General features: G+C 65.7%; 58 protein-coding genes (2 of these 58 running past the window's edge). 24 read left to right on the top strand and 34 right to left on the bottom strand.

The window, feature by feature from the left end; all coding sequences use genetic code 11:
• The 9 genes from ADAD_RS0111950 to ADAD_RS17135 all read right to left on the bottom strand — a co-directional run.
• On the bottom strand, positions 1 to 139 hold the 5' end (the start) of the coding sequence (locus ADAD_RS0111950) for a parallel beta-helix domain-containing protein (RefSeq protein WP_010414059.1). 1067 nt of this gene lie to the left of the window's left edge; only the first 139 of its 1206 coding nucleotides appear in the window; its start codon is at positions 137 to 139; its stop codon lies beyond the left edge, outside the window.
• A 54-nt stretch (positions 140 to 193) separates the two neighbouring features.
• On the bottom strand, positions 194 to 550 hold the full coding sequence (locus ADAD_RS0111945; RefSeq protein WP_010414057.1) for a hypothetical protein: 357 nt from the start codon (positions 548 to 550) through the stop codon (positions 194 to 196).
• Positions 550 to 2001 (bottom strand): NAD(P)(+) transhydrogenase (Re/Si-specific) subunit beta, encoded by a 1452-nt coding sequence (locus ADAD_RS0111940; RefSeq protein ID WP_192807591.1) that lies wholly within the window; start codon positions 1999 to 2001, stop codon positions 550 to 552. The genes ADAD_RS0111945 and ADAD_RS0111940 overlap by 1 nt, the downstream gene beginning before the upstream one ends.
• Before the next feature lie 53 nt (positions 2002 to 2054).
• On the bottom strand, positions 2055 to 2228 hold the full coding sequence (locus tag ADAD_RS17010) for a hypothetical protein (RefSeq protein ID WP_010414053.1): 174 nt from the start codon (positions 2226 to 2228) through the stop codon (positions 2055 to 2057).
• Positions 2225 to 2509, bottom strand: a complete 285-nt coding sequence (locus ADAD_RS0111930; protein WP_010414051.1) for an NAD(P) transhydrogenase subunit alpha — start codon at positions 2507 to 2509, stop codon at positions 2225 to 2227. Before ADAD_RS0111930 ends, ADAD_RS17010 begins: the two co-directional genes overlap by 4 nt.
• An 11-nt stretch (positions 2510 to 2520) precedes the next feature.
• Positions 2521 to 2934: a PDZ domain-containing protein gene (locus ADAD_RS0111925; RefSeq protein ID WP_010414049.1), complete on the bottom strand. Its 414-nt coding sequence runs from the start codon at positions 2932 to 2934 to the stop codon at positions 2521 to 2523.
• 165 nt (positions 2935 to 3099) lie between these two features.
• Complete coding sequence (locus tag ADAD_RS0111920) at positions 3100 to 3462, bottom strand: PH domain-containing protein (protein WP_010414047.1); 363 nt, start codon at positions 3460 to 3462, stop codon at positions 3100 to 3102.
• Positions 3463 to 3493: 31 nt separating this feature from the next.
• The gene (locus tag ADAD_RS0111915) at positions 3494 to 4618 is read right to left on the bottom strand and encodes an NAD(P) transhydrogenase subunit alpha (protein WP_010414045.1); all 1125 of its coding nucleotides are present in this window, start codon (positions 4616 to 4618) and stop codon (positions 3494 to 3496) included.
• A gap of 4 nt (positions 4619 to 4622) precedes the next feature.
• Entirely contained in the window at positions 4623 to 4763 is a 141-nt protein-coding gene (locus ADAD_RS17135) for a hypothetical protein (protein WP_010414043.1), read from the bottom strand.
• Between the two features lie 198 nt (positions 4764 to 4961).
• Between ADAD_RS17135 and ADAD_RS0111905 the strand changes: the two genes are divergently transcribed.
• Positions 4962 to 6380, top strand: coding sequence for a sigma-54-dependent transcriptional regulator (locus tag ADAD_RS0111905; protein WP_010414040.1), 1419 nt, complete (start codon positions 4962 to 4964; stop codon positions 6378 to 6380).
• Between the two features lie 19 nt (positions 6381 to 6399).
• A complete protein-coding gene (locus ADAD_RS0111900; RefSeq protein WP_010414038.1) occupies positions 6400 to 7158 on the top strand; it encodes an SDR family NAD(P)-dependent oxidoreductase in 759 nt (252 codons plus the stop codon).
• Between the two features lie 35 nt (positions 7159 to 7193).
• On the opposite strand, the gene ADAD_RS16415 is transcribed toward ADAD_RS0111900, so the two are convergent.
• The 5 genes from ADAD_RS16415 to ADAD_RS0111875 form a co-directional block, all read right to left on the bottom strand.
• Positions 7194 to 9140 carry an acyltransferase family protein gene (locus ADAD_RS16415; RefSeq protein ID WP_010414037.1) on the bottom strand — a complete coding sequence of 649 codons (1947 nt, stop codon included), beginning with the start codon at positions 9138 to 9140 and terminating at the stop codon, positions 7194 to 7196.
• Entirely contained in the window at positions 9137 to 10249 is a 1113-nt protein-coding gene (gene folP, locus ADAD_RS0111890; protein WP_010414035.1) for a dihydropteroate synthase, read from the bottom strand. Before folP ends, ADAD_RS16415 begins: the two co-directional genes overlap by 4 nt.
• Before the next feature lie 346 nt (positions 10250 to 10595).
• Positions 10596 to 12125, bottom strand: coding sequence for an ArnT family glycosyltransferase (locus ADAD_RS15935; protein WP_010414032.1), 1530 nt, complete (start codon positions 12123 to 12125; stop codon positions 10596 to 10598).
• Positions 12125 to 12490, bottom strand: a complete 366-nt coding sequence (locus ADAD_RS16410; protein ID WP_158005192.1) for a GtrA family protein — start codon at positions 12488 to 12490, stop codon at positions 12125 to 12127. The genes ADAD_RS15935 and ADAD_RS16410 overlap by 1 nt, the downstream gene beginning before the upstream one ends.
• A gap of 29 nt (positions 12491 to 12519) precedes the next feature.
• Positions 12520 to 13551, bottom strand: coding sequence for a glycosyltransferase family 2 protein (locus ADAD_RS0111875; RefSeq protein WP_010414029.1), 1032 nt, complete (start codon positions 13549 to 13551; stop codon positions 12520 to 12522).
• A gap of 329 nt (positions 13552 to 13880) precedes the next feature.
• Between ADAD_RS0111875 and ADAD_RS0111870 the strand changes: the two genes are divergently transcribed.
• Complete coding sequence (locus ADAD_RS0111870; RefSeq protein ID WP_010414027.1) at positions 13881 to 14273, top strand: VOC family protein; 393 nt, start codon at positions 13881 to 13883, stop codon at positions 14271 to 14273.
• Between the two features lie 23 nt (positions 14274 to 14296).
• On the opposite strand, the gene ADAD_RS16405 is transcribed toward ADAD_RS0111870, so the two are convergent.
• The 5 genes from ADAD_RS16405 to ADAD_RS0111845 all read right to left on the bottom strand — a co-directional run bounded on the left by ADAD_RS16405 (position 14297) and on the right by ADAD_RS0111845 (position 18874).
• Entirely contained in the window at positions 14297 to 14941 is a 645-nt protein-coding gene (locus ADAD_RS16405) for an AraC family transcriptional regulator (protein WP_010414024.1), read from the bottom strand.
• Between the two features lie 70 nt (positions 14942 to 15011).
• Complete coding sequence (locus ADAD_RS0111860; RefSeq protein ID WP_010414022.1) at positions 15012 to 16148, bottom strand: site-specific DNA-methyltransferase; 1137 nt, start codon at positions 16146 to 16148, stop codon at positions 15012 to 15014.
• A 150-nt stretch (positions 16149 to 16298) separates the two neighbouring features.
• A complete protein-coding gene (locus tag ADAD_RS0111855) occupies positions 16299 to 17225 on the bottom strand; it encodes a calcium/sodium antiporter (RefSeq protein WP_010414020.1) in 927 nt (308 codons plus the stop codon).
• An 87-nt stretch (positions 17226 to 17312) separates the two neighbouring features.
• The gene (locus ADAD_RS0111850; RefSeq protein ID WP_010414019.1) at positions 17313 to 18221 is read right to left on the bottom strand and encodes an oxidoreductase; all 909 of its coding nucleotides are present in this window, start codon (positions 18219 to 18221) and stop codon (positions 17313 to 17315) included.
• Positions 18218 to 18874, bottom strand: a complete 657-nt coding sequence (locus ADAD_RS0111845; RefSeq protein ID WP_010414017.1) for a ribonuclease HII — start codon at positions 18872 to 18874, stop codon at positions 18218 to 18220. Before ADAD_RS0111845 ends, ADAD_RS0111850 begins: the two co-directional genes overlap by 4 nt.
• Here ADAD_RS0111845 and ADAD_RS0111840 point away from each other — a divergent pair.
• The 6 genes from ADAD_RS0111840 to ADAD_RS16400 all read left to right on the top strand — a co-directional run bounded on the left by ADAD_RS0111840 (position 18873) and on the right by ADAD_RS16400 (position 23888).
• On the top strand, positions 18873 to 20078 hold the full coding sequence (locus ADAD_RS0111840; RefSeq protein WP_010414015.1) for a PQQ-dependent sugar dehydrogenase: 1206 nt from the start codon (positions 18873 to 18875) through the stop codon (positions 20076 to 20078). The genes ADAD_RS0111845 and ADAD_RS0111840 overlap by 2 nt on opposite strands.
• An 82-nt stretch (positions 20079 to 20160) precedes the next feature.
• Positions 20161 to 20721 (top strand): GNAT family N-acetyltransferase, encoded by a 561-nt coding sequence (locus ADAD_RS0111835; RefSeq protein ID WP_010414013.1) that lies wholly within the window; start codon positions 20161 to 20163, stop codon positions 20719 to 20721.
• A gap of 44 nt (positions 20722 to 20765) precedes the next feature.
• Positions 20766 to 21323: a DUF1285 domain-containing protein gene (locus ADAD_RS0111830; RefSeq protein WP_010414011.1), complete on the top strand. Its 558-nt coding sequence runs from the start codon at positions 20766 to 20768 to the stop codon at positions 21321 to 21323.
• Positions 21320 to 21922 carry a CoA pyrophosphatase gene (locus ADAD_RS0111825; RefSeq protein ID WP_010414010.1) on the top strand — a complete coding sequence of 201 codons (603 nt, stop codon included), beginning with the start codon at positions 21320 to 21322 and terminating at the stop codon, positions 21920 to 21922. The genes ADAD_RS0111830 and ADAD_RS0111825 overlap by 4 nt, the downstream gene beginning before the upstream one ends.
• Positions 21915 to 23099, top strand: a complete 1185-nt coding sequence (locus ADAD_RS0111820) for a CCA tRNA nucleotidyltransferase (RefSeq protein ID WP_010414008.1) — start codon at positions 21915 to 21917, stop codon at positions 23097 to 23099. Before ADAD_RS0111825 ends, ADAD_RS0111820 begins: the two co-directional genes overlap by 8 nt.
• Before the next feature lie 228 nt (positions 23100 to 23327).
• Positions 23328 to 23888: a hypothetical protein gene (locus tag ADAD_RS16400; protein WP_010414006.1), complete on the top strand. Its 561-nt coding sequence runs from the start codon at positions 23328 to 23330 to the stop codon at positions 23886 to 23888.
• A 122-nt stretch (positions 23889 to 24010) separates the two neighbouring features.
• On the opposite strand, the gene parC is transcribed toward ADAD_RS16400, so the two are convergent.
• Positions 24011 to 26317 (bottom strand): DNA topoisomerase IV subunit A, encoded by a 2307-nt coding sequence (gene parC, locus ADAD_RS0111810; protein WP_010414005.1) that lies wholly within the window; start codon positions 26315 to 26317, stop codon positions 24011 to 24013.
• Positions 26318 to 26421: 104 nt separating this feature from the next.
• Here parC and ADAD_RS0111805 point away from each other — a divergent pair, with 104 nt between their 5' ends.
• From ADAD_RS0111805 to ADAD_RS0111795, 3 genes are all read left to right on the top strand, one after another.
• Complete coding sequence (locus ADAD_RS0111805) at positions 26422 to 26967, top strand: type 1 glutamine amidotransferase domain-containing protein (protein ID WP_010414003.1); 546 nt, start codon at positions 26422 to 26424, stop codon at positions 26965 to 26967.
• 114 nt (positions 26968 to 27081) lie between these two features.
• Entirely contained in the window at positions 27082 to 28785 is a 1704-nt protein-coding gene (locus tag ADAD_RS0111800; RefSeq protein ID WP_010414001.1) for a mechanosensitive ion channel family protein, read from the top strand.
• 116 nt (positions 28786 to 28901) lie between these two features.
• Entirely contained in the window at positions 28902 to 29834 is a 933-nt protein-coding gene (locus ADAD_RS0111795; RefSeq protein WP_033193345.1) for a DUF4349 domain-containing protein, read from the top strand.
• Here ADAD_RS0111795 and ADAD_RS0111790 read toward each other — a convergent pair.
• From ADAD_RS0111790 to ADAD_RS0111780, 3 genes are all read right to left on the bottom strand, one after another.
• Positions 29831 to 30160, bottom strand: coding sequence for a 2Fe-2S iron-sulfur cluster-binding protein (locus ADAD_RS0111790; protein WP_010413998.1), 330 nt, complete (start codon positions 30158 to 30160; stop codon positions 29831 to 29833). The two genes, ADAD_RS0111795 and ADAD_RS0111790, sit on opposite strands and share 4 nt — an antisense overlap.
• Positions 30157 to 31242 (bottom strand): cysteine desulfurase family protein, encoded by a 1086-nt coding sequence (locus ADAD_RS0111785; RefSeq protein WP_010413995.1) that lies wholly within the window; start codon positions 31240 to 31242, stop codon positions 30157 to 30159. The genes ADAD_RS0111790 and ADAD_RS0111785 overlap by 4 nt, the downstream gene beginning before the upstream one ends.
• Before the next feature lie 103 nt (positions 31243 to 31345).
• Positions 31346 to 32353, bottom strand: coding sequence for an aminotransferase class V-fold PLP-dependent enzyme (locus ADAD_RS0111780; RefSeq protein WP_237700818.1), 1008 nt, complete (start codon positions 32351 to 32353; stop codon positions 31346 to 31348).
• A 190-nt stretch (positions 32354 to 32543) separates the two neighbouring features.
• Here ADAD_RS0111780 and ADAD_RS0111775 point away from each other — a divergent pair, with 190 nt between their 5' ends.
• Positions 32544 to 33200, top strand: coding sequence for an alpha/beta hydrolase (locus tag ADAD_RS0111775; protein ID WP_010413991.1), 657 nt, complete (start codon positions 32544 to 32546; stop codon positions 33198 to 33200).
• A gap of 135 nt (positions 33201 to 33335) precedes the next feature.
• Positions 33336 to 34025, top strand: coding sequence for an energy transducer TonB (locus ADAD_RS0111770; RefSeq protein WP_010413989.1), 690 nt, complete (start codon positions 33336 to 33338; stop codon positions 34023 to 34025).
• Between the two features lie 7 nt (positions 34026 to 34032).
• Here the strand turns inward: ADAD_RS0111770 and ADAD_RS0111765 are convergent, their stop codons facing one another.
• Positions 34033 to 34311, bottom strand: a complete 279-nt coding sequence (locus ADAD_RS0111765) for a hypothetical protein (RefSeq protein WP_010413987.1) — start codon at positions 34309 to 34311, stop codon at positions 34033 to 34035.
• On the opposite strand from ADAD_RS0111765, the gene ADAD_RS0111760 reads away from it, so the two are divergent.
• Positions 34304 to 36151, top strand: a complete 1848-nt coding sequence (locus tag ADAD_RS0111760; protein ID WP_010413985.1) for a DUF885 domain-containing protein — start codon at positions 34304 to 34306, stop codon at positions 36149 to 36151. The genes ADAD_RS0111765 and ADAD_RS0111760 overlap by 8 nt on opposite strands.
• Before the next feature lie 59 nt (positions 36152 to 36210).
• Here the strand turns inward: ADAD_RS0111760 and ADAD_RS0111755 are convergent, their stop codons facing one another.
• A complete protein-coding gene (locus ADAD_RS0111755) occupies positions 36211 to 36435 on the bottom strand; it encodes a hypothetical protein (RefSeq protein ID WP_010413984.1) in 225 nt (74 codons plus the stop codon).
• A 224-nt stretch (positions 36436 to 36659) separates the two neighbouring features.
• On the bottom strand, positions 36660 to 38270 hold the full coding sequence (locus ADAD_RS0111750) for a phosphoenolpyruvate carboxykinase (RefSeq protein WP_010413982.1): 1611 nt from the start codon (positions 38268 to 38270) through the stop codon (positions 36660 to 36662).
• 241 nt (positions 38271 to 38511) lie between these two features.
• Between ADAD_RS0111750 and ADAD_RS0111745 the strand changes: the two genes are divergently transcribed.
• The 6 genes from ADAD_RS0111745 (at position 38512) to ADAD_RS0111720 (ending at position 43459) form a co-directional block, all read left to right on the top strand.
• Positions 38512 to 39285: a response regulator transcription factor gene (locus tag ADAD_RS0111745; protein ID WP_010413981.1), complete on the top strand. Its 774-nt coding sequence runs from the start codon at positions 38512 to 38514 to the stop codon at positions 39283 to 39285.
• A 2-nt stretch (positions 39286 to 39287) separates the two neighbouring features.
• Positions 39288 to 40880: a stimulus-sensing domain-containing protein gene (locus ADAD_RS0111740; RefSeq protein ID WP_010413979.1), complete on the top strand. Its 1593-nt coding sequence runs from the start codon at positions 39288 to 39290 to the stop codon at positions 40878 to 40880.
• Between the two features lie 84 nt (positions 40881 to 40964).
• The gene (gene rapZ, locus ADAD_RS0111735) at positions 40965 to 41864 is read left to right on the top strand and encodes an RNase adapter RapZ (protein ID WP_029140093.1); all 900 of its coding nucleotides are present in this window, start codon (positions 40965 to 40967) and stop codon (positions 41862 to 41864) included.
• 52 nt (positions 41865 to 41916) lie between these two features.
• Complete coding sequence (locus ADAD_RS0111730) at positions 41917 to 42345, top strand: PTS sugar transporter subunit IIA (protein ID WP_010413975.1); 429 nt, start codon at positions 41917 to 41919, stop codon at positions 42343 to 42345.
• Positions 42342 to 42620 carry an HPr family phosphocarrier protein gene (locus ADAD_RS0111725; RefSeq protein WP_010413973.1) on the top strand — a complete coding sequence of 93 codons (279 nt, stop codon included), beginning with the start codon at positions 42342 to 42344 and terminating at the stop codon, positions 42618 to 42620. Before ADAD_RS0111730 ends, ADAD_RS0111725 begins: the two co-directional genes overlap by 4 nt.
• Positions 42621 to 42646: 26 nt before the next feature.
• Complete coding sequence (locus tag ADAD_RS0111720) at positions 42647 to 43459, top strand: TrmH family RNA methyltransferase (protein ID WP_010413971.1); 813 nt, start codon at positions 42647 to 42649, stop codon at positions 43457 to 43459.
• Positions 43460 to 43502: 43 nt separating this feature from the next.
• On the opposite strand, the gene phoU is transcribed toward ADAD_RS0111720, so the two are convergent.
• The 3 genes from phoU to ADAD_RS0111705 all read right to left on the bottom strand — a co-directional run bounded on the left by phoU (position 43503) and on the right by ADAD_RS0111705 (position 46649).
• The gene (gene phoU / locus ADAD_RS0111715) at positions 43503 to 44174 is read right to left on the bottom strand and encodes a phosphate signaling complex protein PhoU (RefSeq protein ID WP_033193356.1); all 672 of its coding nucleotides are present in this window, start codon (positions 44172 to 44174) and stop codon (positions 43503 to 43505) included.
• A gap of 215 nt (positions 44175 to 44389) precedes the next feature.
• Positions 44390 to 45862 carry a M28 family peptidase gene (locus tag ADAD_RS0111710; protein WP_237700817.1) on the bottom strand — a complete coding sequence of 491 codons (1473 nt, stop codon included), beginning with the start codon at positions 45860 to 45862 and terminating at the stop codon, positions 44390 to 44392.
• Positions 45863 to 45890: 28 nt separating this feature from the next.
• Complete coding sequence (locus ADAD_RS0111705) at positions 45891 to 46649, bottom strand: 3-hydroxybutyrate dehydrogenase (protein ID WP_010413966.1); 759 nt, start codon at positions 46647 to 46649, stop codon at positions 45891 to 45893.
• A gap of 133 nt (positions 46650 to 46782) precedes the next feature.
• Between ADAD_RS0111705 and ypfJ the strand changes: the two genes are divergently transcribed.
• Positions 46783 to 47667, top strand: coding sequence for a KPN_02809 family neutral zinc metallopeptidase (gene ypfJ / locus ADAD_RS0111700; protein ID WP_010413965.1), 885 nt, complete (start codon positions 46783 to 46785; stop codon positions 47665 to 47667).
• 33 nt (positions 47668 to 47700) lie between these two features.
• Entirely contained in the window at positions 47701 to 49443 is a 1743-nt protein-coding gene (locus tag ADAD_RS17315) for an ATP-dependent Clp protease proteolytic subunit (RefSeq protein WP_010413962.1), read from the top strand.
• Between the two features lie 147 nt (positions 49444 to 49590).
• On the opposite strand, the gene ADAD_RS0111690 is transcribed toward ADAD_RS17315, so the two are convergent.
• Both ADAD_RS0111690 and ADAD_RS0111685 read right to left on the bottom strand, forming a co-directional pair.
• Positions 49591 to 51282, bottom strand: a complete 1692-nt coding sequence (locus tag ADAD_RS0111690; protein ID WP_010413960.1) for a M56 family metallopeptidase — start codon at positions 51280 to 51282, stop codon at positions 49591 to 49593.
• Entirely contained in the window at positions 51279 to 51680 is a 402-nt protein-coding gene (locus tag ADAD_RS0111685; protein ID WP_010413958.1) for a BlaI/MecI/CopY family transcriptional regulator, read from the bottom strand. The genes ADAD_RS0111690 and ADAD_RS0111685 overlap by 4 nt, the downstream gene beginning before the upstream one ends.
• A 182-nt stretch (positions 51681 to 51862) precedes the next feature.
• On the opposite strand from ADAD_RS0111685, the gene ADAD_RS0111680 reads away from it, so the two are divergent.
• Positions 51863 to 52861 (top strand): LLM class flavin-dependent oxidoreductase, encoded by a 999-nt coding sequence (locus ADAD_RS0111680; protein ID WP_010413956.1) that lies wholly within the window; start codon positions 51863 to 51865, stop codon positions 52859 to 52861.
• Between the two features lie 3 nt (positions 52862 to 52864).
• Here the strand turns inward: ADAD_RS0111680 and ADAD_RS0111675 are convergent, their stop codons facing one another.
• The 3 genes in view from ADAD_RS0111675 to sdhA are tightly spaced (at most 49 nt apart) and all read right to left on the bottom strand, a layout consistent with a single transcriptional unit that may run on beyond the window.
• Positions 52865 to 53719 (bottom strand): hypothetical protein, encoded by an 855-nt coding sequence (locus tag ADAD_RS0111675; RefSeq protein WP_029140092.1) that lies wholly within the window; start codon positions 53717 to 53719, stop codon positions 52865 to 52867.
• A gap of 22 nt (positions 53720 to 53741) precedes the next feature.
• Positions 53742 to 54428 carry a hypothetical protein gene (locus ADAD_RS0111670; RefSeq protein WP_139020431.1) on the bottom strand — a complete coding sequence of 229 codons (687 nt, stop codon included), beginning with the start codon at positions 54426 to 54428 and terminating at the stop codon, positions 53742 to 53744.
• 49 nt (positions 54429 to 54477) lie between these two features.
• On the bottom strand, positions 54478 to 55329 hold the 3' end of the coding sequence (gene sdhA, locus ADAD_RS0111665; RefSeq protein WP_010413952.1) for a succinate dehydrogenase flavoprotein subunit. It continues 1023 nt past the right edge of the window; 852 of the gene's 1875 nt are visible here — the last part of the coding sequence; the start codon falls outside the window, past its right edge — the gene reads right to left on this strand; it ends in the stop codon at positions 54478 to 54480.

Here is a 55329-nt window from a genome sequence, read left to right as displayed (position 1 = left end):
CGTCGCCCGGTTCGGCAAGGATCAGCGCCTCCTGCAGGCGCTCCTGCGCGCCGTCGCCCGGCGCGACACTAATGGTTTCGGCAAAGGCAGGCGAAGCGAGCGTGGCCAGCGCTGTGGCAGCCATAAGCGTGCGGATCATGTCTCTCTCCCTTATGCGTTGCATAGTGCCACGCATACGAGCGAAGACAAGGGCCTACAGGTTCTCGAAAATCCCGCCGAACGCACAGGCTGCGGCAGCGCGAACCGTCACCTCGACCGCTTCGGGATCGTCGACCCGGCGGATGCGCGCCAGCGCCTCACCCGCATCGCGCGGCACGGTCGTCTCGCCTTCCTGCGGCGCGACATTCTGCAGCTTGCGCAGCTGATCGCGGGTCAGCCGTTCCGCCATGCGCGGCGCCATGCAGCCGGCCTGCTCCTCCGGTACGCCCGCCTCGACCAGCGCCACCTCCACGCTGCGTTCGGTGACGACACGCATGCCGTCACCGAAATAGAGCCAGGCGCCCACGCCCAGCGCCGCGAGCAGGATGAGGAGGAGAAGCGCACGGCCCACTAGTCGAGCGCCTTCACGATTTCCTCGACCATCTTCTTCGCGTCAGACAGCAGCATGGTCGTCTGGTTCAGGTAGAACACGTCGTTATCGACGCCCGCATAGCCGACCCCGCCCATGCTGCGCTTGATGAAGAAGACCTGCTTGGCATTGCCCACATCGAACACGGGCATGCCGTAGATCGGCGAGCTCTTGTCGGTCTTCGCCGCCGGGTTCACCACGTCGTTCGCGCCGATGATGAAGGCAATGTCGGCCTGCGCGAACTCGGAGTTGATGTCCTCCAGCTCGAACACCTCGTCATAGGGCACGTTGGCTTCGGCCAGCAGCACGTTCATGTGCCCCGGCATGCGGCCTGCGACGGGGTGGATCGCGTATTTCACCTCCACGCCCTTTTCCTTCAGCACATCGCCCATCTCGCGCAGCGCATGCTGCGCCTGGGCGACCGCCATGCCGTAGCCGGGGATGATGATGACCTTCTCCGCCTGCTCCAGCATGAAAGCCGCATCGTCGGCGCTGCCCTGCTTGTAGGGACGCTGCTCGCGCGCCTCGCCGCCGCCAGCCGCGCTGTCGTCGGCCCCGAAGCCACCCGCGATCACGGAGATGAAGCTGCGGTTCATCGCACGGCACATGATGTAGCTGAGGATCGCGCCCGAGCTACCGACCAGCGCGCCGGTGATGATCATCGCCGTATTGCCCAGCGTGAAGCCCATCGCCGCTGCCGCCCAGCCGGAATAGCTGTTCAGCATCGACACCACGACCGGCATGTCCGCCCCGCCGATCGGAATGATCAGCAGGAAGCCGATAATGAACGCGAGCGCGGCGACCGCGAGAATCATCCAGCCCTCGCCTGGCCCCGCCGTGGCAGACATCGCGTAGGCGGCGATCAGCGCGATGATCGCGGCGAGCGTGCCGAGATTGATGACATGCCGCCCGGGCAGCATGATCGGCTTGCCGCCCATCCGGCCCGACAGCTTGAGGAAGGCGATGACCGATCCAGAGAATGTGATCGCACCAATGGCGATGCCCAGCCCCAGCTCGATCCGGCTGACGGTCAGGATCTGGCCCGAGGCGTCGAGAATATCGAACGCACCGGGGTTCATCCACGCCGCGAAGCCGACCAGCACCGCCGCGAGCCCGACGAGGCTGTGAAAGCCCGCCACAAGTTCCGGCATCGCGGTCATGGCGATACGCCGTGCGATGGTGAAGCCGATCAGGCCGCCGATGGCGATGGCGATCAGGATTTCGAAGATGTTGGCGATATCGTGCGTCACGATCACGGTGATGACCGCGATCAGCATCCCGATCATCCCGTTGCGGTTGCCCGCACGGCTGGTCACGGGGCTCGAAAGCCCGCGCAGCGCAAGGATGAAGAACACCCCCGCCACCAGATAGGCAAGCGCGACCCAGGGGTTGGTCGGACCGTGGGCGGCGGCGGTTTCCGCCACCTGCGCCATTCCGTAATCCTCGCCCGGCGGCACCGCCAGCGGCTGAACGTCGCGCGGCAGGCTCATGCGCTTTCTCCCGCAAGAGTGGCGGCGTCACGTGCATTGTCGCTCAGGGCCATGTCCTTGCCCACGGAATAGCCGAAGATCACGGCCACAGCGATCACCCCGAAGAACAACCCGAGCGCCCCCAGTGTCTTTTTATGGCGACCGGTCGCCATGCTTTCCGCCCCGCTCATTTCCCGTCCTTCTTCTTGTACATCGCGAGCATCCGCTCGGTGACGGCGAAGCCGCCGAAGATGTTGATGCTGGCAAGCACGACCGCTGCCAGGCCGAGCCATTTGGCGACATCGCTACCCGCCTCGGCGCTGGCGATCAGTGCCCCCACGATAATGACCGATGAAATCGCATTGGTCACCGCCATCAGCGGCGTGTGCAATGCGGGCGTGACCGACCACACCACGTAATAGCCGACGAAACACGCCAGCACGAAAATCGACAGGACGGAAATGAAGTCCATGGCTGTTGTTCTCAGCTCCCTTGCTGTTCAATTGGCGCCTTGCGCAGTGTCACATCGCCGGTGTCGCGGATGACAAACGTGATCTCGCCATCGATGGCGGCGATCAGCTTGGCGATTTCTTCGAGGGTGAAGGTCGAAAGGCGGGCACCATTGATCCGCTCGATAATCATGCCCACCCGAAGCCCGGCCGCCTGCGCCGCCGATCCTTCAAGAACCCTGGCGATTTTGACGCCATCGTCGACGATCTGGAACCCGAAGCCCACTACCGGCTGGCTGGTGTCCAGATCCTCCTTGCGATCGGGCGGGATCTTCAGGCTTCCGAACAATTCTTCCATGTTGATGGTGGGCCCTTCGGCAGGGGCCGCACCCTGGGTATCCTGGGCAACGGCAGGGTGCCCGGCAAGCAATGTTGCCGAAGCCAGCATCGACAATATCGTACTATGTCGCATCTGCCTCCCCCGAGGACCGAATGGTTTCGCGGCAGGCTTATTGCAAGGCGAATCGGCGCTGTCGATGGCCAAGGCGCATCAACGCACGGCTTTCGTTCCGTTTTGTGAAGGCGGCACCCGTTTGCGGGCGCGGCCAGCTGACTAGTTCGCGTTCATCCGCGAAGCGAGCAGCTTCTGCAAAGCCTCGGTATTGGTGAACTTGCCGACCTTGAACTCGATCGGCGGGTGGCCGGACAGGAACACCGCGATTTCCGCGTCGATGTCGATCGTGCCCGCGCTGGTGATCGAGAATGCGGTGATCGACCGATAAGGGACTGTCAGGTATTCCTTTTTGTTGCCGAGAATGCCCTGAACGTCGACATAGATGAGGCGCCAGTCCGTGAAAGCGATCCAGTCGCGAATCGTGCGGAAGGCGAAGTAGACCTCCTCACCCTCCACCAGCGCATGGCCGTGATTGTCCACGAAACCCTGCGGCGTGGTCTGCGTCTGGTTCAGCAATCCCATCGGACTTTATCCCTCCTTCAGCCCCGGTCCCTCAACCAGCCTCCAGCAATCTGGCGCTCACCACCTGGCCGCCTTGCGTCAGCCGCACCGCATCGCCGATCTCTTCGTCGAGCACCGGCCTGCCCTCCTCCGCGTCCCAGAAGGCGGAGAGGAAATTGTACAGGTTGCGCGCGAACAGCGCACTTGCATCGGGTGCCAGATGCGCGGGCGTGTTGGCGTAACCCATGATCGTGACACCATGGCGCGTAACCAGCTGGTCCGCCACTGCGCCTTCGACATTGCCCCCCTGCGGCACAGCAATGTCGAAAATGACGCTGCCCGGCTTCATGGTGGCGATCTGATCGTCGCTGATAAGGCGCGGCGCGGGCCGCCCGGGAATCAGCGCGGTGGTGATCACGATATCCTGCTTGGCGATATGTTCGGAAACGAGCTTGGCCTGCGCGGCCTTGTACTCATCGCTCATCTCGCTGGCGTAGCCGCCCGAACCTTCACCCTCGATCCCGCCTTCGGCGACGAAGATCGCCTTGGCGCCCAGCGATTCGATCTGCTCGCGCGTGGCCGAGCGCACGTCGGTCGCCGAAACCTGCGCACCCATGCGCTTGGCGGTGGCGATCGCCTGAAGCCCGGCAACACCCACGCCCATCACGAAGACGCGGGCGGGCTGCACCGTGCCGGCTGCGGTCATCATCATCGGAAAGGCGCGGCCATACTGGTCCGCCGCCGCGATCACGGCCTTGTAGCCGGACAGGTTGGACTGGCTGGAGAGCACATCCATGCTCTGCGCGCGGGTGATGCGCGGCATGAACTCCATGCTCAGCGCTTCGAGACCCGCCTTGGCGTAGGCATCGACCCGCTCTCGCTCCCGGAACGGATCGAACAGCGCGGCCACGAAGGCGCCCTCTTTCGCTCCGCCCAAAGTCGCGGGATCGGGCGCCTGGACGCCCAGCACGATGCCCGCATCCTTGAGCGCTTCCTGCGCAGGGCCTACGGTGGCGCCGACATCGGTGTAGGCCGCGTCCGAGATGGCCGCAGCCTCGCCCGCGCCCGCCTCGATCGCCACATCCGCGCCCAGCGCGATGAACTTCTTGGCGGTTTCGGGCGTCAGCGCGACCCGGGTTTCGCCTTCGGCCCGCTCCTTGAGTACCGCGATCTTCACGGCGTCAGGGCGCAATCAGCAGGATGATGATGAAGACGAGAACGCAGATGATCGGGATCGCCCACTTGAGGCTCGCCATGAAGCGTTCGTAGGTGCTGCGCGCCTTTTCGATATCCTTGGTGACGACTTCTTCGTTTGCGGCCATGGCTGGCGAATACTCCGTTCGGGATGGTCTGTGCGTCAGCGGTCTATCGCCGCGCCCTGTCATTCTCAAGCTATTGCTGGCCGCCCCTCCCCCGCAGACCGCATAAAGTAGCCTTAAGCTGGTCTTTACCGACATGCCGTAGAGCAACCGCCTGCACCGCAATGGGACGGTTCCCATGCGAATGGTTGGCGGGGGATCATGGCCGAACAGGAAGAACGTTTGCTGATGCTGATCGATGACGAGCCGGCGCAAAGCCGCCTCGTCACCGCTCTGGCTGCCCGCGAAGGCTGGCGAACCGTGGTCGTGAAGGACGCGGAGACCGCCATCGCCACGCTCGGCACGCGGCAGGGCATGCAATTGTCCGCCATCATCCTCGACCAGTGGGTGCCGGGCGATGCCGCGTGCGATCTGATCGCCGAATTGAAGCAGCGCCGCCCCGCCCTGCCGATCCTGATGCTGACCACCAGCGCCAGCCCGCTGCTCGCGGTGGAAGCAATGCGCGCCGGAGCGACCGACTACCTGATCAAGCCCGTCGCGCCGGAGCGGCTGATGCGCGCCCTTCGCGCCGCAACCCGCGTGGAGGCGCCGCGAAACGAGCTGCAGCCGCTGACCGAGAAGATGCCCGCCGTGCTCGATTTCGATGCCATGATCGGCACCGATCCGGCTTTCCGCATCGCGCTGGCCCGCGCCGCCAAGGCCGCCCGCGCGCACAGCCACGTGCTGATCGAAGGCGAAAGCGGCACGGGCAAGGAAATGCTGCTGCGCGCAATCCATGCGACCAGCCCCCGGGCTCGCGGCCCCTTCCGCCTCGTCAACGTGGCGGGCGTGCCGGTCAATTCGATCGAATCTGCACTGTTCGGGCACGAGAAAGGCGCCTTCGCCGGTGCCTTCGAAAGCCAGATGGGTGCGCTCCAGCATTGCGACACCGGCACGCTTATCCTCGACGAGATAGACCGCCTTTCCGCGGACCAGCAGGCCCGGCTTGCCGCGACACTGAACGACGGCATCGTCCGCCCGATCGGCGCAGCGCATGGCTTCCGGATCGACACGCGGCTGCTTTCCGCCAGCAACCGCCCGCTTTCCGAACTCGCGGCGAAGGGCCAGTTCGACCAGGATCTGCTCGCCGCGATATCCGCGACGCGCATCACGCTGCCGCCGCTGCGCGAACGCGCCGGCGACATTCCCGCGCTGGCCCGCCACTTCCTCGCCCGCATCGGCGACGAGCCGGGGCTGCGCCACCTCAGCCTAGCCGACAGCGCACTCCACCTGCTGTGCGCCTTCGACTGGCCGGGCAACGTCCGCCAGCTGCAGGCGGTGCTGTTCCGCGCGGCGGTGTTCTGCGAGGCGGAGATGCTCACCGCGAGCGACTTCCCGCAGCTGTCCGAACTGATCGGCGAACAGGCCGAAGGCAGCCATCACGTGCAGGAAGCCGTGGGCGTGATGCTCTATACCGAAGACGGCAACCTGCGCCCGCTCGAGGAGATCGAGGCCGATGTGATCCGCCTTGCCATCGGGCACTATCGCGGCCGCATGACCGAGGTTGCCCGCCGTCTCGGCATCGGGCGCTCGACGCTGTACCGCAAGCTCTCCGACCTCGGGATCGACAACGCCGCCTAACCGCCGTAGCGCCTCGGTGATGACCGAGGGATACGATTTTGCGAGCCGCACCGCTCTGATCACCGGCGCGGCATCCGGCATAGGTGCCGCCTGCGCCCGCTGGTTGGACCGGCAGGGCATCGAACGCCTCATCCTGATCGACCGCGATGGCGAGGGCCTGGGCAAGCTCGCTCTGTCCTGCGACGTCGAAACGCACGAGGCCGACGTTGCCGACGAGGGTTTCTGGCAAGGCCTCGAAACCAGGCTCGACCGGCTGGATCACGCCGTGGTCAACGCAGGCGTCGGGACCGGCGGCACGATCGCCGAGCTTGACTTCGCCGAGTGGCGCCAGGTCATGGCGATCAACCTCGACGGTGCCTTCCTCACCCTGCGCACCGCGCTCAACGCGATGCGCAAGGGCAGCGGCGGCAGTGTCGTCGTCACTGCATCCGTTACCGGGCTCAAGCCCGTCCCCGGGATCGGCGCCTATGGCGTTTCCAAGGCGGCGGTCGCCCACATGGCGCGGATCGCGGCGGCGGAGAACTCCCAGCACTCCATCCGCGTCAACGCCATCGCGCCGGGCGGCGTGGACACCGCGATCTGGAACTCGCCCGACCTTCAGGCCCAGTTCGCCCAACCCGGGCGCGAGGCGGTGATCGCGCAGATGGGCAAGACCACCCCGCGCGGGCGTTTCGCCACGGCGGACGAGCTTGCCCGCGATATCGGCTACCTCCTGTCCGATGCCTCTGCCAACGTCACCGGCACCGTACTTACCAGCGACGGCGGCTACACGCTCTAGAGCCGGTTCGGCGTGCGAAGGCACCTAACTCCTCATCACCGATCATTTCGGGCAAGTTCTTGCGCGATGAGGCCCGCGACACGATCGCTGCCTAATGTCGAGAAATGCACGTTATCGCGCATATAGGGCAAGCCTTCGCGGCTCACATAGTCGCAGCCGTTCGCATCGCAGAACAGCGGTGCGGGATCGACAAGAATGGCACCGGGGACCTGGTCGACCACCTCCTTCAGCATCGCGCGAACCCTCTGCGTGCTCCCGCCTTCGACCTGCCTCGCCGTGAGACGGCAGGTCTCGCTCGGCGCGACGAGCGGCCGGCCGAAACACCGCCTAACGTCGTAACCGAGTTCGGGCTTCGGGCCGACAACCACGATCCGCCGTCCGGGCCTTGCGAAAGACCGGAGGCGCGCGAGCAAATCCTTGCGAAAACGCACGCCATGAGGGTCCGCGACGCGTACCGACCTTGATTTGAAATCGAAGCGCCCCTGTTCATCGATCGCAGGCCAGGCCTCCCCGACGATCACCAGATCCACCTTGTCGCTGGCTGCCAGAACGCGATCCTGAAGCTCGCACTGCGAAGGTTCGGCGCTTGTCCACGCAACCAACCGGCACCTCCCGATGGAAAGGACGTTCGCGCCCTCGAAGCGCGGCTGGTCGATGATGCCGGGGGTCAGATGGTTGGCCAGGCTGTCCCCGATCAGCATGATCTCGGCCGCGCCTGCGCGCGACTGATAGCAGAAGGTATCGGCTTCATCGCCGAACGCTTCCCGGCAGATCTCATTCTCGGAATAATCCCAGTGCCATCCCGCGATCAGATCGTTGACCCGGTCGTCGCGCCGCTCTTCCGCCGATAGGGGGCGGAGCAGGACCAAGGCGATCACGGCCGCCGATGCCACCAGAATAGACGCCAGGAGGAAGCACAATTTGCGGAACGACCAGACCTTGCGCGCCGGCTCTTCGATGAAACGCCAGCTTGCCCATGCGATGAGGAACGAAAGGGCGATTCCCGCAACGCGCAACGCGTGTGGCGGCATGGCGTCATAGACGATGGTCGCGAAGGACAGGATCGGCCAGTGCCACAGGTAGAGCGAGTAACTGATCAGGCCGGTCGACACGACCAGCCGGTTCTGGATCAGGATGCGGCTCATCCAGTTGGTCTCGCCACCAAGGATGACGAGCAGCGTACCGACCACCGGTATCAGCGGTGTCCAGGTCGCAAAATCCAGCACCGCAAGCGGCATCAGCATCGAAATGGCCATCAAGCCGATCCCCAGCGCGGCAAGCCACGGACCCCATTTGTAGAAATAGGTCCATCCGACGCGATTGAGGATGATCGCGGCGAGCCCGCCCGACAGCAATTCCCAGGCGCGCGCAAAGGGGGAATAGTAACTCTCGGATAGCGCATCGAAAGCCAGTTGCGCGTACAGGAACGAACCCGCGACCAGGATTGCGGTCAGCCAGGCGCGACTGATCGCGAAGCGGAAGCCGAGCACCAGAACGGCGGGCCAAACGAAGTAGAACTGCTCTTCGACCGCCAGCGACCAGACGTGGCGAAGCGGCTTGTAGATCGAAGCGTGGTCGAAGTAGCCCGCCTCGCCCATCAGTTGAAAGTTCTGGAAGAACAGCACGCTGGCCAGGAAATGGCGCGCCAATTGTTCGTATTCGAAGCGCATCAGGATCGCGGCGCCGGCCACCAGGGTTGCCAGCAATGCGACGAGCAGGGCCGGAAGGATGCGGCGAATCCGTCTCTCGAAGAAGTTGCGGAAGCTGAACCGTCCGCCATCGATCTGGTCGATCACGATACGCGTGATCAGCAGGCCCGAGACGATGAAGAACATGTCGATCGCGAGATAGCCGTTGGGCATCACGCTCGGGAAATTGTGATAGATCAGAATCCAGAGCATCGAAATGCCGCGCAATCCGTCCAGATCGCGGCGGTACTTCCCATGCCCCAGCTTGTTCGCCGCAGGTGTTTCTGCCGTCATCCAGGCAGGTCCGCGAAATCGGTAAGCGCCGCATCGCGCAGGCCGCGCCATACGTCGCGCGCCTGCACCGTTTCGGGCACGTCGTGGACGCGCAGCAGCTGTGCGCCCGCATCCATCGCCGCGAGCGCGAGCGCGATGCTGCCGCCCAGCCGCGCATCGGCCGCCGCCTCCTTGCTCAGCGCGCCGATCATCCGCTTGCGGCTCGCGCCGAACAGGATCGGCTGGCCGAGCGCATGGAACAGCGGCAGCGCGTTGATCAGCGCGAGATTGTCGGACAGCGACTTGCCGAAACCGAGGCCCGGATCGAGCAGGATTTTCTCCCGCGCGATCCCCGCCGCGACTGCCGCATCGCGCCGTTCGCGAAGCGCGTCGAACACATCGAACACCACGCTTTCGTAGCTCCCGCCCTCATGCAGGTCGTTGCCCGATCCCGGCGCGTGCATCAGCACCACCGGGCAGCCGGTCTTCGCCACCAGTTCGGCGGAGCGCGGGTCGTAGCGCAGCGCGGAGACATCGTTGACGATCCCCGCCCCCGCCTGCAGCGCCGCCTCCATAGTACCCGCGCGGCGCGTGTCGATGCTGACCGCCGCGCCCATGCTGGCAGCGGCTTCGACTGCGGGGACGACGCGGCGGATCTCCTCTTCCTCCCACACGGCCTCGGCATTGGGCCGCGTACTCTCGCCGCCAATGTCGATGATCGCCGCGCCCGCCTCGACCATCGCCGCGATCGCATCGCGCGTGCCCGCTGGATCGCCCACATGCTTGCCGCCGTCGGAGAAGCTGTCGGGCGTCACATTGAGGATGCCCATCACCTGCGGCTGGTCGAGGCGCACGGTTCGCGCACCCAGCTCCAGCGCCGGGTGCGCCATGCGCAGGTTGGTCCACTGCGTTTCAGCATCGGCGGCGACGCTGTCGGGCAATTGCCCGAGCACCTGCGCGATGGTTGCGGGCGAAGCACGCCAGCGTTCGACCACTTCGCCATCGCGGCGGCAGGTCACCGCAAAGCGGCTGGCATAGACGAGCCCCCCGGCGAGCCGGATCGCATCGCCCTCCTCGCTCTGCGGACCCGGCGCGAAGCCGATCGGGCGGATGTAGACTGTCTCGCTCATGCGCCCTTACCTAGCCGCTCTGTCGGGTTCCTGACACACCTGACACACAGTCCTGGGGTCAAAAAGTGGCGGGAGGAGCGAGCGCGAAATTTCAGGTGGAGGAGTGGTGCGCTGCGCATGGCCGACATCCTAGAGCGAACGCACGAAGTAGGACAGGCGCCTGGTGCCCAATTGGCACCCCGGCCTGCGAGCCGGAATCAGGCCATTTCCAGTGCGCCGGGAAGAGAAGCCAACACGCCAGCACCCGCTTGCAACCGGCACTCTCTATCGAGCCGGGCATCTTTCGGCATTGTGCGCCCAGCTTTGTAATTGTTGGCGAGTCGGATGGCGGGCCCGGCGGCAGCCCTCAATCACGAGCAGGCTCGGCGCCGACGCGGTACAGATGGGTCGGCTCGTGGCGGTAGCGCAGCTTTTGCCAGATCGGCTCCGGGATCGCTGCATCTGCCCCCGTCATCATAAGCAGACGTACCATGGCATCCGGTTCGGGCTCGTAGGCGGCGACCAGCTGCCAGCCGGCTTGCGGCTGGTAGTCCGGCTGCTGCGCGGCCGTCATGTGGGCATTCGCCTCGGCCGAGCGCGCGGGATTGTAATAGTAGAAGTCGCCGTCACGCGGCGGCTCTGCCACGGCGCGCGCGGTGGTGCCGGACCAGCGCAGGAGGTATTCCGCCCGGTACAGCGTCATCGGATCGGTATGAACGGTCAGCCCCGGCCTGTCGCTCAGCGCCTGCACCAGTTGCCGCTCTCCGAAAATCGGGTTCTTGTTCTCGACCAGAATGCCCAGCGCATTGGTGGAAAGAAGGATCGCCAGCGCGCCCAGGCCGATCAGGCGCAGACGTTGCGTCTGGCTGCCCAGCAGCCGCGCCACACCGATCCCCGTCAGCAGGCAGGCGATGGTCGACGTTACCATGAAATAGCGCGGGTTGAGCGGCAGCAGGTTCTGCACGGCGCCCACGCAGATCCACCAGCACAGGCCGAACAGCGCCAGGATACGCGCAAGGTGGCGCAGGCGCGGCTCGATCGAGGCCCCGAAGCAGAGCCATGCCGTAAACGGCACGGCAAACAGCATCAGCGCCATGAATTCCTGGTTGATGAACAGGACCAGCACCGGGTCGATCAGCGGGTGCACCAGCACATTGCCTGCAAGGTCGATCGTGCGATCGATCGTCGCATCGTGATGGAGCGCGATGTTGAAGCGATACAGGGGATCGCCGGTCATGATGCCCAGATAGACGAGCTCCAGGCTCCACACCGCGAGGAAGCCTGCCGCGATCCAGAGGTAATGCCAGCGCGAGAAGCGATGCCCGGCGAGGAACAGCAGGGCAAAGAAGGGGACCGAGAAGATCGCGGTTTCCCGCGCCAGAAACGCCACCCCTACCAGCGCACCGACCAGGAACAGCCGCCGCGCATCCGGCCCGGTCTCGAGGCAGCGCCACAGAACGAACAGCCCGCCCATCAACAGCGTCATTTCGGGAATATCGATGCTCGCGATCGAGGCCTCTACGGCGATCAGCGGGCAGGTGACCACCAGCAGCAGGGCGACAAAGGCCGCCAGTCGCCCGGCCACCCCGCACAGCACACGCCAGGTGAAGAACAGGAAAACCAGCAGATAGGCGAGAGACGGCAGGATCGCGGCCACCTCGCCCTCGCCAAAGACAAGGAAGGACAGCGCGATGGGGATGGTCAGCGGATAGCGGATCGTCCCATGTCCGCCAACGAAGGGAAACTGCTCCAGCCAGCCATAGGCACCCACGACATAGGTCGCATCGTCGGAGGCGATGAACCCCACCCAGCCCAGCGCCAGGCACAGCGCGAAAATGGTCAGCGCAAGCCAGAGGCCGCGGTGCCCTTTGGCGATCCAGTCCAGAGCCCGCTGCATCACGCTGCCCGGTAAACCCACAGGCGCGACAGCAAGAAGGCGAGCACGATCACCACCGCATCGGTGGCTATGCGCGCCAAGAAGGCATTGGCCTGCACTTGCTCCACAAGCAGCCACAGCAAGGCGGTGGACAGCGCGATGTTGCCCAGCAGCACGGCGCAATAGGACACGAATTGCCGCCGCGCACCGTGGCGCTGCTCCCACGAAAAGGTGAAATGCCGGTGCAGGAAGAAGCCCAGCAGAGCGCCCGCAACCTTGCCGCCCAGATTGGCGGCCAGATAAACCGCCGGCGCCGCCAGCAGGATCGCCGAGAACACGAGGTAATCGCAGGCGACCACGATCGCGCCGACGATGCCGTAGCGCATGGCCTGCGTGGTAACGGTGCGCGCGCGCGTCATGCTACGTTCGTCGCCTCCCGTCTGCGCGTCCCACTCAGCAGCTCGGTGAGGGACGGGGCCGGTTGCAGGGGATGCTTCGGCTCGTTCGCCATGTCGAAGGCGAGGAAATTCAGCAGCAGCTGGAAGCCCAGGATGATCGGCAGCACGGCGACCATCACGGTGCCGGTGCTGGCGATATGGCCCGATGCGAGCGAATCGTACCAGTGTACCATGCCGAACACCACGCCGAACAACAGCATCGCACTGCCCGCGAGCAGCTGGACCGAGGCAAGGCTGAAATCGCGCAACAGGTAGTTGTAGAAGATCCGCTTCACCATTTCGCGCAGGTGCTTGATCAGGAACTGGCCGGATTCGCGGCGGATATTGAGGTTGCTGATCTCTTCGCCATAGACCGCTTCCATCGGCACGTCGGCGACGACGGCGCGCGCGTTGCCGAGATTGATCAGCATGTCCGTTTCGAAGAAGTAGCGCTCCGAGATATTGGCCGGCTCCAGCATTTCCAGAGCGCTGGCATGGATCGCGGTATAGCCGTTGGTCGGGTCGAAGAGGCTCCAGTATCCACTGGACAGCTTGGTCACGAAAGACAGCGCGGCATTACCCCACAGGCGCAGGGCCGGCATCTTGCGCACATTCCAGATCGAATGGAAGCGGTTGCCCTTGGCGTAATCGGCCCGGCCTTCCAGAACGGGGCGGGCAATCCGCCCGATCAGGGCCGGGTCCATCTGCCCGTCGCCATCCAGCTTGACGATGACATCCGCCCCTGCAGCCAAGGCCGCCTGATAGCCCGTCATCACTGCCCCGCCGACGCCCTTGTTCTGCGCGTGCCGGATGACCCGGACCCGCGGATCGCTGCAATTCTCCTCGACATGGTTGCCCGATCCCTCGGGACAGGCATCATCGACCACGAAGATCATTGCGACCTCCGACCCGATCCGGCCGATCACATCGAGCACGTGCGCAAGCACCTTGTAGCTGGGGATCACCACGGCCAGGGTCTGGTCGAGACGGATCGGTGCTAACCTGCTCATTCTTTGCCTGCCGAATAGGGGACTGCGCCAAGGGTCGAAAACGTAAGTATTGCCGTGGTTTGCAGGTGTCCGAAGCTATCGGGTCAAGATCAACCGCAAAGCACACGGTGTCCCATTTTCGGCCCGGATCAGGGGCAAATGATAACCCCGTCCATCGCCCGCGAGAGCCGGGCCGCGTCGCCCCCTCTTCGCTCTGCGGGCGGGTGCGAAGCCGATGGGGCGGCCGGAGACCGGTGTACGCAAAAGAGCTGGCCGCTGGCGCATTTGTTCAAGACCGAACCGCGCTTTCCCCCCATCTGGTGCGGGATCACTTGCCACAGGAGTTACCGATGATCCTTCGCTACACGATCATGTATGTCGAGAATGTCGAGCAGACGCTGTCGTTTTACGAGCGCGCCTTCGGGCTGGAGCGCGGGATGGTGCACGAAAGCGGCGATTATGGAGAGCTGGTCACCGGAGAGACCAAGCTCGCATTCTCGTCTGTCGCGTTGATGCGCCAGCTTGGGAAAAGTCCGGCGAGGGCCGACCCCGACGCGCCCGTTTTCGAGATTGCATTCGAGACCGATGATGTCGCGGGCATGTTGGAAAAGGCCGAGAGTGCTGGAGCGATCGTGAAGCAACCGGTGCGCGCGGAGCCCTGGGGGCAGACGACCGCCTATGTCGCAGACCCCAACGGCTATCTCGTCGAAATCTGCTCCCCGGTGCAATCCCCCGACAAGTGACGCTCGAGGCTGCGCGCAGAGGCCTATTGATATCCCTTGGCCTGGAGGACGTCGGCAAACGGGACTCCGCGCCGGACCTGACCGGGGGTGACGCCCAGCCATCGGCGAAACTCCCGCGTCATGTGCGCCTGATCGGAAAAGCCTGCATCAATCGCAGCGTCCGCAAGCTCGGCCTGCGTCGCACCCGTGGCTGCGAGCAATGCTGCAGATCGGCGCACACGCGCAAGCCGTCGCCACCACGAGGGAGCCCGGCCCGTGCCGGTGACGACGAGGCGTTGCAAGGTGCGGGTGGAAACACCCGCCCTTCGCGCTGCCTCGGATGTGCTTGCGGCATGTTTCAGCGCGGTGAGTGCATCGCGGACCTGGGGGCACTCGATCAGGACGTCCTGCAGAACCGCCCAGTCAACCTCCTCGGCGCTGTCACGTGGTGCCAAGCGCGACAGGTTCCCCTTCACACCGACGCCGGGCCGGAGACGGAAGCCGATAAACCTGTCACCCGGCTCCACCGCGACACGACGCGGAATATCGTCCAGCTCGGTTGCGAAAATAAAGGGCGCCGCGCCCCTTGGCTGGCAAACAATCAGATCGCGGCATCCGCCGGGAAAAACGGTTGTCCATTCGGCGGTGTCGGCTGTGAAAGACCATCCGTCGAGAAGGAGGGAACTCATCCGCTATCCCTTAGTCTTCCGGGCTGGCAATCATCCCGCGCGGTCGTTTACTTCACCCTTGCGGCGGGTATCAATCCTCCGTCGCGAGCAGGTAGAGCTGCCGCGCGGCGTCGAGCGGCTTCACCAGCCCCTCGTCCTCGAAGTGCCAGAAGGTCCAGCCGTTGCAGCTGGGGGCGCCTTGCAGGTCCTTGCCGACCTGGTGGATCGAGCCGACCAGCTTATCTGAAACCAGCGACCCGTCGGCGCGCACGTTCGCGGTCCAGTGGCGCTTCTTGTCGAACACCTGCGTGCCCGGTTTGACGAAGCCCGCCTCCACCAGCGTGCCGAAGGCCACGCGGGGCGCGGTTCGCTTGCTCTGCATCGTGGTCAGCGCGCTTTCGTCGAGCGGGAGTTCCTTCTCGATCCGCGCCCTCGCCACCTTGCGATAGCTCTCCTCGCGCTCGCAGCCGATCCATTCGCGGCCCAGCCGCTTGGCGATCGCGCCGGTGGTGCCCGTGCCGAAGAACGGGTCGAGCACCACATCGCCGCGCTCGGTCGTGGCGAGCAGCACGCGATAGAGCAGCGCCTCGGGCTTCTGCGTCGGGTGCGCCTTGTGGCCGCTCTCGTCCTTCAGCCGCTCTCCCCCGGCGCAGATCGGGAACGTCCAGTCGCTGCGCATCTGGAGTTCGTCGTTCAACGTCTTCATCGCGCGATAGTTGAACTGGTAACGCGCCTTTTCGCCCTGGCTCGCCCATATCAGCGTCTCGTGCGCATTGGTGAAGCGCGTGCCGCGGAAATTAGGCATCGGGTTGGTCTTGCGCCACACGATGTCGTTGAGGATCCAGAAGCCCAGATCCTGCAAGGTCGCGCCCAGGCGGTAGATATTGTGGTAGCTGCCGATCACCCACAGCGCGCCATCGGGCTTCAGAACGCGCCTGCACTCCGCCAGCCAGGCCTTTGAGAAGTCGTCATAAACCTTGAAGCTGTCGAACTGGTCCCAGTGATCGGTCACCGCATCGACATGGCTGCCGTCGGGCCGGTTGAGATCGCCGCCCAGCTGCAGGTTGTAGGGCGGATCGGCGAACACGAGATCGACGGAATTGTCGGGCAGCTTGCGCATGGCCTCCACGCAATCGCCGTCCAGAATCTGGCCGAGCGGCAGTTCGGGTGCGACCGGTGCCGGTTTCGCGCGAGCAGCCCGCACCCTCGTTTTCGTTTCTACGACCATTCTGACGTGCGTCCCCCAAAAACCTGCTGGTCGGCTGCGGTGATCCGCCCGCCGAGTTATCCACAGGGGGACTCGTGAGTCCTCGGCGAGTCCCCGTCAAGTCAAACTTGGTAAATGATTAGGGTTGACGCCGTGTAAACGCCTGTTCGCTCAGGCGAAAGCGAGCGCCGTATTGCCCGCGAAGGCGCCCAGCATCAGCAGGCCCGTCAACCGCCCGATACCCGGCATGAAGCGGCACATAAGCAGCAGCATGAGCGCCGAGGCGGCGGCGATCGGCCAGCCATATTGCAACAGTTCGGACGGCAGCGGCTGGCCCGATACGGTCATGGTGACGCCGCCGATCAGGAGCAGGTTGAAGATATTCGATCCCAGCACGTTGCCCATCGCCAGCTCGGCATGGCCACGAAAGGCTGCGACCGCCGATGCGGCGAGTTCGGGCAACGACGTGCCGACCGCCACGATGGTGAGGCCGATCACCGTCTCGCTCACGCCAAGGTCGCTGGCGATCTCGATGGCGCCGGTAACCAGCCAGCTACCGCCGAACACCAGCGCGGCGACCCCGGCGGCGAAGAACAGCAGCGAAAGCAGGAAGTTGGGTGGCGCCGCGGTTTCCTCCGCCTCCGCTTCCGCCTGAAGGGGCGGATGGCGGTAGCGCCAGATGATATAGATCATCAGCGCCACCAGCAGGGCGACGCCGATGAACGGCGATCCGACCTCTTGCCACGCGATTGCCCACAGGATCAGCGTCATCGCGAGTGCCACGACCGAATCGCGGCGGCCAACCCCGGCAAGCATGATCGGCGCGATCAGTGCCGCGCCGCCGAGGATCAGCAGCGAGTTGGCAATGTTGGAGCCGACGATGTTGCCCCACGCGATCTCGGGCGATCCGGCCACCACCGCCTGCACGCTGGCGACCATTTCCGGCATCGATGTCGCCGCGCCGACGATCACGAGGCCGGTGAACAGCGTCGAGACGCCCAGCTTGCGGGCAATGCCCACCGCGCCACGCACCAGCAGCTCGCCCCCGAGGGCAAGCGCGACGAGGCCGATAGCGACAAGGATGAGAGCACCGGTCATGGGGAAATGTCTCTAGCACGCCCTCCGCCGAGGCAAAGAGGGGGCGCGCAAAGAGCTATTGATGAATCGGGAGGCCGGGCCCGGCGTTTATGTCGCAGGCGGCAATCCCGGATCGATCCCGGTCATGTCCTTCGAGATTTCCCAGAGCCGCGCGGCGAGCAGCGGATCGCGCGCGGTTGCCGTGGCCACCGCACGGCCCGAGGTTGCGCCGGTCGCCTCCATGAAGCCGTAGGGCCCGTAATAGTCGCCACCCTGCGCGGCCGGGTCGGTCGCCGCCTGAAGCGCGGGCAGTGCGCCCTGCTTCGCGGTGTTGAGCAGCGTTGCGGCGATCGGCATGACCAGCTTCGCCCAGCCGACCTGCCGGGTCAGTTCGGTCTTCGCTACGCCGGGGTGGCACGCAATGCTGGCGATGGGCGATCCCTTGGCGCGCAGCCGCCGGTCCAGCTCCAGCGCGAACATCAGGTTGGCAAGCTTGCTCTGGCCGTAGAATTTCTGGCGCGCGTAATCATGTTCGCCCGCGAGATTGTCGAACTGGATCGAGGCCGGGCGGTGCGCGATGCTCGACTGGGTGACCACGCGCGGGGCCTTGCCCTTCGCAAGGGCAGGCAGCAGCAGGCTGGTCAGCGCGAAATGGCCGAGGTGATTGACCGCGAAGTGCTTTTCCGCCCCGCCCGTGGAAATCTCGTGCGGCACCCACATGATGCCCGCGTTGTTGACCAGCAGGTCCAGCGTGTCGATGCCCTCGGCCGCCTTGCGGACCGAGGCCATGTCGGCAAGGTCGAGCTCAACCAGCTCGATCTGCGCGTCCGGCACGGCCTTCAGCATGTCCTTGCGGGCAGCTTCGGCCTTGGTCAGGTCGCGGCACCCCATGAGCACCCTTGCGCCCCTGTCGGCCAGCATTTCCGCGATGTGGTATCCGATGCCGGTATTGGCGCCGGTGACCAGCGCGGTCCGTCCCGTCTGGCCGGGAATATCGTCGAACGTGAAACCCTTCATGCGATCATCTCCGCGATCATGTCCATCTGGGCCACGGGTGCGAAGCTGCGGCGGTGCAGCGGGCATGGCCCATGTTCCCTCAATGCCTGGAGATGCTCTGCGGTCCCGTAACCCTTGTTCCGGTCCCACCCGTAATGCGGATGATCGGCTGCGGCGGCGACCATCAGACGGTCGCGCCATTGCTTGGCGACGATGCTGGCGGCGGCAATCGCGGGCTCTCGCGCGTCGCCGCCCACGATGGCGCGGGCGGGCCATACCCAGCCCGCATCGCGGCCCTGCGGGGTGAGATTGCCGTCTATCAGAACCATGTCCGGCGCGCGGCCCATTGCTTCGGCCACGCGCGCAACCGCCAGCGTCATCGCATGCATTGTCGCGCCGAAGATGTTGCGCCGGTCGATCTCTTCCGGCTCCACCACCGCCACGCCCCACGCGCAGCGCCTGCGCACCTGCTCGTCCAGCGTGGAACGCTTGGTGGCCCCAAGCTTTTTGGAATCGTCGAGCCCTCCCGGGCGCGGCTTGCACAGCGCCACCGCGGAGGCCACCACCGGCCCCGCAAGCGGCCCCCGCCCGGCCTCGTCGACGCCGACGATCAGCATTCCGGGCGGGCACTGGGCCGCAAATTCGGAAAAGGGACTTGCTGCGAACGTGACCATGAATCGATTTCTTTCGGCCCTGATCGTTACCAGCGCAGGCATGGCCCTCTCAAGTTGCGGCAATGCCAGCACGGGGGAGAACGGGCCGAGCGCCAACACCCCGTCCGCTTCCAGCGCCCCTGTATCGGGCGCGGCAGACGAGACCGTGGGCCCCTTCGCCGTGCAGAACATGGGCACCTTCGAAGAGCCGTGGGCAGCGGACTTCGTGCCCGGCACGCATTACCTCGTCATTACCGAAAAGGCCGGATCGCTGGCTGCCGTCGACACGCGGACCGGGCAGCGGATGGAAATCACCGGCGCGCCGCGCGTCGATTACGGCGGCCAGGGCGGACTTGGCGACGTCGCCTTCCTGCAGAGCGAGGCGGATGACGAGATCGGCACCCGCACGATCTACCTGAGCTGGGCCGAAGCCGGTGACGGCGATACCCGAGGCGCGGTCGTGGGGCGCGGGCAGCTGGTTTGCCAGGCAAATGCCGATTGCGCAGTCGAAGACCTGAACGTGATCTGGCGGCAGACCCCCAAGGTGACGGGGCGCGGCCACTACTCGCACCGCATCGCCTTCAGCCCGGACCAGCAATATCTGTTCGTCGCCAGCGGCGACCGCCAGAAGCAGACGCCCGCACAGGATACCTCGAACACGCTGGGCACGGTGGTTCGCCTGAACCTCGATGGCAGCGCGGCGGCGGGCAATCCGCTGGCGGATCGCGGATCGCCCAGCGACCAGATCTGGAGCTGGGGCCACCGCAATATCCTGGGCCTGCAATTCGACAGCGCCGGGCGCCTCTGGGATCTGGAGCACGGCCCCGCAGGCGGCGACGAGCTGAACCTCGTGCAGCGCGGCAACAACTACGGCTGGCCGGTGCGGTCCGAAGGCGACAACTACAACGGCACGCCCATCCCCGATCACTCGCCCGACGATGGCTTCACCAAGCCCGCCATCGAATGGACTCCGGTTATCGCGCCGGGCGATTTCCTGTTCTATTCGGGCGACATGTTTGCCGACTGGCGCGGCGATGCGCTGATCGCGAACCTCAAGGAACAGAATATCGTGCGTGTCGATATGGACGGCACCACCGCCACCGAGGCCGCCCGCTACGAGTTCGGCGAAAGACTGCGCGAAATCGTACAGGGCCCGGACGGCGCGCTCTACGTGCTGGAGGATGGCAAGAACGGCCGGCTGCGCAAGCTGACGCCAGCGGGATAGACGGACCGGATCGATCCAAAACGGTCGACAGCGGGCGCGCGGGGGATTAACCCGCGCGCCCGTTCGCTTTCAGGCCTTGCCCATGCCCACCATCGTTCCCTTCGACGCCGTACCACCGGCGCTCCACGAGCAACTGCTCGACGCCGCCTTCGGCGCGGACCGGACCTCGCGCACCGCCTATCGTATCCGCGAGGGGCTGGATCGGCTGGCCGGCCTGAGCTTTGCCGCGCTGGATGACGAGGAGTTTCTGGCGGGCACGATCGAATTGTGGCCGGTCTCGCTGACCGACGAGGACGGGCGGCAATATCCGCTGCTGATGGTCGGCCCCGTGGCGGTCGCCCCCAGCCGCCAGAACGAAGGCTATGGCCGCGCGTTGATGGCTGCGGCGCTGGGCGCGGTCGAAGGCATGGCGAGCGACGATGCGCCCGCTTTGCCGCAGGTGCTGATCGGCGATCCCGAATATTACGGCAAATGGGATTTCACCGCCGCACCGACGGCCGAGTGGGATACGCCCGGCCCGGTCGAGCAGCATCGCCTGCTGGTGCGCTGCGCCAATCCTGCAATCCTGCCCCGGCGCGGGATGCTGGGGCCGTGGCGCCAGGGCGATGATCGGGCCGAAGATCAGCCACAACCCCGCACTTAGCCCGAATTGCGCCAGCCCCGTGCTTCTGCCAGAGAATTCCCGCAATGCCCTACGAACCCCCGCCCCATCTTGCATCGCTGACCCTGTCGCAGATCGCCGAGCAGGTGCAGGCGCGCAAGCTGCCCCCCGTCGATAACTGGGCGCCGCAGAAAGAGGGCGATTCGGGCATGCGGATCGCCGCCGACGGCACCTGGTTCCACGATGGATCGCCGATCACGCGCGAGGCGATGGTGCGGGCCTTTTCCGGCCTGCTGATCCGCGACGAAAGCGGCGCGCATTTCCTTGTCTCTCCGTTCGAGAAGCTCTCCATCGAAGTGGAGGACGCAGCCTTCGTCGCCACAGACATGGCGGTGCGGGACGAAGACGACAGAACCGCCCTCGCCTTCCGTCTCAACACGGACGAGCTGGTGATCGCCGGGCCGGACCATCCGATCGCAGCGCGCGGGGACGCGGAAACGCCCGCGCTCTATCTGGGCGTGCGACGCGGGCTGGAAGCGCGGCTCAACCGCAGCACCTACCAGCAGCTTGCCGAGCATGCGCTTGCCACTGGCGATGACTGGACCGTCTCCAGCGCGGGCGAAAGCTTTCGCCTGAAGCCGTGAGCGCGCTTTTCGACCGCCTCCAGCGCGTGTTCGATGACGGGCACGGCGTCGAACTGCCCGATCTGCTGACCGATGCGCGCTTTGCCGGGAACGATCCACGCCCCGCCGCCGTGCTGGTCGCCGTGACCGACCGCCCGCAGCCGGGCCTGATCCTGACCCAGCGGCCGCACGACATGCGCGACCATCCCGGCCAGGTTGCGCTGCCCGGCGGCAAGCTGGACCCGGGCGAGAACTCGATCGAGGCCGCGCTGCGCGAGGCGGAGGAGGAACTTGCCCTGCGCGCGCGCGATGTCCGCGTGGTCGGCGCGACCGATCGCTATCTGACCGGGACCGGCTTCGAGATCACCCCCGTGCTCGGCATGATCCCGCCCGACCTTCCGCTGCGGGCCAACCCGGCAGAGGTGGAAAGCTGGTTCGAGGTGCCGCTGGCCACCGTGCTCGATCCGGCGAAATACGACGAACAGTATGCCCTGTGGCGCGGGGCGGAGCGCCGCTTTTACGAACTGCATCACGAAGGCTATCGCATCTGGGGCGTGACCGCGGCGATCCTGCTCAACCTCTCGCGCCGTCTCCAACTGACGGAGCTGTTCGATGACTGAGGTCCTGCCAAAGGCCGAATGGACGCAGCGCGCCGATCTTGCCGCGCTGGCAACTGCGCTGGGTGCGCAGAACATCCGCTGGGTCGGCGGCGCGGTGCGCGACACGCTGCTGGGCCACCCCGTCAAGGATATCGACGCGGCCACGCCCCTGCGGCCCGAAGAGGTCGTGGAAGCGTGCAAGGCCGCGGGGATCAGGACCGTGCCCACCGGAATCGATCACGGAACGATCACCGCCCTGCTGGATGGCGGCCCGGTGGAGGTGACGACGCTGCGTCATGACGTCAGCACCGATGGTCGCCGCGCGACGGTGGCCTTCGCGCAGGACTGGCGCGAGGATGCCGCAAGGCGCGATTTCACCATCAACGCGCTCTACGTCGATCCGCAGACACTGGAAATATTCGATTATTTCGGCGGGCTGCACGATCTGGACGCGCGCCGCGTGCGCTTCATCGGCGATCCGCACCAGCGCATCCGCGAGGATCATCTGCGGATCCTGCGCTACTACCGCTTCCAGGCGCGCTTCGGCGCCGACCTGGATGAAGCAGCGGAGGAAGCCTGCGCCGAGCTGGCGCCGACGATGAAGGGCCTGAGCCGCGAACGGGTGGCGATGGAGCTGATGGCGATCCTTGCCCTGCCCGATCCCGCCCCCACGATTGCGCGAATGCGCGCACGCGGCGTGCTGCCGGTGATCCTGCCCGAAGCGGGCACCAGCCAGATCGCGGCGCTGCAACGCCTGATCGAGACCGAAGCCCGCTTCGAGGCGGAGGGGAGCGCGCTGGTCCGCCTCGCGGCACTGATCCCTGCGGTCGAAGGCGTGGCTGAAAGCGTCGCCGCTCGGCTGCGCCTCTCCCGCAAGGACCGCGATTGCCTGGCGTGTCTGGCAGGCGCGCGCGACGCGGATGGGGATGCCCCGAAGGCGCTGGCCTATTCGCATGGCGGAACCTGCGCGGCGGGGCGCCTGCTGCTGATCGGGGCGGACCCGCGCCCGCTGGGAGACTGGGAAATTCCGGACCTCCCCCTGAAGGGCGGCGAGATCGTCCAGCGGGGCCTTTCGGGTGCCGATGTCTCGCGCATGCTGCGCAAGGTGGAGGCGCGCTGGATCGAGGAGGATTTTCCGGGCCGCGAACGGGTCCTAGGGCTGCTCGAAGAGGAATTGTCTGACCGAACAACCTCTTAAGCTTGCCTTCATGCGCAAGATTCTAAAGTCTGCGCATCGGATCGGGATGGCATGCCTTTGGGCTGTTGACGCCTTTTTGCCATATTCCCATACCGACCAGCCCGGATAGAGACCGATTTGGCTCAGGCGCCTGCCCCCGGCGGGACCGTCCGGTACGACCGACCGTTTCCCTGGGTGAAAGCCCTTACTGCGGCCCCAGGCCGCGACCCGACGAAGGAGAGAATACCCGTGAAGTTCAAGACTGCCCTTGCCGCCGCCGCCGCGTTCACCCTGGCGACTGCCGCCCAGGCCCAGATGGGCCCGGAAACCGGCGCGACCGTATATGAAAGCACGGACGGCGAAGTCGGCGGCGTGATCGGCACGATCGTACAGATGGACGGCGAAACGATCGTCGTCGATATCGACGGCATGAAGGCATCGCTGCCCGCCGGTGCGTTCGGCGAAGGCCCCGAAGGGCCGGTGATCGCCGTCACGAAGGCCCAGCTCGTGCAGATGCTTCAGGCCCAGAACGAGCAGGCCGTGGCCGCGCGCGATGCAGCGCTGGTCGCCGATGCGGCGGTGTTCGATTCCGAAGGCGCGCAGATCGGCACGATCCAGTCGGTCGACGGCGATAGCGCGGTTCTGGAAATGACCGAAGGTGCCGTCACCGTTCAGCGTGAACAGTTCGCGGCAGACCAGAACGGCGTGCTCCTCGTACTCATCCCGCGTGCGGACCTCGTAGCCGCGCTTGGCGGTGAGCCCGCACCTGCACCGCAGGGCGGCGAAATGGCCGAACAGGACGCCGAATAAACGGACCAGCAGTTCCCTCGGAGCCACCACTCTCGAGGGTCGCAAGGGGCGGGTCGCATGCCGGAAGGTGTGCGGCCCGCCTTTTCGTTGGGGCCCTTGCCACCCCGCGGGTTAGCGCAAAATCAGAAACGATTATCGCGCGGGAAGCCGTTGGGCGGCATCCGGCCCGCGCCGCCACGCGCGACCTTCCACTGCCACATCTCCGGCTCGGTCCGCGTGCGTTCGCCCGAACCGCCCATCTGCCAGCTGAGGCCGTCCTCCAGCCGGAAGGTGGTGACATCGGCCATCCCGCCATCGCGGTAGCGTTGCAGCTGGACGCCCTGCCCGCGCTGCATCTCGGGCATTTCTTCCAGATTGAAGACCACCAGCTTGCGGTTGTCGCCCACCACGGCAACGTGATCGTGCCCCTCGCCGATATGCGCCACCTTGGCCAGTTTGGCATCGCCCTTCAGCGTCATCACCGCGCGGCCCTTGCGCGTCTCGGCCAGCAGATCGTCGCTCTTGATGACGAAGCCCTTGCCCGGCGTGCTGGCAAGCAGCAGCCGCTCGCCCGGTGTGTGCGCCCATGCGGCCACGATGTGCGCGGCATTGTCGATGTCCAGCGTGGTGCGCACCGGCTCCCCGAAGCCGCGCGCGCCGGGCAGCTTGTCCGCGCCCAGCGTGAAGAAGCGCCCGTCGTCGGTCGCCAGCAGCAGCTTGTCGGTCGTCTGTGCGTGGAACACGAAGGCGAGTTCGTCGCCTTCCTTGAACTTCCATTCCTGCGTCAGATCGACATGGCCCTTCGCCGCCCGGATCCAGCCGCGCTGCGACATGATGACCGTGATCGGTTCCTTCTCGATCATCGCGTCCATGCTGAATTCCACCGTTGGCGCGGCTTCGGATATCAGCGTGCGCCGCGCGCCCAGATCGGTTGTCTTGGCGTAATCCTTCTGCAGCGCCTTGAGGTCGCGCTTGAGGCGGCGCTTCTGCTTGGCCGGATCGGCGAGCAGCGCTTCGAGTTCGCCCTGTTCCTTCAGCAGGTCGTCCTTTTCCTGCCGCAGCTGCATCTCCTCCAGCTTGCGCAAGCTGCGCAGCCGCATGTTGAGGATCGCTTCGGCCTGCCGGTCGGTCAGCCCGAACTCCGCCATCATCACCGGCTTGGGCTCGTCCTCGGTCCGGATGATCTCGATCACCCGGTCGAGGTTGAGGAAGGCGATGATATAGCCTTCGACCAGCTCCAGCCGCCGTGCGATCTGTTCCAACCGGTGGCGGCTGCGGCGCTGGAGAATGTCGATCTGGCTGGCGATCCAGTTCTGCAGCAGCTCCTTCAGGCCCATCACCAGCGGCGTGCGCGTGGCATCGAGCACGTTCATGTTGAGCCCGAAGCGCGTTTCGAGGTCGGTCAGGCGGTAGAGCGATTCCTTCAGCAGCTCCGGATCGACATTGCGGCTGCGCGGGACGAGGACGATGCGCACAGCCTCGTCGCTCTCGTCGCGCACGTCCTCCAGGATCGGCACCTTCTTGTCCGCGATCACCTGCGCGATCTGTTCGATCAGCTTGCCTTTGGGCACCTGGTAGGGGATTTCGCTGATGACGAGCTGCCACTGCCCGCCGCCCAGTCGCTCTATCCCCGCCTCGCGGTCTTCCTCGCTCGCTGCTTCGGCGGCATGGAAACGCGCACGGATGCGGAAGGAGCCCCGGCCGGTTTCGTAGGCTGCGCTGATCGTCTCCGGGCTGTCCACGATCAGGCCGCCGGTGGCGAGGTCGGGCCCCTGCATCAGCTGCATCAGCTCGGCATGCTCGATTGCGGGCTTGTCGATCACCGCCAGCGTCGCCGCGATCACCTCGTCCACATTGTGGCTGGGGATGTTCGTAGCCATGCCCACTGCGATCCCGCTGGCGCCGTTGGCCAGCAGGTTGGGGAACAGGCCGGGGAAGATGAGCGGCTCTTCCTCCTCGTTATTATAGGTCGGCACGAAGTCGACGGTGCCTTCGTCGAGCCCCGCCATCAGGGCCATCGCCGTCCGGGTCAGCCGCGCTTCGGTATAGCGGGCGGCAGCTGCATTATCGCCATCGATATTGCCGAAGTTCCCCTGCCCTTCGACCAGCGGATATCGCAGCGAGAATGGCTGCGCGAGGCGCACCATCGCATCGTAGACGGCGGTATCGCCATGCGGGTGGTACTTGCCCAGCACCTCACCCACCACGCGGGCGGATTTCTTGTAGGCGCTATCCGGCCCGAGGCGCAGCTGGCGCATCGCCCATAGCAGGCGACGGTGGACCGGCTTCAGCCCGTCGCGCAGATCCGGCAGCGAACGCGCAGTGATCGTGGAGAGTGCGTAGACAAGATACCGCTCCGACAGAGCGGTTTCGAACGGCGCATCGACGATTGCAGCCAGAGGTTCGGGGGGGGAATCGGGCTCTTGCGCGCCCTGATCATTGGAAGCCATCGGTTCGCCCTATCACCGGCTCGCCCTGGCCAGAAGCGCGGAACGCAGGACTTTCCCCGCCCGTTTACTCCGCGAAACCGCAATCGACACGAAAGGAATTCACCATGGCAAAGCGCGTCATGATTCTCGCCACCAACGGCTTCGAGCAGTCCGAACTGTTCGATCCCAAGCAGAACCTCGAAAACGCAGGCATCGAGACCGAAGTGGTCAGCCTCGAATCGGGAGAGATCAAGGCCTGGGACAAGGACGACTGGGGCAAGACGATCAAGGTCGACAAGACCGTGGACGACGTCGCCAACTGCGAAGGCTACGACGCCCTCCTCCTCCCCGGCGGCCAGATCAACCCGGACCTGCTGCGCGTGAACGACCGCGCAGTGGCCATCGTGCGTGAATTCAACGCCGCAGGCAAACCGATCGCCGCGATCTGCCATGCTCCGTGGCTGCTGATCGAAGCCGATCTGGTGAAGGGCAAGACCCTGACCAGCTACCACTCGATCCGCACCGACATGACGAATGCGGGCGCCAATGTGGTCGATCAGGAAGTCGCGGAAGACGGCAACCTCATCACCAGCCGCAATCCGGACGATATTCCCGCGTTCTCGGATCGCCTCATCAGCCGCGTGCTGGAGAAGGTGCCCGAAGACGCCTGATCGTCTCGAAAAACCGAAATTACGCAGCCCGGTCGCAGCAATGCGGCCGGGCTTCTTCGTTGGGGCTTTGTCCGCCCGTCCGGACCTATCGCACCCGGCCTGCATTGTTCGGGCATGCTCCTGCTTCGCCTCGCCACCCTCGCTGCGGCCATCGCCGCGCTGTTCTTCGCCCTGCTGGCACCCGCCAGCGCGCAGTCCGAACGGGAGGTCGCGCAGAGTTCCTCGCCTCTCGTCTATCAGGTCGAAACGCTGCGGAACGGGGACGGCGCTGGAGAACCGCAGCTGTTCCTCGACACCCCGATGGGCCTGATCGAGAGCTTCATGGTGGCTGGCGAGCGCGAGGAATGGGGCCGGGCGGCCGACGCGCTGGACTACGCCAATATCGAGCGAAGCCGCACGAATATCCCGCGCGAGGAGATTGCCCGGCAACTCTATCACCTGATGAACACCACCGTCGCGATCGACTGGGCGACCCTGCCCGACCGGCCCGATGCGATGGACACCGACGCCAGCAGCAAGAACCCGATGGCGGGCGTTGCGCGCCGATCGCTCAGCGTGGCAACGCTCGAACTGGGCAACCGGCGCGTTCCCATTCGTCTGGCGCGGGTGCAGGAACCGGGCGGCGAGCCGGTGTGGGTGTTCAGCCGCCAGACCGTGGCCAACGTGCCTGCGCTCTACCGCGAATACGGCCCGACGCAGTTCGAGCAGATGCTGCCCGCGCCGCTGCGCAAGCAGGCCGTCTGGACGCTGGCCTGGTGGGAGCTGATCGCGCTTCCGCTGGTGCTGATCGTCGCCGCGCTGGCGGGCCTTGCGACCTACCTCGGCATTCGCCGCTTGCGGGAAGGATACGATACGGACACGAAGATCGGCGGCGTGCTGCAGGCGGTTCATCTGCCTGTCACCCTGCTCGCCTTTGCCGGCACCTTCGCGCTGGTGCGCAATACCGTGCTGCGCCTGTCGGGCCCGGCGAAGGACCTGCTCGATCCGTTCCAGCTGATTCTGGTGATCGCCGCAATTCTGGGCATCGTTCTCGCAGCCATAGAGGCCCTGTTCGAGTTTGCGACCAACCGCCGGACCGACGAGCTGGAAGCCCCGGGCAACCATCAGGACCGCAACTTCTACACCAAGATGAGCGCGATCCGTCGCATCGTCACCGCGCTGCTGCTGCTCGCCGCAGTCGGCTTCCTGCTTGTGGCGAGCAATATTGCCGACACGCTCGGCTTCTCGATCCTGGCCTCTGCCGGCGTGCTGGGCCTCGTCCTCGCCTTTGCCGCGCGCAAGGTTCTGGGTGACATCATGGCGAGCGTGCAGATCGCCTTCGCGCAAACCGCGCGGATCGGCGATGCGGTGCAGTTCGAAGGGCAGTGGTGTTTCGTGGAGAAGATCGGCTTCACCCACCTGCGCCTGCGCACGTGGGACGAACGCCGCGTCATTGCCCCCGTCAGCGCGTTCACCAACGAGAGTTTCGAGAACTGGACCAAGCAGGACTCCAGCCTGATGACCCATGTCGAGCTGCAGCTCGACAACCGCGCCGATGTGGACGCGCTGCGCGAGGAATTTTGCAACTACGTGCAGCGCGACGAAGACATCGTCGATCCCGAGGACGCGATCTGCGAGGTCGTGGCGCAGGACGCGCGGGCCAAGACGGTGCGCTTCATGGCGCGCGCGGCCGACCCCAAGACCGGCTGGTCGATGCACTGCCGCGTGCGTGAACACATGCTCGCCTTCGCAGCGCGACTCGATGCCACGACCGAGCCCACCCCCGCCTATTTCGCGCGCGAACGCGAGGTCAGCCTGGAGGCACAATCCGATTCGTAAGCTTCGATAAACGAACGCCAATCTCCCCGAAAACGCATCGCGCTTGCGAGTGTGGCTAAATTAAGGCATCATTGTGGTCACAATATGATGGTCGCATCATGATGGGGAGAGAGTTCATGTCTGCTAGCCGTTCCATCCTGCTGGTCACTTCCGCCGCGCTCGCACTGGCCGCCTGTTCGGAAAGCAGCTCCTACGAAACCGCCGAGGCGATCACGACCGCCGATGTGACGGAAGAAGCGGCGATGGATATCGAGCCGCCGCCACCGCCCCCTGCCCCCCCGGCCGATGCGGCCGCGGAAGAAGGCGGAGCGAGCGAAACCAGCTCGCTACCCGACATCCCTGCCGCGGCCCCCAAGATCGCCTATGTGTATTCCTACGGCTTCCGCGTCGCGCGCGAAGACATCGCGCCCTTGCAGGAACGCCACGCCGATATGTGCATCAAGCTCGGCCCGCTCACCTGTCAGGTCCGCTCGCTCGAACAGAACGGCGCGGAGGACGATTATGGCTACGGCCGGCTCGAACTCTCGGTTGCTGCGGACCGCGCGCGCGAATTCGGGCGCGAACTCGTCGCCGCTGCCGAAAGCGAGGGTGGCGACCAGGTCTCTTCCAGCATCGAGGGAGAGGATCTCTCCAAGCAGATCGTCGACACCGAGGCGCGGCTGCGCAGCCGCGAAGTGCTGCGCGACCGGCTGATGGAGGTTCTGCAGACGCGCAAGGGCAGCGTGCAGGAACTGGTCGAGGCGGAACGCGGCGTAGCGCAGGTCAATGAAGAGATCGACCAGGCGCGCAGCTGGCTGCAGGAAATGCGCGGGCGCGTCGCCTACTCGCGCATCACCGTGAACTATCAGAGCGAGGGTGCTGGACCCGGCGGCTTTTTCGAACCGATCCGCAAGGCCATCGGATCCATCGGTCCGGTCGCGGGCAACGTGATCGGCGGGCTGATCCTGCTGCTGACGGTCCTCGTGCCCATCGGCCTCGTCGGCTTCGGCATCTGGATGCTGGTGAAGCGGGTGCGGCGGCGCGAGGAAACCGCGGAGAAAACCGACTAGCCCCGGCTCATATCATGCGCATCGGCGGGAATGGTCACTTCCAGCCCGTCGAGCGCATCGGTGAGCACGATCTGGCACGACAGGCGGCTGGTGGGGCGCACGCCATAGGCAAGGTCGAGCATGTCCTCCTCGTCCTCGCTCGCCTCGGGCAGCTGCGCGAACCAGTCCTTCGCGACCAGCACGTGGCAGGTGGAACACGCCATCTGGCCCTCGCACGTCCCTTCCAGCGGCATGCCCGCCGCCTGGCCTACGCGCAGCAGCACGTCGCCAGACTGCGCCTCGGCCTCGACCCGCTCGCCGGTGGATTTGATGAAGGTGACTTTCATGCCTGCGAGTCTCCCGCTTCGAGGATGATCGAGCAAGCGCGCTGCATATCCTCGCGCGTCGTATAGCGCCCCCAGCCGAGGCGGATCGAGGATTTGGCCTGTGCATCGCTCAGCCCGATGGCGCGCAGCACGTGGCTCGTCCGGCCCGATCCGCTGGCGCACGCCGACCCGGCGGAGAACATGACTTCGCGGCATTCGCTCATCAGCCGGGCGACGTCGAGGCCGTCTTTCCGGACATTGAGGTTACCGTGCCAGCGCTGCTCTTCGCTGCCGTTGAGCGTCCAGCCGTCGAAAGCGCCGCGCGCGACCTGCCACAACTCTTCGACATGCGCCGCGTCCTCTTCCTGCCGCTCTACTGCCAGCGCCGCAGCCGCGCCGAACCCGGCGCACAGCGCGGGCGAGAGCGTGCCCGAGCGCAGGCCCTGCTCCTGCCCCCCGCCCTCGACATGCGGGATCAGAGACAGGCCATCGCGCACCCACAGCGCGCCGATCCCCTTGGGGCCGTGCAGCTTATGCGCGCTGACCGCGATCATGTCGGCCTCTGCGGCCAACGCCATCTTGCCCGCCGCCTGCACGCCGTCGACCAGCAACAACGCGCCGGTTTCCTTCGCGCGTTTCGCCATGTCGGCGATGGGCTGGATGGTGCCGATTTCGTTATTGACCTGCATCACCGCGAGCAGGCCGACATATTGGGGCATGTCGACGTCGGGTGCGATCACGCCATCCGCGCCGACAGGCAGTTCGGTCCAGTTGCCAATTGCCTTGACCGTGTCGATCACCGCCGCATGCTCTATCGCGCTGAATGCCATGTGCTCGCCCGAGCGCACCGCGGCATTGCCCCGGATCGCAAGATTGATCGCCTCGGTCGCGCTGCCGGTGAAGATTACCTGTCCGCCCGGCGGGAAGAGCTGCGCGACCTGATCGCGCGCCACCTCCACCGCCGCCGCCGCCATCCGGCCAATGCGGTGCGGGCTGTGCGGATTGCCGAAGCTGTCAGACTCCGGCCCGCCGAGCCACGCCATCATCGCGTCGCGCGCTTCGGGCGCGAGCGGAGTGGTGGCCTGGTAGTCGAGGTAGATCATGACAATCGAACCCGCTCATGCTGAGCCTGTCGAAGCATCGTATTTCCCTTCAGGCGTTGCGTAGAAGAAAGTGCGGTCCTCCGACAAGCTCAGGACGAGCGGGTCATTTGAGGGAGGCCCAAGCCTCGGCAAACGCACCCAGTTCCTCCGGCGTCGTGCTCCACCCCATGCTGACGCGGATCGTGCGCGCGGCTACATCGTCGGGCACACCGAACGCATCGAGCACGCGGCTCTTCTTGAGCGTGCCCGAGGAACACGCGCTGCCTGCAGAGACGGCAAAGCCCATCGCGTCGAGGCGGATCAACTGCGCCTGCGCGCTCATGGTGGGGTGGGCAAGCGCGAGGATCGTATCGAGCTTCTCGCCAGGGCCAACCCGGAACTCGGCCATCCGCTCGACGAACTTCGAACGCTCGACATCTTTGGTCGCCCAGCTTTCCATCCCGCCAGCTTCCAGCGCTGCGGCCATTCCGAGAATGTCAGGCAAGTTTTCTGTTCCGCGCCGGTAGCCACGTTCGTGACCGCCATGGGGGTGCAACATTGCGTAGTCGCGCACCAGCAATGCCCCGACGCCGATCGGACCGCCGAATTTATGGGCAGAAACGATCACCATATCGGCAATCTGCGGGATCTCGATCTTGCCTGCGCTCTGGGCACAGTCGACGAGAAGCAAACCATTATTGCCATGCACCAGCTCGGCAATCATTCCGATGCTCTGACGGGTGCCGGTTTCCGAGTTGATGTGCTGGATTGCGACCAGGCAGCGGTTTTGCACTTCGCCCGTTGCGGCAGCGGAGGGCTCCGTCGAAAGTCGGTCTAGAGCGGCTGCGTCGATCATTCCGTCGGAACGCATTGGAATGCTATGCGAATTTCGATTCACGACTGGCGCGTAGATCGCATCATGCTCGACTGCACTCACGACCTCATCGAGAACGTTGGCACTGTCAAAAGCGAGCAGTGCGCTCTCGCTCGCGCCGCTGGTGAAGATCACCTCGCCGTCCCACTCCAGCGCCGCCTTCACCCGGGTGCGGGCATCTTCCAGCGCCTGCTTCGCCTTGCGACCCTCGGCGTGCGGAGACGAGGGGTTGGCCCAGATCGCGAAGCCCTCCTCCATCGCAGCCTTTGCCTCGGGGCGGAGCGGCGAGGTGGCGGCGTGGTCGAGATAGATGCGGGAACGCGTCAACGGATGCTCGAAGTAATTGCGAAATGCGGCATAAAGCCTATATAGCCGCCCACCTCGCGCGCGCCACCGCCCAAACCGATGGCGCTTGTGCCAGCTCAGCTATTTCCGGACCACAGCACCAATGCCCACCGTCATCTTCCCCGGCCCCGAAGGCCGCCTCGAAGGCCGTTTCTCGCCCCCGCCGCGCCCGCGTGCGCCGGTCGCGCTGATCCTCCACCCGCACCCGCAGGGCGGCGGCACGATGAACGAGCGGATCACGCAGAGCCTGTACAAGACCTTCGTCGATCGCGGCTTTGCAACGCTGCGCTTCAATTTCCGCGGCGTGGGCCGCAGCCAGGGCAGCTTCGACAACGGCATCGGCGAACTTTCCGACGCGGCATCCGCGCTCGACTGGATCCAGTCGATCCACGAGGAAGCGCAGGTTACCTGGGTGGCGGGCGTGTCCTTCGGCGCGCTGATCGGCATGCAACTGCTGATGCGCCGCCCCGAAATCCGCGGCTTCATCTCGGTCGGTGCGCCGGCGAGCATGTACGACTTCAGCTTCCTCGCGCCCTGCCCCGCCAGCGGCATCTTCGTTCACGGCGCGGCCGATACGGTGGTGCCCCCGCCCTCGGTCGGCAAGCTGGTCGAGAAGCTGCGCACCCAAAAGCACATCACCATTCACCACGAAGAGATTCCGCGTGCCAACCACTTCTTCGAGAAGGAGCACGACGAGATGATGGGCGCGGTGAACAACTACCTCGATTTCCGCCTCGATCCGTCCTGCCCCATCCGGTGATACGTCCTTTTTTGCAATGAATTGAGGAACATCAGTCCGTCATTGCAACTTTATTTCGTATTCCCAGCGTTCAGGATAAGGGTGTAACATCTCTCCAGAGGCGGCACGAAAGTCGCCCGCAACTGGAGAGATGCCATGGCTTATGCCTATGCCAACCAACCGCAGAACCGCGCGGCCGCAATCGCGGGCGTTGCGGCCATCCATGCCGGACTGGGGGCGCTGCTGATCTACGGCTTGGCAACCGGGAGTTTCGCACCGCCTGAATCGCCCAAGCTGTCCGCCGGCCAGATTGCGATCGAGCCGCCGCCACCCGAGCCTACGCCCGAACCGCAGCCCACCACCGCAAGCGAGCCATCCTCGCGCGCTATCGTGGCGCCAACGCCGCCGATCAGCCTGCCGAGCAGCCCGCCGCGCGTGGACACCAGCGATATCATCCTGCCCCCGGCCCCGCCGGTGCCGGTGCCCCTGCCCAATGTCGCCCCGACGGTTGCACCGCCTCCGCCGCCGCCCAGCCCGACGCCGAGCTTCGATCCGGTCGCGGCCAGGCCGTCGAACAGCCCGGGCAGCTGGGTGACGCAGGCGGACTATCGCCAGGCATGGATCTCGCGCGAATATACCGGCACCGTGGGTTTCCGCCTGTCGGTCGGCGCGAGCGGTCGGGTGGAGAACTGCTCCGTCACCAGGTCCAGCGGCGTGTCCGAACTCGATCAGGCGACCTGTCAGCTGATTACCCGCCGTGCGCGGTTCGATCCGGCGAAGAACGGCCAGGGCCGCGCGGTCGCGGGCACCTATTCCAGTGCGGTCCGCTGGCAGTTGCCGGACTGATCGCCGCCTAGCTTTCCCCGGTTCCGGGGTCCGGCACGCTGTTCACCGGCGACCGGCCCTCGGAATCGGGGATGGTCCAGATACCCACGTTCATCAGCGCGACCAGCGCTGCGGCCCCCATCCATAGCGCCTGCTTGCGGTAACCACGGCGAAACAGCACCACCGCCCCCGCGATCAGCGCGAAGGCGGCGAGGACGAGCAGCGAGAGAACGAGATCGAGCATGCCCGTTCCATACCGCCCAAGCGATTGACGGGAAAGCACCCGCGCTGCATCGTCCATGGTCATGAACGGATTTTCCCTTACCCGCCGCCAGACCCTCGCGGGACTTACCGCCTCCACCGCGCTCACGCTGGGCGGCTGTTCCACCACCAGCGGCCCTTCCGCACTGCGCCAGATGACCATCGCGCCGGACGAATGGCTCGATCAGGTGGCCTTCGGAATGCTGCAATACGAGCCCGAGCGGGCGACCGCGCTTGGGGTCGATACCGGCGAATATGCGCCGCTGCGCAGCAAGCTGGAAGACCAGTCGATCGAAGGCCAGCGCGAATATGCGGCCTATCTGCGCTGGGTCGTGACGCAGATGGAGGGGCTCGACGAAAGCGGGCTCACCCCCGACCAGCAGACCAGTTTCCAGGTGGTGCGCAGCGCCTTTGCCACAGCGGCCGAGGGTTTCGACCTGCCCTACGGCGATGTCGCGGTCGGCAGCTGGCGCAACGCGCCCTACGTGGTGATCCAGAATGTCGGCTCCTATCTGGATATGCCGCGCTTCATGGACAGCACGCACCCGCTCCAGACCGGTGAGGATGCGGAGGCATATCTAAGGCGGCTGCAGCAGTTTCCCGCCGTGCTGATGGGAGAGCTGGAACGGATGGAATCGGCGCGCGCGATGGGCGTCGTCCCGCCGGACTTCCTGCTCGACAAAGCGATCGCGCAGATGGAGCGAACACTCGCCGATGCGCAAAGCGGCGAATTGTTCGTGGCGCAGATGAAGATCAATCTGGAAAAGAGCGGCCTGCCGCTCCGTCTCGCTGCAATGGCAGACCAGTACGTGCGTTTCCCCATCGCGGTCGCGCTGGAAGCCCAGCTGAAAGAGCTCAAGACCCAGCGCGCCATGGCGAAGTCCAATGCGGGCATGTGGGCGCAGCCGGGCGGCGAGGAATGGTACGCCTGGGCGCTGAAGGCGAGCACGACCACCACGCTCTCCCCCGATGAAATTCACGAGCAGGGGCTGGAAGAGCTTGATGCGCTGCACGCGCGGATGGACCCGATCCTTCGCGATATCGGCTACGACAGCGGCTCGGTGGGCGAGCGGATGCAGGCGCTCAGCCGCGATCCGCGCTATCAGTTTGCGCAAGGCGATGCGGGCCGCGCCGAGATCATGGCCTTCATCAAGGGCCGGATCGACTGGATCACCGCGCAGATGCCGCGCGCGTTCAACACGCTGGTCGAACCCAATGTCGAGGTCCGCCGGCTTCCGCTGGCCGAAGAGCCGGGCGCGCCGGGCGCCTATGGCGGTGCGGGCAGCAAGGACGGAACGATCCCCGCACGCATGTGGATCAACCTGCGCACGACCGATTTGCACCGCAAGTACGACCTTGCCGACCTTACCTATCACGAGAGCATTCCGGGCCACGCGTGGGAGGGCGAATTCTCCAACCGCCTGCCGCTGATCCGCTCCATCCTCGCCTTCAACGCCTTTTCCGAAGGCTGGGCGTTGTATGCCGAGCAGCTGGCGGACGAACTGGGGGCCTACGACGATTTTCAGGTCGGCCGCCTCGGCTACCTGCAATCCCTCGCCTTCCGTGCCTGCCGCCTGGTGGTCGACACCGGGCTGCACCACAAGCGCTGGACGCGCGAACAGGGCCGCCAGTTCTTCGTCGAGCGCAACGGAAGCAAGGCAGAGGAAGTGGCGAGCGAGGTGGACCGCTATTGCAGCTGGCCGGGGCAGGCCTGCGGCTACAAGATCGGCCATTCCCAGATCGTCGACCAGCGCGAACGCGCCAAGCGCGCGATGGGCGATGCCTACGATTTCAAGGGCTTCAACACGGCGGTCGTGCTGGGCGGCAATGCACCGCTCGACGTCATGGAAAAGACGGTCACGCGATACATCGCAAACGCCGGGTAGCGATGGCGCGGAGTCGTCGGGCGCTTCCCGGCGGATCCGTTATGGCGGCGCGGCGGGCCTTACGTGTCCGGCGTGCGCGATGGCTTGCCAATAATCCAGAGGTCCGCGTTGGCGCGCGATCGTCTGAGCCGGCAGAGCGGTTGTGAGTCGGCGATAATGTCGAATTCGCGCCCGTCTTTCGTTTCGGTCAGCCAGAACACGAAGGACCCGTCGCGCTTGTCGAAATCGCGGGTCGTTTCCTCATGGCTGCCATCCGCGGCGAAGCGAAGCCGGAAACGGGTCACTGCCTCGGCGCCTTTGGGCAGATGATCGATCTTCTGCTCACGGAATTCCCCTTGAATTGCGAGGGGACTACGCAGCCGGAACGAAAGACGGTCCAGAACTAACTTTCAGTTGTTCATCGAAAAATTGCAGTACGACACCGCGCGCTGCGCCCGATGCAATTGGGGCCCCGCTCCGGCTTGCACCGTGCGAGGCCCCTTCCTCTCCAACTGGGAAAGTCGTTGCGTCAGGCGGGCTGGGCGGCCTGCTGCGGCGCGGCGTCGCGCACCCCCTGATCGACATGGTCGGCAAAGGGTTCGAAATTGTTCACGAACAGCTGCACCAGCTTGCGCGCGGTCGCGTCGTATTCTTCCGGATCGTCCCACGTCGAACGCGGATCGAGGATCGCGCTGTCGACGCCCGGAACGCTGACCGGAACGTCGAAGCCGAAATTCTCGTCCTTGCGGAATTCCGCATCGTTGAGCGAACCGTCGAGCGCGGCGTTGAGCAGCGCGCGGGTCGCCTTGATCGGCATGCGGTGGCCGGTGCCGTACTTGCCGCCGGTCCAGCCGGTATTGACCAGCCAGCACTGCGCCCCGCCTTCAGCAATCCGCTTCTTGAGCAGGTTGCCGTAAACGCTGGGGTGGCGTGGCATGAAGGGCGCACCAAAGCAGGTCGAAAACGTCGCTTCCGGCTCCGTCACGCCGATTTCGGTGCCCGCGACCTTGGCGGTGTAACCCGACAGGAAGTGGTACATCGCCTGGTCGGGCGTCAGCCGCGCGATCGGAGGAAGCACGCCGAAGGCATCGGCGGTCAGCATGATGACCGTGCTGGGCGGCGGGCCCATGTTCTCTTCCGAAGTGTTCGGGATCGAGGACAGCGGATAGGCGCCGCGCGTATTCTCGGCGAGCGAGTTGTCGTCGAGATCGATCTCGCCGTTCTCGTCCATCACCACGTTTTCGAGGACGGTGCCCTCCATCTTCGTGGTGGCGTAGATTTCCGGCTCGGCCTCGGGATTGAGGCGGATCATCTTGGCGTAGCAACCGCCTTCGAAGTTGAAGACCGCCGTGTCCGACCAGCCATGCTCGTCATCGCCGATCAGCGTGCGGCTGGCATCGGCAGAAAGCGTCGTCTTGCCGGTGCCGGAAAGGCCGAAGAACACGGCGCTCTTGCCGTCGGGGCCGATATTGGCCGAACAGTGCATCGGCATTACGCCCTTGGGCGGCAGCAGGTAGTTGAGCACGCCGAAGACGCTCTTCTTCATCTCGCCGGCATACTTGGTGCCGCCGATCAGGATCAGCTTTTCCTTCAGGTTGACCGCGATCACGGTTTCGCTGCGGCAGCCATGGCGCTCGGGATCGGCCTTGAAGCTGGGCAGGTCGATGATCGTGTATTCCGGCTCGAAGCCTTCGAGTTCGTCCGCGCTCGGGCGCACCAGCAGCGTGCGGATGAACTGGTTGTGCCACGCCAGTTCGTTGATGACGCGCACCTTCACGCGATGTTCGGGCTGCGATCCGCCGAACAGGTCCGCGACGTAGAGCGTGTCCTTGTCCTTCACCGCCGCAAGGAAATCTTCCTTGAGCGCCGCGAAGTGATCCGGCGTCATGGAGGCATTGTTGCCCCACCACACCGTGTCTTCGGTCTCGCCGTCGCGAACGATGAACTTGTCCTTCGCGCTGCGCCCGGTGTGCTTGCCGGTTTCGACCACCAGCGGGCCGTGCTTGGCCTTGCGGCCCTCGCCATTGTCCAGCGCATGCTGGGTCAGCTGCGCGGAATCGAGGTTGGCGTGGATCGTGGCATTGGTCGCAATGCCCTGATCGGCGAGGCTGAAGGAAAGAGGTGCGGGCACGGCGGCCATTCTCCTGACAGAAAACGTGAACTTGCGGTCCGGGCGTCCCACGCGGAAAGGCCGCTCGACAGCGTTCCATGCAGGACTGTGCACGGAGCATCCGCGCAAGCGCTTAATAGCGCGAGAGGGTTCCGTCAAACCGCAGCATGAAGCGCCACGCAAATGGTGCATCACTGCCCGCGCATGCGTTGTGAGTTCACCACACACACGCTACTTCAAGGGTCCGATACGCGATCACGGCGAACGAAGCATGGACCAGACGAACGACAGCCCCGAGACCATCTCGCCCCTGCGCCGCAAGGATCGGCCGGTGGTGGCGCTGGTGGACGATGACCGCAATATCCTGACGACCGTTTCCATCGCGCTGCAGGCCGAAGGCTTCGACACGCGCGTCTATTCCGATGGCGAAACCGCGCTGCGCGCCCTGTCCGAAGATGCGCCGGACCTGGCGGTGTTCGACATCAAGATGCCGCGCATGGACGGGATGGAACTGCTCGCCAGGCTGCGCGAAAGATCCGCCCTCCCCGTCATCTTCCTCACCAGCAAGGATGACGAGCGGGACGAGGAAGCCGGGTTCGAGATGGGCGCGGACGATTATATCTCCAAGCCGTTTTCCCTGCGCCTGCTGGTCGCGCGCATCCGCGCGATCCTGCGCCGCAGCGGGCTCGACGACGGCACGGCGGATACCGCGCAGGACGGCGGCCAGACCGGCGAGTCGCGCGCCAGCTTCAGCCGCGGCCAGCTCACCATGGACCCGGCCCGGCATCAGGTGACCTGGGGGGGCAAGCCGGTCTCGCTCACCGTGACCGAATTCCTGCTGCTGGAAGCGCTGGCCCACCGGCCCGGTGTCATCAAGAGCCGTAACCAGCTGATGGACGCGGCCTACCCGGACGACGTCTTCGTGGACGACCGCACGGTGGACAGCCACATCAAGCGCATGCGGCGCAAGTTCCGTCAGGTCGATTCCAGCTTCAGCGCGATCGAGACGCTCTATGGCGCGGGCTACAGTTTCAGCGATGGCTGAGCATGCCGCAGAATAGGGTCGGCATGCGGCGCATTGCCCGCCCGCTTGAGCGGGTGGGCTTTTTCTCCCGCATATCGCTCACCACCCGCATCCTGCTGGTGAACATCCTGCCGCTGGTCCTGCTGGGCGGCGGGATCGTCTATCTCGATTCCTACCGCGCGCAGCTGCTGGACGAACGCTACAAGCTCGCCCGGATCGAGGCGCAGATCACCGCCGAAGCACTCGCCGGGGCGACCCGCCAGCGGCAGGACGCGCTGCTGCTGCAGATCGCCAAGGAACAGGACATGCGCCTGCGCCTGTTCGACCCGGAGGGGCAGCTGATCGCCGACAGTTTCGATCTGGGCGAGCCGACCTTCACGCTCGACGATCCCAGCGACGACCCCTTCGAACTTCGTTTCGCGCGCTTTCTCGACCAGATCGTGGACACGATGGTCAGCGCGCAGCCCGTGCCGCGCTATATCGAACCTGAATCGAACATCGCGGATTCCTGGCCCGAACTGCAGCGCGCCCGCGAACTGGGCATCTCGCAGATCGAACTGCGGCAAGCGGCGGACCGTACGCCCGTGATCACGGCAGCCGCGCCGGTCGGCCTGCAGGGCGCCACCCTGCTGACCACGCGCAATGCCATCGACATCACCGAATCGGTCCGCAACGCGCGCTCCACGCTGGGCACGGGCGTGTTCTTCGCGCTGCTCGCCTCGATCATGCTCTCCCTGTTCCTTGCCCGCACCATCGTCACCCCGCTGCAGACGCTCGCCAAGGCGGCGCAGCGCGTGCGGCTGGGGCGCGAGCGCGAGGTGCAGGTGCCGCGCCTGCCCGACCGGCGCGACGAGATCGGCATGCTGGCCCGCGCGGTGGCGGACATGACCGATGCGCTGCGCCAGCGGATCGACGCGGTCGAACATTTCGCCGCGGACGTTGCGCACGAGATCAAGAACCCGCTCGCTTCGCTGCGCAGCGCGACCGAATCGCTGGGCACGGTCGACGATCCGGAACTGCGCGCGCAGCTGCTCGACATTGCGACCCACGACGTGCGCCGGATCGACCGTCTGGTGACGGAGATTTCGGACGCCAGCCGGATCGATGCCGAAATGTCGCGCGCAACCTTTTCGCAGGTGGACCTTGTGGCGCTGGTGACCAACATCATCGAAAGGCGCCGCAACCGGGGAATCGACGAGGGGTGCGAAATCGTGTTCGAACATGCCCGCCGGTCGAGCCGGGTCATGGGCGTACCCGAAAGGCTCGAGCGCGTGATCGACAATCTGCTGGACAATGCCGTGTCCTTCTCCCCGCCGGGCGGGACCATCCGCGTCTCGATCGAGCATGATAGCCATGCGACGATCCTTTCGGTCATGGACGAAGGACCGGGAATTGCGCCGGAGGCGCGCAACAAGGTGTTCGAACGGTTTCATTCGGACCGGCCCGAAGACGAAGGCTTCGGCGATCACAGCGGGCTCGGCCTGGCCATTGCACGCACGATTGCCGAAGCGCATGACGGCATGCTGAGTGCGCAGGATCGGCCCGATGGCCTTCCCGGCGCCTGCATGGTGCTGGCCCTGCCCCCCATCCCCGAGGACGAGCCTGCGGGTGGGTGAACACAACCGGATCTGCCGGACCTATAATACGTGTACGCAATGCCGCCGGCGCGCGGCGAACCGTCGACAGAGGAACGCGAAGCGATGAGCGAGCGACAGAAGATCATGCTGGTCACGGGCATGTCCGGCGCGGGCAAGACCACCAGCCTGCGCGTGCTCGAGGACCTTGGCTGGGAAGCGATCGACAATTTTCCCATCCGCCTGCTTCGCCCGCTGGTGCGCGAAGTGCTCGCCGGGGAAGACCGCACACCGCTCGCCATCGGGTTCGATGCGCGCACGCGCGGCTTTGCGCCGGGGGCCATCGTCTCCATCGCGAAGACCCTGAGCGAGCGGGACGACCTGGAGCTGACCACCCAGTTCATCGACTGCAACAATACCGAGCTCGAGCGGCGCTACAACGAAACGCGAAGGCGCCACCCGCTGGCAAACGGGCGCACCGCGATGGACGGTATCCGGGCGGAACGCGACCTGCTGGAACCCCTGCGGCGCTGGGCGGACATGCTGATCGACACCAGCGAGCTGTCGTCCAACGAACTGCAGCAATTCGTCCGCCAGAACTTTGAAACCCAGAACGCGGGCGAGCTTGGCGTTACCGTCAGCAGTTTCGGATTCGCGCGCGGAATGCCGCCGCTGGCCGATCTGGTGTTCGACATGCGCTTCCTCGACAATCCGCACTGGGAGGACGATCTTCGCGAACAGACCGGGCTGGACGAGCCCGTGGCCAAGTATCTGCGGCAGGCCGACGGGTTCGAGGAGAATTTCACGCGCATCCGCGATCTCCTGCTGGACCTCCTCCCCCGCTATCGCGCGCAGGGCAAGAGCTACGTCCATATCGCCTTCGGCTGCACCGGCGGGCGGCACCGGTCGGTCTATACCGCGCAGCGAATGGCGCAGGCCCTGCGCGAAAACGGCTACGCGCCCACGGTCACCCATCGCAATCTTGCCAGCCGGGCGACGGACTCGGTGGAACTGCAAACCGCGTGAGCGCGTGCGTTCCCCCTTGTGCTGGCCGTTTTGGCTTCTAGACAGAGACGCCATGATTGGCCTTATTCTGGTGACGCACGGACAGCTGGCGCGTGAGTTCGTTTCCGCGATGGAACACGTCGTCGGCCCGCAGGAGGCGATAGCATCCGTCTGCATCGGCCCGCAGGACGATGCCGAGGCGCGGCGCGACGAAATTCGCGCCAGGATCGCCGAAGTGGACGATGGCGAAGGCGTGATCGTGCTGACCGACCTGTTCGGCGGCACGCCCTCCAACCTCGCCATCTCGCTGCTGGAAGAAGGCAAGGTGGAGGTGATCGCCGGGATCAACCTGCCCATGCTCATCCGGCTGGCCCGTGCCCGCACCGACATGGATGTGGCGCAGGCCGTGCGCGCCGCGCGCGATGCAGGCCGCAACTACATCACCATCGCGTCGGAATTTCTGGCCCGGCCAAGTGAAGAAATGAAGGCGAGCGACACGTGAGCGAAGAGCGCCGCACCATCACCATCGTCAACGAACGCGGGCTGCATGCCCGCGCCAGCGCCAAGCTGGTCGAGGTGGCGAGCCGCTGGCCCGACACCACCGAGATTCGCGTCGCCAAGGAAGAGCGCGAGGTCGATGGCCGTTCGATCCTGGACCTGATGATGCTGGGCGCGGCGCGCGGGGACGAAATCACCCTGATCGTCGAAGGCGAGGATGCTCCCGCCGCAATGGACGAGATCGCGAGCCTGGTCGAAACCGGCTTCGGCGAGGAATAGGGGCGCACACCGCCGCCTGACCTTCCATGCCGCGCCGCGAGATCACCAGCTTTTCCAACCCCACCATCAAGGCGCTGCGTTCGCTGCGGGAGAAGAAGCACCGCCAGCGGGAGCGGCGCTTCCTGGCCGAAGGGCTGCGCCTGCTCACCGACGCGCGCGAAAGCGGCCGCGTGCCCGAAGTGCTGGTGATGGCGCAAAGGCGCGATCCCCATCCGCTGATCGACGCGCTCGAAAGCGCCGTGGAACAGGCTGGCGGCGATGTGATCGAGACCACGCCCGATATCCTCTCCAAGATCACGGGGAAGGACAATCCGCAGGCCGTGGCTGGCGCCTTCGCGGAATGGGACACCGGGCTGGAGCGGATCGAGCGGGATACCGCCCCCATCTGGCTGGTCGCACAGGCGCTGCGCGATCCCGGCAATCTGGGCACCATGCTGCGCACCGGCGACGCGGTGGGCGCAGGCGGGTTGATCCTGATCGACGATTGCGCCGACCCCTTCGGGGTCGAGGCGGTGCGCGCCAGCATGGGGGCGATCTTCACCCAGCAGCTGGCGCGCGCGCGGTGGGAGGATTTCCTGCCGTGGCTGCGCGGTGCGGATGGCTCCGGTCGCGGGCAGCTGGTCGCCGCCTCGCTGCGCGATGCCGTGCCCTTTCGCGGTGCGCCCTACACCGCCCCGTGCTTCGTGATGGTGGGCAATGAATCGCAAGGCCTGCCCCTCGCCTACGAGGAAGCCTGCGATCTGCGGGTGACCATGCCAATGCGCGGGCGGGCGGACAGCCTCAACGCGGCGGTCGCTGCCGCCGTGCTATCCTACGAAGTGCTGGCAGCTCTCGACTGAGCCGGGGCGCCGGGCGCTGCCCGGAGGCCTGGCAAGCAGGCGATCAGGTGTCCAGGTGTTCGCCCGTGATGATGTAATGCACGCTTCCCGCGATGGACTTGGCGTAGTCGCCCACGCGCTCCAGCTGCTTGGCAATGAACAGCAGCTGGACCCCGCTGGCGATGAACGCCTCGTCCTCGCGCATGGCGAGCGCGATCATCTCGGTCACGGTTTCGAACAGTTCGTTCAGCTGCGCATCGCGATCGCGTACAACCACGGCAAGCCCGGCTTCGCCCCGGTTGAAGCAATCGACCGACTGGGCGAGCATCGAATTGCCGAGGCGGCTCATCTCGCGGACCTTGTGCATCAGCGGCACGGCACTGCTGAAATCGACGACGCCCACGCGCTTTGCGATGTTCTTCGCGTGATCGCCGGAGCGTTCGAGCATCGCGCCGATACGCAGCGCCATGACGAGGTAACGCAGATCGTCCGCCACGGGCGCGCGCAACGCCATGGAGCGCATCACCTTCTTTTCGAGTTCGCTCTCCAGATCGTCCAGATGGAGATCCTGTGCGATCAGTTCCTGCGCGCGTTCGGTATCGCCATGCACCAGTGCATCGATCGACGCGTCGAGCGCGCGGGTCGCCGCATCGGACATCGCATTGATGCTGATGGCGATCTCCGCGATCTCGTTGTCGAAGGCAGTAACCGTATGGCCGCTTTTTATCTGTGACATTTCCATTAAACTAATATGACGCGAAAGTTACAACACGCAACCTGTTTCGCAGAATTTTCCCCGAATTGTCGCGTTTTGGCACTGCTGACGGATGTGAGAAACGTCACATTTCGGCACCAACGGCGGCCAGCCCTGCGCTTCGGTGAAAGTATGTGACCAGGGCCGGCACCTGCCGACGGATAGGGCCCCATGCATCGCCTTCGCCCCCGTCGACCTCAGCCCGCCGCGCCCGGATACGTCTGCAGGCTGCCGAAATAGCGGATGAGGCCTGCGTGCAGCAGTACGTCTTCCGCCGCGCCCCCCATTTCCAGCGCAGGGCCGAATTCATCACCCGCGCCGTGATAGGGCCCGTCGAGAAACGCCTCGAACGCCTTCTCGTCAGCCAGGGTGCTCGTCGCCCATACGGCAGGCACCCCTTCGCGCAGGAAGACCCAGCCGTCCTGCCGACGCAGGAATGCATCGGCCTGCGCGGACGACACGACTTCTCGGCCGAGGCTGCGGGCAACTTCGGAAATGCCGTAAGCGAGCGGGGTTTCCTCCGCGCCCACCGCCACCACCGGAGCGCCACGCGGCGCAACCGCCATGGTATCGAAATTGAACGCAGCCGCGATGGTGGGCAAAGGCACGGGGGCATCGGCGACGAAGGCCTCCGCGCCCAGCAGGCCCAGCTCTTCCGCGCTGGTGGCGAGGACGATCAGATCCCTCTCGAGCGGGCCTTCTCGGGTCGCGAGGCGCAAGGCCTCGGCCATCACGGCCAGCCCGCTCGCATTATCGACCGCGCCGTTGCACAGCCGGTCCTGCGCCGCAGGGGGGCCGCATTGGTCCCCCAGATGATCCCAGTGCGCCAGCAGCAGGACCGCGCCCGCACCCTCCACCGTGCCTGGAAGACGGCCGATGATATTCGCGGTGCCGATCCGCTCCGCCGCCTGCTCGAAACGCAGGTCGAGGATCGTGTCGTAGGAGATCACCCCCAGCCCATCGGGGTGGCGCCGTGCATTGCTGCCGATCAGCCCCCTCAAACGGGCGCTGTCTTCGGGAGAGAGCAGCATCAGCGCAAGATCGCGCTTGTCGCTGTCCAGTCGCCAGCGGCCGCTTTCGAACAGGCGCGCCGCCCGCTCGTGGCTTTCGCTGTCGGCGCTCGTCAGCACGATGACCTTGGGCTCTGCCGTCTCCAGCTCCCCGCCGAGCCGCGCGAGCTCGCTTGCGGGAAGCACCAGCGCGCGGTTCGCCAGCGCGCCGGGGCGCAGCGTCTCGACATCGGGGGCGAGCCCGACCATCGGAACATCGGCAATGGTCGCCCGGTCCGCCCCCGGCTGGCTTGCCAGAATGTCGTCGGAAAACCGCAGGCTGCGGCCGGCGCGGGTCGCACCGGCGGTCACGCTGCCCGGCTCGGTTGCGGGCGTCTGGCGGACGAGCGTGAAGTCCTGCGTCCAGTCGCCATCGCCCGCGCCCGGTTCCAGGCCCAGTTCGACGAAACGGTCGATCAGCCAGGCACGCGTCTTCGCCTCGCCCGGCGTACCCGGATACCGCCCGGCAAAGCTGTCGTCCGAAAGCGTGGCGATATCGCGTGCCAGGCTTGCCTCGATCGCGTCGAGCGACGGGCCGGCGGGCGCATCGGGCACGGTTGCGCAGGCGGCAGCCAGTGCGGCCACTGCCAGAGCGCACCACGTGCGGATCAATCGCCCCACGTTCTTGCCCCCATCGCTCAACCCCGTGTCATTCGGCGGTCCAGCCACCATCGACGCTCCAGTTGGCGCCGTTCACGTTGGCCATGGAATCCCGGCACAGGAACACGGCCATTTCGCCAATATCCTCGGGCTGGACAAACTTCTTCGTCGGCTGCTTGGCGAGGAGGACCTGGTCGATCACCTCCTCGCGGCTCATGTCGCGCGCCTTCATCGTGTCGGGAATCTGGTTCTCGACCAGAGGCGTCCAGACGTAGCCGGGGCTGATGCAGTTGACCGTAACGCCGCTGTCCGCGACTTCCAGCGCCACCGTCTTGGTCAGCCCGGCGATCCCGTGTTTGGCCGCGACATAGGCGGCCTTGTAGGGCGAGGCGACCAGCGAATGGGCGCTGGCGGTGTTGATGATCCGCCCCCAGCCCTGTTTCTTCATGTGCGGCACCGCGAGGCGAATCGTGTGGAACGCCGCCGAGAGGTTGAGCGCGATGATCGCGTCCCACTTGGCGGGCGGAAATTCATCGACCGGGCTGACATGCTGCATGCCGGCATTGTTGACCAGGATGTCGATCCCGCCGGCGTCCTTCATCATCGTCTCGATCGCGTCCGGATCGGTCAGGTCGCTGTCGAAATAGGCCGCGCCGCCCAATTCCTCGCGCAATCCGGCGATTTCATCCTCGTCGCCGAAGCCGTTGAGCACAATCCCGGCGCCTTCGGCGTGCAGCGCGCGGGCCACCGCCAGACCGATGCCGGAGGTCGAACCGGTAATTAGTGCCTTCTTACCTTCAAGGAACATCGCTAGCCTTTCGCGGGTTAACCAAGCCGTGTGGAGCCAATCGCCGCCGTGGCATACTGGTTCCTGCGGGTTGGCGGGCAGGACAAGGCACTATCTTGGGCGGCCTGCGGGGAGACAGCAAGGGGACAGGTGCATGCGGCTCAATCCATTCGACACGGACAATATCGATGTGCGCTCCAGCAAGGGCGGGCGCTTTCCCGGCGGCGGAGCGGGCCAGCTGGGCTGCGGCACGCTGATTCTGGCCGGAGTCGTGTCGCTGCTGTTCGGCACCGACCTTGGCCAGACCATCGCCGTGTTCGAAACCGTGGACCAGGCTACCAATGGCAGCGGGCAGGCAGGTGGGCAGACGGTCAGCACGGACGAACAGGCGATCTGTACCTCCAGCCAGTACGCGCGCGAAGCGTGCAGCGCGCTCGATTCGCTCAATGCGACATGGGAACCGGTGTTCGATCGTGCGGGGATCGCCTTCGCGCCGCCCTCGCTCGACCTGTTCGAAGGCTCCGTCAGCACGCAGGGCTGCGGCAGCGCCACTGCCGCCGTCGGCCCCTTCTACTGCCCGAACGACCAGGACATCTACATCGACACCAGCTTCTACGACACCATGGAGCGGGAGCTGGGCGCGGGCGGCGACTTCGCGCGGCTCTATGTCGTGGCGCACGAATACGGGCACCACATCCAGACGCTGACCGGGCTGGCGGGCCAGGTGCGCAGCGCGCAGCAGCAGAACCCGAGCCGCGCCAACCAGCTGCAGGTGCGCATGGAACTGCAGGCCGATTGCTACGCCGGCGTATGGGCGGGCAAGAACCGCAGCCAGATCGAGGAAGGCGATTTCGAGGAAGGCATGCGCGCCGCCGCCGCAATCGGGGACGATGCCATTTCGGAACGCATGGGTGGCAGGGTCTCGCCTGAGAACTTCACCCACGGTACCAGTGAACAGCGCATGGAAGCGTTGCGGCTCGGCATGAGGAGCGGCGACGATACCGTGTGCGACCGCTATTTCGCGCCGGAATCCTTCTAGGCGCAGGATCCGGGGGGCAGGACCGAGCACGCCATGGACTTCATCCGCAACCTCTTCACGCTGTTCCAGCGCCTGCAGGACATTGTCCGCGACGGCCAGCGACAGGGCGACATTCCCGGCATGGCGATGGGGCTGATGCGCGAGCTGCGCGGCGGCGCGGCCGAAGATCAGGCGGAGGGCGATGGCCCGGCCGTCTATCGCGGCAAGGTCGCCCAGGCGGACAAGGCGACGCCCGAAGCCGCCTCGCGCGCCACCGCGCGCAACAAGGCCGCGCGCGATACGGACCTGCCGACACCGGCCGTCTATCACAGCCCCGAAGGCGCCAGCGCGAAGCCCGAGTTCGAACCTGCCCGCGCCCCCGCACGCAACGCGGACGAAGTCGACAAGGACGTGCCAGCACCGGCAGCAGCCCCTTTCACGCGCGACCAGTACGAATTCGAACCCGCATCGGCCCCGCCCGCACCCGAAAGCGAACCCGAGTTCGAGCCCGCCTCGGCTACCCAGTCTGAATCCGCTCCGACCGCGGACGCCCCAGGCACCGCGGCGATCAACTGGGACGAGGATGTGGAAGAGCCGCAGGCTGCCGAGCCCGAGACGCCGCAGCCCGCCCCGCCTCCCCCTGCTCCCGCGCCGTCACCGGCACCGGCACCGGTCGTCAGCGCAGACACCGCGCCAGCCCCGGTGACCGGCGAACAGGGCCCCTCCGAACAGACACCCGCCAAGAAGGAAGAGGATGACGACTGGTTCGACCTCGAAGATTGGCAGGGAACAGCGCTGAAAGTCGCCGGTGTTGGCGCCGCCGCCGCCGCTACCGCCGCCGGGGCGATGGCGATCAAGGATCGCTTCTTCGACGATGAGGACGAGGAAGCACCGTCCGAAAAGTCCGCTCTGCCGCTGCTCGGTGGCGACGAACCAACCGCAGAACCCGCCGCGTCCCCTGCACCCACCCCTGCCGAAGCCGATAGCGGCGGCGAGGATGAGGACGACGAGGGCGGTAAGGGCTGGGTCGCCGCGGCGGCCGTCGCCGCGCCCGCGGTTGCTGCCGTGCTGCCCAAGGCTGGGGATCCCGAAGATACCGAGCGGGACGCGGACGAAGGCGATGAGGCCGAGGCGCCGTCAGACGATCGGGAGGAAGCGCGCGACGATGCGCCGTCACCCGCGCCCCGGCGGCCCCATCCGGTGGAGATCATACCAGCCGATCCGCGCAATCCGGCCACCCAGCCCGCCTCGCAGTCGCTCGCAAGCCCGGGCATCCGCCTCTACGGCGCGATGGACGCTGGCATGTATGCCGAATTCACGGAAATGCTGGCGGAGCAGGCTCCCGGCGGGCCGATCGTGATTGCGCTGACCACCATGGAAGGCGACCCGGAGATCGCCCGCAGCATGGCCGACGACATCCGCCTGCTGCGCGACCGCGGACGGCGCGAGATCATCTTCCTCGGCAAGACGGCGATCCACGGCGCGGGCGTCCTGTTCATGGCCGCCTTCCCCGTCAGCCATCGCTATCTCACCCGTGCGACCAAGCTGATGATCACGGAGAACAAGCGCGCGCAGCCCATGGAGCTTGCCGGTGGTTCGCTCCGCAGCGTTGCCAGCCAGCTGGAACACGCGCAACGCGAAATCCAGCGCGAGATCGAACAGGAAGACGAGGATTACCGGGCGATCTCCGAAGGCTCCAACGTCAGCGTGCAGGAGCTGCGCGAGAAGGCGCCGAACGACTGGTACATCACCGCCAGCGAGGCCAAGGCGATGGGGCTGATCGCGGAAGTCGTCTGAGCCCTGCCGCCTTGCGGACTGGCCCCGGCCCGTGGGCCGATCCGCCCGGGTGGTTCGCGCTTGCCTGCCCCACCCTTGGCGCTGCGCGCATGAAAAAGGGCGACGCACCACCCGGTACGCCGCCCTTCTCGGGGGAACAGGTCAGCATCACAGCTCGCGCCGGATCTCCGCCAGCGCCTCGTCGAGCGCACGCAAGGCTTCGGCCCGCTCGCTCTCGCTGAGGTCGCGGTCGCGCTTCACCGCGCCACGCGCGCTCTTGATCGCGGCCCGCGCGCTGCCCAGCGCTGCCGTGCGGCAGATCACGATCGTTTTCTCGCCATTGGCCCCTGCCCGCTCCCGCACGGTCTCGCCGCTGCCATCGCATTTTTCGATGACACGCGGCATGCTGGCCCGGGTCCGCGCTGCGAGGATCTGCATTTTTTGTGCGTACTCGACCGTCCTCGGAAGGTTTTCGAGCAGCACTTCCATTTCCCTGGCGAACTCCCCATCCACGCCATTGCGTTCACGAAGAACCGCGATCTCCTTGCGGATTTCTTCGCTTTCACGCGATAAATCCCGCAAACCTTCGATCTGTGCTTCCAGCTTGGCGCGCTCCGCCGCGGTCGCTTCGCGGCCGTCGATACGAAAGCTTCTTTCCTCGCGCGGCTCGCCCTTGCCATCCCGCGTGACCTTGCGTTCGACAACGATGGTTCGCGCCTCTTCGCCATCCGCGCGGGGCGTGGTGACGAAAACATGCGGTGCGGCAGGTGCCTCGGGCGCGGGCGGCGCCTCCGGCGCGGCAGGCGCACCGGGGGCAGCCGGCACTGCGGCAAGCGAGGTCGGCGAAGCAGCCGGTGCGGGCGGCACGGCAGGCGGCGCGGTGGCTTCTGCCTGCGTGATCGTGGCCGTGAGCGGCAATGCCACCAGCGCGCCGATCATCAGCATGCGGGCGGTGGCGCGACGGCGCGGCGATATCTCTTTCATGGTCAGGCTCCTCAAGCGATGGACAATGGATTTGTCGCCCAGCACGGGACACGCCATGGGGGCGGCCAGCGCGACGCGCGAAGGGTTGGCGGTTCCGGTGGCGAAGGCGGCGATGATGGTCGCGTAGGTTCCGCGCAGTTCGCGTCCGCACTCGGCCACCACCCGTGCATCGCAGGCGGCTTCCTGATCGCAGCGCATGGCCCGCCAGCCGATCCAGCCGAGCGGGTTGAACCAGTGGATCGCGAAAAGGGGCTGGACCGCAATGTTGACGAGCAGATCGCGCGCCCTGTGATGGGACAGCTCATGCTCCAGCGCGAGGTCACGCGCGGTGGGGTCGGTCCGTTCCATGAAGCCGCGCGGCAGAGCGACGACCTTGTCGATCACCCCGAAGGCGATGGGCGAATGGGCACCGGCCGTTTCCACCAGCCGCACCTTGCCGCGCCGGCCCACTTCCACTCCGGAAGCGAGCAGATCGCGCCGCATTGCGAAGTAGTGAAAGAACCGGAGCATCACGAACACGCCTGCCCCGGCAAGCCACACGGCCAGCAAAATCGACAGCCAGTCGATCGAGACCGTGGCCTTCATCAACTGCGGGACCGCGACGGGAGCCTCCCCGGTTTCGGCAAGCGTGTAGAAGGTGGCGGGCGAACCCGGATCCGCAGCGGGCTGCGCCGGTGGCGGCGACGCTGGCGCCAGCCACGCAGGAAGCACCAGCGGTGGCAGCAGCAGGCGCATGAAGGGCAAGGCCCACAAGGCATAGGCGGCGTTCGGCCCGAAGTGGCGGGTGACCGGGCGGCGCAGGACCAGCACCACAAGGATCAGAACGCCGGTCCACACCAGCGTTTCGATGGCGAAGCCGTGGAAATCGCTGCTCATTTGCGCATCTCCTTCAGCAGGCGCTCAATCTCGCCGAGGTCTTCGTCGGTGAGCGCTTCGCTTTCGGCGAGATGCGCGAAAAGCGAAGCCGCGCGGCCACCGAACAGCCGATCGACCAGCCGCCGCGATTCACCGCCGACATAGTCGGAGCGTTCGATAAGCGGGGAATAGAGAAACTTGCGCCCGGCAGGCTCGGTCGCCAGCGCGCCCTTCCCGACCAGCCGCGAAAGCAGCGTCTTTACGGTCGGCATGGACCATCCGCGCGTCTCGCAAACCTCGTCGCAGACTTCGGCGGCGCTGAGCGGGTGGCGATCCCACAGCACTTCCATGATGGCATGCTCGGCATCGCTGATCCGCTCACCCGGCGTTCCGCCTGCCTCGCCACTGGTCTCGCTCATCACGGTCTCCTCCCTCTCCGATTACACCTGTAGACACACCGACTACGCTTGTAAACATGAGCGCTGGATGAATGACAGAGGCGGGTCGCAAAGCGATCCTGGCCGGCGGATGTCCTCAGGCAGAGGCCGTCGTGGCAGCACGGGGCTTTGAATCAGCGATCCTGCGCCCCATCTCGTCCGTCATGACCAAGCTTTCCCTTCTCGATCTCGCGCATGTTGCCGAAGGCAGCGACGTGCGCACCGCCCTCGCCAACGCTGCCGACATCGCGCGCCACGCCGAATCGCTCGGCTTCGAAAGGTACTGGTGCGCGGAGCATCACGGGATGGAAGGGATCGCCAGCGCGGCGACCAGCGTGGTGATCGGCCACGTCGCCTCCGCCACGAGCACGATCCGCGTGGGTGCGGGCGGGATCATGCTTCCCAATCATGCGCCGCTGGTGATTGCCGAACAGTTCGGCACGCTCGACGCGCTGCACCCCGGCCGGATCGACCTTGGCCTGGGCCGCGCGCCGGGGAGCGACCAGCGCGTCGCAACCGCACTGCGCCGCAACCTCAACACGGATGCAAACGCCTTCCCGCGCGACGTGGTGGAGCTGCAGAGCTACTTCGCCAATGACGGGCGCACGGGCATCGTCGCCACCCCCGGCGCGGGCGCGAAGGTGCAGCTGTACATTCTGGGATCGAGCCTGTTCGGCGCGCAGGTCGCCGCGATGCTCGGCCTGCCCTACGCCTTCGCCAGCCACTTCGCCCCGCAGGCGCTCGACGATGCGCTGAAGATCTATCGCGACCGGTTCGAGCCTTCGGATGTGCTGAGCGAGCCTTATGCGATCTGCGGCTACAACGTCTTTGCCGCCGATACGGAGGAGGAAGCGCACCTGCTCGCCACCTCGATGCAGCAGAGCTTCGTGCGGCTGCGCACCGGCAAGCCGGGCAAGCTGCCGCCCCCGGTCGAAGGCTACCGCGAGAGCCTGCCGCCGCAGGCCGCGGCGATGCTGGACGGCGTGCTCTCGGCCACGGCCATCGGCACGCCCGCGCAGGTCCGCGATCAGATGAACGCCTTCGTCGAACGCACGCAGGCGGACGAGCTGATTCTGGCAGGCTCGATCTACGATTTCGAGGCGCGCAAGCGCAGCCTTACGCTGGCGGCGGAAGCCTTCGCGGGCGAACCTGCAGCGGCGTAGCGCCTAGCAGACCTCGGCGGTATTCTCGGGGATCGGCCCCGGCGGCACGCGCGCCGGGTGGCGATAGAACGGGTCTCCGGCGAGCCTGGTGACGTCGCCATAGGCGCGCGCCAGCACTGCGTAGAGCGCGGGATCGTAACTCGCGAGGTCTTCTCGGTTCAGAATGCGTGTGCCGTCCACCACCGTAAGGCGGTTGGATTCGAACCATATCTGCGACCCTTCCGCCCAGTATTCCTGCACGGTCGTGGTCGCATATTCGTTGAGCCACAAATCGTTCGCCAGCGCGTTGGCGTAGGCCGCCTCGACTTGCGTGTAGAGTGCCGGGTCCACCGCCTGAATCGCGAAGAGGATATTGTGCGCGAATTCGTGAACCAGGATCGTCTCGCCGTAGTAGCGGCTGGAGGCAAGGCCCAGCACGTCTTCCTCCGACCCGACCGTATGCTGCCCGCCGATCCCCCGTGCGCGCGCATCCCAGTATGCCCGGTCGGTCAGCCGCCCGATCCGCTCCTCGTAATGCTTCTTCTCGCATCGCGTCAGCCGCGGATCGTCGGGCGCGGGCTTGGTCCAGTGCGCATTCTCGGGCAGGTCGAGCAGCGCCTCGTCTTCCGCGATGATGGCCACGCGATAACCTTCGCGCTGGAGCCACACCGCGAGGTCAGGGCGGTTCTTCAGCATATCCTCGATCATCGCCTCGGCGGCGAGGAGCGCGTCTTCGGGGACCTCACCGGAGGAGACGACCGGGATGCCGTCGGCATCGCGGTACTGCGTGTAGAAGGCGGGGATGCCGAGTTCGGGTGGAGGAGGCACCGCAGTCACCGTCGTGCAGGCCGTGAGTGCAGCGGAACTTAGTATCGCCAAAGCGGCTAAATGCGGACGAACTTTAGCCATCGGCTGGCATCACGGCGGATCTGGCGCTCTCGACAAGATACAACCCCACCACGGCCGCAGGAGTACCGATAAAGCTCGATCCAGCGGCACCGAGTATTCCGAAAATCACGATCGGGAGCGCGAGAAGGCCAAAAAGGACTGTCGGCAGCCAGCGACGGACGGTACCCCTGCCCTCGCCAAGGGTAAAGAGGTCCACCGGAAGGGGGCGGAAGAACGCCACGAACAGCGCTCCAAGCACCAGGCATGCCAGGGTGAGGGCACCGTAGAAATACGCCAAGCCGAACGCCGGAATCGCAATCGTGTCTGCACAATGAGGGAACACGCCGCGGCGCAGGTCGAGTGATAGGCTATGTAATTGTGAGAAGAAGCTAAGTCCGATCACGCCAAAGCCGAGAAGAAAGAAAATCCATTTCTTTGACGGGCTTCGAAAGCGCCATGAATGCGCCGAGCCAAAGGCGAGATAGAGCACCCACAAGGTCGCTGCGACGAGCATGATGCTGAGCCCCGACTGCATCAGCGGATGACGCAGAGTCTCCAGTTCAGCCATCCGATCATACCAGCCTTCGACAACGCCGTTCGCATCGCAGGCATCACGTCTCAAACGCAATGCTGCTTCGGCATCGGAATAAACTGGAAATGCCCAGCCCGAGGCGAAGACGATACCGCCGAAGGCAGCCACGGATGCGAGCGCTGTATTTCTCAACCGAAGCACAGCGCTCCGCACGATACTAGTACACCCGCTTCTTCGGCTTGATGTACTCGATATCGTCGGTGAGCGTGTATTCGTGCACCGGGCGGTAATCGATCTTCATGTCGCCCTTGCCCGAGCCCTTGGCGCCGCCGCCCCAGCCGTCGAACCAGGTCACCGTGTGCTTCATCCACTCGGCATCGTTGCGGTCGGGGAAGTCCTCGTGCGCGTGGGCGCCGCGGCTTTCCTTGCGGTTGTCCGCGCTCGCCATGGTCACGCTCGCCTGCGACATCAGGTTGTCGAGCTCCAGCGTCTCTACAAGATCGCTGTTCCAGATCAGCGAGCGGTCGGACACATGGATGTCAGCCATGCTCGCATTGACCTCGGCCAGCTTCTTCTTGCCTGCGGCCAGCGTTTCGGTGTCGCGGAACACGGCAGCATGCTTCTGCATGGTCTTCTGCATGTCATCGCGGATCTTCGCGGTCGGCAGGCTGCCATTCGCGTGGCGGAAATGGTCGAGCCGGCTGAGCGCGAGGTCCGCACTATCGGCGGGAAGCGCATCATGCGCCGCGCCGGGCTTCATCGTCTCGGCCAGGCGATGGCCGATTGCGCGGCCGAACACCACGAGGTCGATCAGCGAGTTCGAGCCGAGGCGGTTCGCCCCGTGGACGGAGACGCAGCCCGCTTCGCCCGCAGCGTAGAGCCCGGGCACCACATGGTCGGGATTGCCGTCGGGCCCGATGGTCACGACTTCGCCGTGATAGTTCGTCGGGATGCCGCCCATGTTGTAGTGGACGGTCGGCGTCACCGGCAGCGGTTCGCGCGTCAGGTCGACACCGGCAAAGATCTTGCCGCTCTCTGTAATGCCAGGCAGGCGCTCTGCGAGCACCGC

It is taken from the genome of Citromicrobium sp. JLT1363 (assembly GCF_000186705.1).
Taxonomy (GTDB): Bacteria; Pseudomonadota; Alphaproteobacteria; order Sphingomonadales; family Sphingomonadaceae; genus Alteriqipengyuania.
Note: the sequence above shows the minus strand (reverse complement) of the source record. Positions and strands in the feature narration are given on the sequence as shown.

Coding starts and splice junctions, on each gene's coding strand:
- ADAD_RS0111940 (WP_192807591.1), bottom strand. CDS start 2,001: ATGGCGCAGGTGGCGGAAACCGCCGCCGCCCACGGTCCGACCAACCCC.
- ADAD_RS17010 (WP_010414053.1), bottom strand. CDS start 2,228: ATGAGCGGGGCGGAAAGCATGGCGACCGGTCGCCATAAAAAGACACTG.
- ADAD_RS0111930 (WP_010414051.1), bottom strand. CDS start 2,509: ATGGACTTCATTTCCGTCCTGTCGATTTTCGTGCTGGCGTGTTTCGTC.
- ADAD_RS0111925 (WP_010414049.1), bottom strand. CDS start 2,934: ATGCTGGCTTCGGCAACATTGCTTGCCGGGCACCCTGCCGTTGCCCAG.
- ADAD_RS0111920 (WP_010414047.1), bottom strand. CDS start 3,462: ATGGGATTGCTGAACCAGACGCAGACCACGCCGCAGGGTTTCGTGGAC.
- ADAD_RS17135 (WP_010414043.1), bottom strand. CDS start 4,763: ATGGCCGCAAACGAAGAAGTCGTCACCAAGGATATCGAAAAGGCGCGC.
- ADAD_RS0111905 (WP_010414040.1), top strand. CDS start 4,962: ATGGCCGAACAGGAAGAACGTTTGCTGATGCTGATCGATGACGAGCCG.
- ADAD_RS0111900 (WP_010414038.1), top strand. CDS start 6,400: ATGACCGAGGGATACGATTTTGCGAGCCGCACCGCTCTGATCACCGGC.
- ADAD_RS16415 (WP_010414037.1), bottom strand. CDS start 9,140: ATGACGGCAGAAACACCTGCGGCGAACAAGCTGGGGCATGGGAAGTAC.
- folP (WP_010414035.1), bottom strand. CDS start 10,249: ATGAGCGAGACAGTCTACATCCGCCCGATCGGCTTCGCGCCGGGTCCG.
- ADAD_RS15935 (WP_010414032.1), bottom strand. CDS start 12,125: ATGCAGCGGGCTCTGGACTGGATCGCCAAAGGGCACCGCGGCCTCTGG.
- ADAD_RS16410 (WP_158005192.1), bottom strand. CDS start 12,490: ATGCGCTACGGCATCGTCGGCGCGATCGTGGTCGCCTGCGATTACCTC.
- ADAD_RS0111875 (WP_010414029.1), bottom strand. CDS start 13,551: ATGAGCAGGTTAGCACCGATCCGTCTCGACCAGACCCTGGCCGTGGTG.
- ADAD_RS0111870 (WP_010414027.1), top strand. CDS start 13,881: ATGATCCTTCGCTACACGATCATGTATGTCGAGAATGTCGAGCAGACG.
- ADAD_RS16405 (WP_010414024.1), bottom strand. CDS start 14,941: ATGAGTTCCCTCCTTCTCGACGGATGGTCTTTCACAGCCGACACCGCC.
- ADAD_RS0111860 (WP_010414022.1), bottom strand. CDS start 16,148: ATGGTCGTAGAAACGAAAACGAGGGTGCGGGCTGCTCGCGCGAAACCG.
- ADAD_RS0111855 (WP_010414020.1), bottom strand. CDS start 17,225: ATGACCGGTGCTCTCATCCTTGTCGCTATCGGCCTCGTCGCGCTTGCC.
- ADAD_RS0111850 (WP_010414019.1), bottom strand. CDS start 18,221: ATGAAGGGTTTCACGTTCGACGATATTCCCGGCCAGACGGGACGGACC.
- ADAD_RS0111840 (WP_010414015.1), top strand. CDS start 18,873: ATGAATCGATTTCTTTCGGCCCTGATCGTTACCAGCGCAGGCATGGCC.
- ADAD_RS0111845 (WP_010414017.1), bottom strand. CDS start 18,874: ATGGTCACGTTCGCAGCAAGTCCCTTTTCCGAATTTGCGGCCCAGTGC.
- ADAD_RS0111835 (WP_010414013.1), top strand. CDS start 20,161: ATGCCCACCATCGTTCCCTTCGACGCCGTACCACCGGCGCTCCACGAG.
- ADAD_RS0111830 (WP_010414011.1), top strand. CDS start 20,766: ATGCCCTACGAACCCCCGCCCCATCTTGCATCGCTGACCCTGTCGCAG.
- ADAD_RS0111820 (WP_010414008.1), top strand. CDS start 21,915: ATGACTGAGGTCCTGCCAAAGGCCGAATGGACGCAGCGCGCCGATCTT.
- parC (WP_010414005.1), bottom strand. CDS start 26,317: ATGGCTTCCAATGATCAGGGCGCGCAAGAGCCCGATTCCCCCCCCGAA.
- ADAD_RS0111805 (WP_010414003.1), top strand. CDS start 26,422: ATGGCAAAGCGCGTCATGATTCTCGCCACCAACGGCTTCGAGCAGTCC.
- ADAD_RS0111800 (WP_010414001.1), top strand. CDS start 27,082: ATGCTCCTGCTTCGCCTCGCCACCCTCGCTGCGGCCATCGCCGCGCTG.
- ADAD_RS0111795 (WP_033193345.1), top strand. CDS start 28,902: ATGTCTGCTAGCCGTTCCATCCTGCTGGTCACTTCCGCCGCGCTCGCA.
- ADAD_RS0111790 (WP_010413998.1), bottom strand. CDS start 30,160: ATGAAAGTCACCTTCATCAAATCCACCGGCGAGCGGGTCGAGGCCGAG.
- ADAD_RS0111785 (WP_010413995.1), bottom strand. CDS start 31,242: ATGATCTACCTCGACTACCAGGCCACCACTCCGCTCGCGCCCGAAGCG.
- ADAD_RS0111780 (WP_237700818.1), bottom strand. CDS start 32,353: ATGGAGGAGGGCTTCGCGATCTGGGCCAACCCCTCGTCTCCGCACGCC.
- ADAD_RS0111775 (WP_010413991.1), top strand. CDS start 32,544: ATGCCCACCGTCATCTTCCCCGGCCCCGAAGGCCGCCTCGAAGGCCGT.
- ADAD_RS0111770 (WP_010413989.1), top strand. CDS start 33,336: ATGGCTTATGCCTATGCCAACCAACCGCAGAACCGCGCGGCCGCAATC.
- ADAD_RS0111760 (WP_010413985.1), top strand. CDS start 34,304: ATGGTCATGAACGGATTTTCCCTTACCCGCCGCCAGACCCTCGCGGGA.
- ADAD_RS0111765 (WP_010413987.1), bottom strand. CDS start 34,311: ATGACCATGGACGATGCAGCGCGGGTGCTTTCCCGTCAATCGCTTGGG.
- ADAD_RS0111750 (WP_010413982.1), bottom strand. CDS start 38,270: ATGGCCGCCGTGCCCGCACCTCTTTCCTTCAGCCTCGCCGATCAGGGC.
- ADAD_RS0111745 (WP_010413981.1), top strand. CDS start 38,512: ATGGACCAGACGAACGACAGCCCCGAGACCATCTCGCCCCTGCGCCGC.
- ADAD_RS0111740 (WP_010413979.1), top strand. CDS start 39,288: ATGCCGCAGAATAGGGTCGGCATGCGGCGCATTGCCCGCCCGCTTGAG.
- rapZ (WP_029140093.1), top strand. CDS start 40,965: ATGAGCGAGCGACAGAAGATCATGCTGGTCACGGGCATGTCCGGCGCG.
- ADAD_RS0111730 (WP_010413975.1), top strand. CDS start 41,917: ATGATTGGCCTTATTCTGGTGACGCACGGACAGCTGGCGCGTGAGTTC.
- ADAD_RS0111720 (WP_010413971.1), top strand. CDS start 42,647: ATGCCGCGCCGCGAGATCACCAGCTTTTCCAACCCCACCATCAAGGCG.
- phoU (WP_033193356.1), bottom strand. CDS start 44,174: ATGTCACAGATAAAAAGCGGCCATACGGTTACTGCCTTCGACAACGAG.
- ADAD_RS0111705 (WP_010413966.1), bottom strand. CDS start 46,649: ATGTTCCTTGAAGGTAAGAAGGCACTAATTACCGGTTCGACCTCCGGC.
- ypfJ (WP_010413965.1), top strand. CDS start 46,783: ATGCGGCTCAATCCATTCGACACGGACAATATCGATGTGCGCTCCAGC.
- ADAD_RS17315 (WP_010413962.1), top strand. CDS start 47,701: ATGGACTTCATCCGCAACCTCTTCACGCTGTTCCAGCGCCTGCAGGAC.
- ADAD_RS0111690 (WP_010413960.1), bottom strand. CDS start 51,282: ATGAGCAGCGATTTCCACGGCTTCGCCATCGAAACGCTGGTGTGGACC.
- ADAD_RS0111685 (WP_010413958.1), bottom strand. CDS start 51,680: ATGAGCGAGACCAGTGGCGAGGCAGGCGGAACGCCGGGTGAGCGGATC.
- ADAD_RS0111680 (WP_010413956.1), top strand. CDS start 51,863: ATGACCAAGCTTTCCCTTCTCGATCTCGCGCATGTTGCCGAAGGCAGC.